We start from the raw sequence: 53,675 nt of genomic DNA on the forward strand, positions 1-53,675 counted from the left end.
GACGCCGTCTTCGTCTCGGGCGCGGCGGGTGCCGTCGGCAGCCTCGTCGGCCAGTTCGCCAAGATCAAGGGCGCCTCCCGGGTGATCGGCTCCGCCGGCTCGGACGAGAAGGTGGCGCTGCTCACGGAGAAGTACGGCTTCGACGCCGCCTTCAACTACAAGAACGGCCCCGTCGCCGAGCAGCTGCGGGCCGCCGCGCCCGAGGGCATCGACGTCTACTTCGACAACGTCGGCGGGGACCACCTGGAAGCCGCCATCTCCGCCCTGAACGTGCACGGCCGCGCCACCCTGTGCGGGGCCATCGCGGGCTACAACGACACCGAGCCCGCCCCCGGCCCGCGCAACCTCATGGCCGTCATCGGCAAGCGCCTGCGCCTCCAGGGCATCCTGGTCGGCGACCACTACGGGCTCCAGCAGCAGTTCGTCAAGGACGTGGCCGGATGGCTGGCCTCCGGCGAGCTGCGCTACGACGAGACGGTCGTCGAGGGCGTCGAGAACGCGGCCGGGGCCTTCCTCGGAATGCTGCGCGGAGAGAACACCGGAAAGATGATCGTTTCTTTCACCGGTTAGGCTCACTCCACACCGTCGCGATCGTGGGCGCGCATCGCGGCGATTCATCTGGAGGATCCACTTCATGTCCATCACGCAGTCCGACGTCGCGTACACCGCTGTCGCCACCGCCGAAAACGGCCGTGACGGCCGCGTCGCCACCAACGACGGGCAGCTCGACGTCGTCGTGAACCCGCCGAAGGAGCTCGGCGGCAGCGGCGCCGGCACCAACCCGGAGCAGCTGTTCGCCGCCGGCTACAGCGCCTGCTTCCAGGGTGCCCTCAGCGTCGCGGCCCGCAACGAGAACGTCGACGTCGCCGGCTCCACCGTGACCGCCGAGGTCGGCATCGGCAAGAACGACGAGGGCTTCGGCATCATCGTCAAGATCACGGCCTCGATCCCGACCGTGGACGCGGCCGTCGCCAAGGACCTGGTCGAGAAGGCGCACCAGATCTGCCCGTACTCCAAGGCGACCCGCGGCAACATCTCGGTCGAGCTGAACGTCGCCTGACCGCACGCCGCGTCCGCGTCCTGACGGAACGCGAGTGAAGGCCGCACCCCCTCGGAGGTGCGGCCTTCGCCGTCTAAACTGCCTCCATGCGTGATCTTGCGGGGGGATTCCGGTACTTGCTGGCCGGACAGAGATGGGTGTTCCGGAACGGCCGATGGCTGGGCTTCGGCCTGCTGCCGGGCCTGGTCTCGCTGCTGCTCTACGCCGCGGCCCTGACCGGGCTCTTCTACGGCGCCGACGACTTCACCGCCTGGGCCACGCCCTTCGCCTCGGACTGGTCCTCGCCCTGGCTCGGCCTCTTCCGCGGCTTCCTGACCGCGCTGGTCATCTCCCTCGGGCTGTTCCTCACGGTGATCACCTTCACCGCCGTGACCCTGCTCGTCGGCCAGCCCTTCTACGAGTCCCTCTCGGAGCAGGTCGACCGCACCGAGGGCGGCGAGGTCCCCGAGTCGGGGCGCTCGTTCTGGGAGGACCTGTGGATCTCCGCCCGGGACAGCCTGCGGCTGCTGGTGCGCGTGCTGCTCTACGGGATCCTGCTGTTCGCCCTCGGCCTCATCCCGGTCGTCGGCCAGACCGTCGTCCCGGTGATCGGCTTCCTGGTCTCCGGGTTCTTCCTCACCCAGGAACTCACCTCCGTCGCCCTCCAGCGGCGCCGCGTCGACCTCGACGAGCAGCTGGCCCTGCTGCGCGGACGGCGTGCGCTGGCGCTCGGCTTCGGGGTGCCGCTGGTGCTGGTGTTCCTGATCCCGCTGGTCGCGGTCTTCCTGATGCCGGGTGCCGTGGCGGGGGCGACCCTGATGGCGCGCGAGCTGACCGGCGAGGACGGGGAGCGGGACGGGGAGCCGGCCGGCGAGCGCGACGGTGAGCCCCACACCGCGCAGGCCCCCGCGCCCGCCTGGGCCCCGGCTCCGGCGCAGGCCCCGGGATACCCGCAGGCGCAGGCGTACCCGCAGGCCCCGGGATACCCGCAGCCCCAGGCGTACCCGCAGGCATATCCCCAGCCCCAGGCCCAGGCGTATCCCCAGCCCCAGGCATACCCCCAGGCCCCCGCACACCCCCAGCCCCCGGCCCCCGGTTTCGGGCCGCCTCCGCCCTCGTACCCGTAGGGCCGCCCCCGGCCGGCGCCGCGCCCTAGGCGGCGCCGCGCCGCAGCAGGGTGATCGCCCCGACGGTGTCCTCCGCGCCATGACGGGCCGGGTCTGCCTCCAGCCGCTCCCGCATCAGGTCCAGGTACGGGGAGATCAGCTCGGTGCTGACTCCCTGGCCCTCGGCGGTGCGCAGGAGGGTGCCGCTCGCCGCGACCTGCATGGCCAGGTTGGACACCACCCCGGAGGTGAAGTCCCGCGAGGTCAGCCGCTCGGCGGCGTTCCCGACGAAGAAGCCCATGGCGCCCAGCCACTCGGACAGCAGCGGGGACAGGGCCGTCGGCGCGATGTCCTCGCCCTCGATCAGCGCGTAGGCGTGCGAGATCCCCGCGAACAGTCCCGTCATCGCGCTGAGCAGCGCCACGTCGTGCAGGGCCGCGTGGCCGGGGTCCTCGCCGACGAAGCGGGCGCCGGCCGGGACCTCCAGAACCCCCTGGTGGGCTTCGAAGAGGGCGCGGGAGCCGCTGTAGAAGACGTAGGCGCCGGATCCGGGCGTGTCGATCATCGTCGGGGTGCCCATGATCCCGGCGTCCAGGAAGCGGGCGCCGCGCTCCCGGGCCCAGGCGGCCCGGGCCCGGCCCTCGGCGGGGGTGCCGGTGGTGAGGTTGACCAGGTCCTTGCCGGTCAGGTCGACCCCGTCCAGGACGGCCGCGATGCTCACGTCGTCCAGCAGACAGAGGACGACGAGGCCGTTCGCGGCCACGGCCCCGGCGGGGTCCGCGGCGACCCGGGCGCCGTGGGGGGCCAGGGCCTCGGCTTTGGCGGCGGTGCGGTTCCAGACGGTCAGGGGGTGTCCGGCGGCGAGCCAGGTGCGGGCCAGGGCGGTGCCCATGTCGCCGAGTCCGAGAAGGGTGAGCGGACGCTTCGTCACGTGTGTGTCGGTCATGCCGTTTAGCCTGGTGGCGGGCGTCCGAGCGCTCAAGTACGCACTTCGGGGTGGGTGGTTACCCCGAGGTGAGCGAACAGGTGGGAGGGGTGCGCGATGACGGTGGCACGGAGGCCCGGGGCCGATCACTGCGGAATCGCGGCGGCGATGTCCGTGATCGACGGGAAGTGGAAGGTCTCCGTCCTGTGGGAGTTGGAGCGTGCCCCGCGTCGCCGCTTCGGCGAGCTGCGCAGGCTGGTCCCCGGGGTGTCGGAGAAGGTGCTCGCCGCGCAGCTGCGCGAACTGGAGGAGGACGGCATCGTCCACCGCGAGGTCTACGACGAGGTCCCGCCGCGCGTGGAGTACTCCCTGACCCCCCTCGGCCAGGACCTGAACACGGCGCTGGAGTCGCTGGGCGAGTGGGGTGCCAAGCACCTGCTCCCGGACTCCGCCTGAGCCGGGATCAGCCGGCGGTGACCCCTGCCGTGACCTCGGCCGTGACCACGCCCGGGGTGTGGCCGTCGGCCTCGGCGAGCAGTTCCCCGCCGGGGGCCCACACCGCCGAACGGCCGCAGCCCGTCCAGGGGCCCGCCCGGCCGACGTGGTTGGCGAGGACCGTGTACAGACCGGCCTCCCTCGCGATCCCCGGATGGACGGTGGCCCGCTCGGCGATCCCGCCGCCCGTGCCGTACAGGGAGCTCGCCAGGTGCACCCGGCAGCCGTCGGCGGCCGCGCGGCCGGTCAGTTGGGGGAAGTGGTTGTCGAAGCAGATCCCGAGGGAGAAGCGGATCCCGCCGAGCTCGAAGCGCCCGTCCGCCGTGCCCGCGACGAAGACGGCCTGCTCGTGACGGTACAGGTGCTGTTTGGCGTACGTCGTCACGTGCGCGCCGTCCGCGTCGTACACCAGGGTCGCGAGGGCGGGCCGCGGCCCCCCGGTGCGCAGGGCGACGTTGACGGCGGTGGCGATCCGCGCCGACCGCAGCGCGTCCAGGCGGGGGTCGTCGGGGCCGTCCAGCCACAGGCCCGGGTCCCCGGCCAGCGCCTCCAGCTCGTACCCGGTGAGCGTGAGCTCCGGGAAGACCACCAGCCCGGCGCCCTCGTCGCGGGCCGCCACGGCCAGCCCGGCGGCCACGGCGGCGTTGGCGGGGACGTCGGCGGGGACGCAGCAGAACTGCGCGGCGGCGATCTTCACGTGCTTCAGGATGCCAGCCGGTCGGGCCGGTTCCGGGGCCGGGCCTCCGGGGCCGGCCCGTCCACCGGATCCCGGAAGCCCGTCAGGCCCGCTCCGCGGCCCGTCCGCGAACGGGCGGGGCGGGCTGCCCTTCGGGGGCCGGGCCGCCGGGGAGGCTGCCGTTCGCGCGCACGAGGGCCAGTTCCGTCAGGTTGAGGGCCGTCACCAGGAGGGACAGCAGCGCCAGTGCCCCCAGCGAGGGCAGCAGGGCCGCCACCGGGAGCACGGCCAGGACGACCGCGGCGGCCCCCAGCCGGGTCAGCGACCAGGAGCGGAACAGGTGCCAGCGGGTGTACCCGAAGGTGGCCAGGAAGAGCGCGCAGCCCCCGTACAGCAGGGCGGCGACGCCCAGCGGGAGCCGTTCGCCGGGGCGGGCCACCGCCTCGGCCATGCCGACGGCCACCGCGATGACCGAGGCGATCAGCGAGAGGTGCCCGTACGAGAGGACCTGCCGGGCCACGTCCGCCCGTACGGCGGCGGTCTCCAGGCCGTGGCGGACGGCGCTCGCGGCCAGGTGGAAGTACACCCACCACAGTCCGCAGACCAGGGTGAAGGCCACCGCGACGGCGGTCAGGGAACCCGCGCCCAGCTCGGGGGAGGTGGCCGCGGGCGCCCCGACGGCCACGATCGACTCGCCCAGGGCGATCATCACGAACAGCCCGAACCGTTCGGCGAGGTGCCCGGACTCGAAGGCCAGCCGGACCATGGCCCGGCGGGTCAGCCGGGGCGCGGCCAGGTCCACGGCCGCGGCCAGTGCCCACAGCCAGGTCCGGGTCCCGCCGTCGAGGAAGGCCCCGGCCAGCAGCAGCGGACCGCTGATCAGCACCGACAGGGTCACCGGGGTCGGGGTCAGCCGTCGGGAGCGGCCGTGCGCCAGGGCGGCGAGGACCACGCGGGCGCAGAAGTAGGCACCGGCGAAGAGCGCTCCGCGGTCCCCGAAGGCGCCGGGCAGGGCCAGGGCCATCATCAGGCCGCACAGGCCGGCGGCGAACAGACCGAGCCGGTTCAGCGGCCGGTCCGCGTCGTGCGTGTTGGCGTGGACGGTGTTGCCGACCCACACCCAGTAGACGGGCACGAAGACGATCAGGGCCCGGCCGGTGCCGGCCCAGCCGTGGTCGTGGTGGAGCAGTGCGGAGACCTGGGTCACCGCGAACACCAGCACCAGGTCGAAGAACAGCTCCGACCAGGCCACCTTCTTCTCCGGCGGCCCCTCCTCGGCGCCCTCCCGGCGCTGTTCCCGCCCGGGCTCCCGCTGTTCCCGCTCCGGCTCCGGCTCCGGCTCCGGCTCCTGCCCCGGCCCCGGCCCCTGCTCCCGCTTCTCCAACCCCACGGCGTGTCCCCCAGTTCCCCCGGCCGGTGTCGGGGGACAGGATGCCCGGCGGGCCGTGCGGCCTAGACGGCGGGGCCGCGCAGGAGGGTGAGGAAGGAGCGGAACGCACCGGGCATGTCCACCGATTCCGGGGCGAGCAGCCACTGGTACTGGAGGCCGTCCATCACCGCCGTCAGCAGCGGAGCGGCCTGTTCCGGGGTGAGGCCCGAGGGGAGGCGCTCGCCGAACTCGGCGCGCAACACGGCGGTCATCTCCCCGCGCACCTGGGCGTAGCGCTCGGTGAAGAACTCCCGGGCCGGGTGGCCGTCGGTGACGCTCTCGCCGAGCAGCGCCGAGAAGGTCTGCACGATGCCGGGCCGCATGGCGTTGTACTCCACCAGCGAGGCCAGCAGGTCCAGGCGCCAGGTGTCCGCGGCGGCGCGCGAGCCGCCGCCCGTGTCCCAGCGGTCGCGCTCCTCCAGGACGGCCACGAGCAGGGCCTCCTTGGTGGGGAAGTAGTGCAGCAGCCCCTGCTGGGTGAGGCCCACGCGTTCGGCGACGGAGCCCAGGGAGGCTCCCCGGTAGCCGCGCTCCGCGATCACCTCGACCGCCGCGCGGACGATCTCGCCGCGCCGCTCCTCGCTCTTCGCCCTGGCCATCGCCCGGCACCCCTTCCGTTCGTACCCGCAAGAAGGACCGTACGACATAGGGATATCACGAAAAGATTACAACTCCTACCAGTCTACAGGTGGGAGGTCCACGATGGGGGCACCACACCGCACTCACGAGGAGGCACGGCCGTGACCGATGCCGATCAGGCCCGCGACCGCATCCGCGAAGACGCCGTGGAAACGGCGCTGGGCAAGCTGGATCTCGACACCAAGACCCGCCTCCTGGCCGGCCAGGACATGTGGTCCCTGCCCGCCGTTCCCGAGATCGGGCTCCGCTCCCTGGTCATGTCCGACGGGCCCGTCGGCGTGCGGGGCGTGCGCTGGACCGCGGACGACCCGTCCGTCGCCCTGCCCTCCCCGACCGCGCTGGCCGCCGCCTGGGACCCCTCCCTCGCCCGCCGGGCCGGCCGGTTCCTCGCCCAGGAGGCCCGCCGCAAGGGCGTCCACGTCCTGCTGGCCCCCACCGTCAACCTGCACCGCTCCCCGCTCGGCGGACGCCACTTCGAGTGCTACTCCGAGGACCCCTGCCTGACCGGTGCCATCGGCAGCGGCTACGTCAACGGCGTCCAGGACGGCGGCGTCGGCACCACCGTCAAGCACTTCGTCGGCAACGACGCCGAGACGGAACGCTTCACCGTCGATTGCGTCATCGCCCCGCGCCCGCTGCGCGAGCTGTACCTGGCGCCCTTCGAGGCGATCGTGACCAACGCCCACCCCTGGGGCATCATGACCGCCTACAACCGGGTCAACGGCACCACCATGACCGAGCACCGGTACCTGGTGAACGAGGTCCTGCGCGCCCAGTGGGGCTTCGACGGCTGCAACGTCTCGGACTGGACGGCCGCACGCTCCACCACCGGGGACATCCTCGGCGGAATGGACGTGGCCATGCCCGGCCCGCAGACCGTCTACGGCCCCGCCCTCGCCGCCGCCGTCCGGGCGGGGGAGGTTCCCGAGTCCGCCGTCGACGCGGCCGTGCGCAACATGCTGCGCCTCGCCGCCCGCGTCGGCCTCCTGGACGGCGCCCCCGCCGTGGTCGCCGAGCCGCCGGCCCCCCTCGACGGGCAGGCCCTGGCCCGCGAGCTGGCCGTGCGCGGGTTCGTCCTCGTGCGCAACGAAGCCGGAGCCCTGCCGCTCGACGCGGACGCGGGCCGCACCGTCGCCCTCAGCGGCGCCGCCGCCCGCGACGCCCGTGTCCTCGGCGGCGGGTCCGCCACCGTCTTCCCCGAGCGGGTGCTCTCCCCGCTCGACGGGCTCACGGCCGCGCTCCCCGCCGGAGCGCTGACCTACACCGTCGGCGCCGACCCGAGCGGGGAACTCGTCCCCGCCGACCAGGGCTTCACACTGCGCGCCGTCTGCCGCGACGCCTCCGGGACCGTCCTGGGCGAGGGGGCTCTGCCCAGCGGCCAGGTCCAGTGGATCGGCGACGACCTGCCCGGCGACGCCTCGTACGAGACGATGGCGAGCATCGAGGTCACCGGCACCTTCGTGCCGCGCGAGAGCGGCGAGCACGCCTTCGGCACCCGGGGGCTGGGCGCCTTCGGCCTCGCCGTCGGCGGACGGGTCCTGTGGGAGGGGGTCCAGGGGCCGGGTGACGAGGCGGACCCCTTCGAGGCGTTCTTCGGCGCCCCCAGCGAACGCGCCCGCCTGTCCCTCGTCGAAGGGGAGCCCGTCGAGGTCTCGCTCACCTACCGGGTCCCCGACCTGAGCGCGATGCCGCTCAAGGCCGTCATGTTCTCCCTGCTCCACCTCGCCCCCCGGCACGACGCCGACGAGCTGATCGCCGAGGCCGTCTCGGCCGCCCGGGCCGCCGACACCGCCGTCGTGGTCGTCGCCACCACCGAGCGCGTGGAGTCCGAGGGGTTCGACCGCCGGGACCTCGTCCTGCCGGGCCGTCAGGACGACCTCGTGCGGGCCGTGGCCGCCGCCAACCCGAACACCGTGGTCGTCGTCAACGCCGGTTCCCCGGTGGAACTCCCGTGGCGCGAGGACGTCGCCGCGGTCCTGCTGACCTGGTTCCCCGGGCAGGAGGGCGGGGCCGCGGTGGCCGACGTCCTCCTCGGGCACGCCGAGCCGGGCGGGCGCCTGCCCACCACCTGGCCCGCCACCCTCGCCGACGCGCCCGTCACCGACGTGCTCCCCACCGAAGGGCGCCTGGAGTACCGCGAGGGACTCGACATCGGCTACCGGGCGTACGAGAAGCACGGCGTGACCCCCGCCTACCCCTTCGGGCACGGCCTCGGCTACACCGACTGGGCCTACGAGTCCCTGGAGGCCACCGCCGACCGCGTCCGGGTCCGCCTGGCCAACACCGGCGGCCGGCCGGGCCGCGAGGTGGTCCAGATCTACCTGGCGCCCGTGGCCGACGCCGTGGAACGCCCCGCCAGCTGGCTGGCCGCCTTCGCGGGGGTCGGGGCGGGCCCCGGGGAGAGCGTCGAGGTGGAGATCCCGCTGCCCGCCCGCGCCTTCGAGATCTGGGACGAGGCCACGAGCGGCTGGCGGCGGATCGGCGGGACGTACGAGGTGCGCGCGAGCCACTCGCACGCCGACACGCGGCTGACCGTCACGCTCGACCTGTGAACGGCCGCCCGGCGCACCCGCTCGCCCGGTGCGCGGCGGGCTCCGACCGGCGCGACACGCCGTAGGGTCGAAATGGCCGGAAAACAACCATGAATCCGGTCGGTGAACCGGACCGGGGGCGGGCCCTGACACCCGCCCCCGGTCCTTCCGCGTCAACGCGGGGGCTGCGCCGCCGTCACCTGGCGGTGGGCCAGTTCCGCGAGCCGCGCCTGTCCGTCCCGGCCCGGATGGAACCAGTCCCAGCGGCTGAGCTGTTCCGCGGAGAAGGGGTACTGGAACACCGCGCCGCCGTCGTAGCGGCACAGCGGGTCTTTCGCGCAGACCTCGCGCAGCACCTCGTTGTACTCGACCACCCGCGCCCGCACCTTCTCCCGGCGGGCCGTCGCGCCCTCCGCCCCCGACAGCGGTTCGGCGAGCATGGACTGACAGATCCCCAGCTTCCAGATCTGCCGCACCATCGGGCTGTCCTTGCCCTGCTCCCACAACCGCTGGAGGTCCGGCACGGAGGAGACGTAGACCTGGGAGGCCGGCGAGGCGGCCCGCAACCCGCTCAGGGCCTGCTCGAAACTGGCCCGGAAGTCCGCCACCGAGGTCATCGACGAAGCCGTGGGCCGGCAGGCGTCGTTCGAGCCCACCATCACCGTGACCAGGTCGGGCTTGTGCTCCGCGGCCGAGGCGAGCTGCCCCGGCAGGTCCGCCATCCGCGCTCCGGTCACCGCGAGGTTCCAGCTGCGCGCGGGTACCGCGGCCGCACCGAGCAGCCGGGCGGCGAGCGACTGCACCGCGGGGTCGTCGCCCGTGGCCCAGGAGACCTCCGGGCAGTCGGCCAGCACCGAACAGGCGTCGAACCCGCGGGTGATGGAGTCCCCGACGGCCGCGATCGACGCGGGTGCGGTGTTCCAGCGCGGCCCCGCCGCGCCCGCGCCCCGCTCGCCCGCCGGCTTCGCGCCCCCGGAGTCACAGCCGGTGACCGTCGCGGCCATGACGGCCACCGCCACGCCCGCCGCCGCGACGGTCCGGCGCACGCTGCGGCGCGGAGCGGTGGTGCGCATCGACTGGTCCCTCCCTCGTCGCCCCCGCGTCCTTCCGGGGGCGTCCTGCTGAGTGAATGCTCCGCGTTTACGGGCCTCGGAGCGACCGTACGTCACACCATGACCCCCGGCGCACGGTAGCTTTTTCCCGTGGCGTTTCGGCCGCAGGTGCCGCAGCGCAATGTCAAATAATTTCCGTTACATTACATCACGTCACATACTGTCCGTTTTCTGGAGTTTATTCCCGACCTCGTCCCACACTGGAGGTCCCGGTGACGACACGTGGAGTTCTGTACGTGCATTCCGCACCGCGCGCGCTCTGCCCGCACGTGGAATGGGCTGTTGCGGGCGTGCTCGGGGTGCGGGTGAACCTCGACTGGATCAGGCAGCCCGCCTCCCCCGGTACCTGGAGAGCCGAGTTCTCCTGGCAGGCCGAGGCGGGAACCGCCTCGAAACTCGCCTCCGCCCTGCGCGGCTGGCACCTGCTCCGCTTCGAAGTGACCGCCGAACCCTGTCCGACCGCCGAGGGCGAGCGCTACAGCTCCACCCCGGAGCTCGGCATCTTCCACGCCGTCACCGGCATGCACGGCGACATCCTGATCCCCGAGGACCGCCTGCGGGCCGCGCTCGCCCGGTCGGCACGCGGCGAGACCGACCTGGAGGCGGAGATCGCCAAACTGCTCGGCAAACCCTGGGACGACGAACTGGAGCCCTTCCGCTACGCGGGCGAGGGCGCCCCGGTCCGCTGGCTCCACCAGGTCGTCTGAGCCCAGGCCACGAGAAAGGCCCACCCGGTGTCCGGGTGGGCCTTTCTCGTGGTGCCGGTCGCTACTGGACGCTGCGGAACGCCAGCGTCACGTTGTGGCCGCCGAAGCCGAAGGAGTTGTTGATCGCGGAGATCGGGCCGTCGACGGGCAGCTTGCGGGGCTCGCCGCGCACGATGTCCGCGTCGATGTCGTCGTCGAGTTCGTCGACGTTGATCGTCGGCGGGGCGATGCGGTGGTACAGCGCCAGCACGGTCGCGACGGTCTCGATACCGCCCGCGCCGCCCAGCAGGTGACCGGTCATCGACTTGGTCGCGGAGATCGCGATGTGGTCGAGGTCGTCGCCCAGGACCTTGCGCAGGGCCTTCAGCTCGGCCGTGTCACCCTGCGGGGTCGACGTGGCGTGCGCATTCAGGTGGACCAGCTCGGCCGGGTCCAGGCCGGTGTTGTCGAGCAGGTTCTGCACGGCGGCCGCGACACCGCGGCCCGTCGGCTCCGGCTGCGCGATGTGGTGGCTGTCCGCGGACAGGCCCTGGCCCAGCACCTCGCAGTAGACCCGGGCGCCGCGCGCGGCGGCGTGCTCGGCCGACTCCAGCACCACGACGCCCGCGCCCTCGCCGAGGACGAAGCCGTCACGGCCCTTGTCGTACGGGCGGGAGGCCTGCGTCGGGTTCTCGTTGTTCTTGGACATCGCCATCATGTTGGCGAACGCCGCGATCGGCAGCGGGTGGATGGCCGCCTCGGTACCGCCGGCGACGACCACGTCGGCGCGGCCGGTACGGATCATCTCGACGGCGTAGCCGATGGCCTCGGCGCCCGACGCGCACGCGCTGACCGGGGTGTGGACACCGGCACGGGCGTTGACTTCGAGACCGACGTTGGCCGAGGGGCCGTTCGGCATGAGCATGGGGACGGTGTGCGGGGAGACCCGGCGCACACCCTTCTCCTTCAGTACGTCGTACTGGTCGAGCAGGGTCGTGACGCCGCCGATGCCGGAGGCGATCACGGTGCCCAGACGCTCGGGGACGATGGACTCGTCCTCGCCGGCCGGGGCGGTGTAACCCGCGTCGGCCCAGGCTTCGCGGGCCGCGATGACGGCGAACTGCGCCGAGCGGTCGAGCTTGCGGGCCAGCGGGCGGGGGAGTACCTCGCTCGGGTCCACGGCGGCCCGGGCGGCGATCTGAACCGGCAGTTCGGCGAAGCGCTCGCCCTCCAGGGGCGAAACGCCGGACCGGCCGGCGAGCAGACCTTCCCAGGTCGAAGCGCTGTCGCCACCCAGCGGAGTGGTTGCGCCGATACCGGTGACGACCACGGTGCGATTGGTCGGGCTCACAGGAATTCTTTCTCCACGTCTAAGGGGGTGCTGAATTGTCACGGCGCCACCGCCAGGTGGCGACAAACGCTCGTCAGGCTCAGGCCTGGTGCTTCAGGATGTAGTCCGCGGCGTCGCCGACCGTCTTGAGGTTCTTGACGTCCTCGTCCGGGATCTTCACCTCGAAGCGCTCTTCGGCGGCGACGACGACCTCGACCATGGACAGGGAGTCGACGTCCAGGTCGTCGGTGAAGGACTTGTCCAGCTGGACGTCCTCCTGCGGGATGCCGGCGATCTCGTTGACGATCTCCGCGAGACCTTCGAGGATCTCTTCCTGCGTGGCGGCCATGTGGCGCTCCTTCTGTAGCTGAGTGGGTTGATCAGGGCGGGAAGTGGATCCCGGGCCCTAGGGGAGGGTAACGACCGTCGCGGCGTAGACGAGCCCCGCCCCGAAGCCGATGACGAGCGCGGTGTCGCCGCTCTTCGCCGCTCCGGTCGCCAGGAGCCGCTCCATGGCGAGCGGGATCGAGGCGGCCGACGTGTTGCCGGTGGTTTCCACGTCACGGGCGACCGTGACGTGTTCCGGCAGCTTCAGAGTCTTCACCATCGAGTCGATGATCCGCATGTTCGCCTGGTGCGGGATGAAGACGTCCAGGTCCTCCGCGGTGATCCCGGCCGCGTCGAGCGCCTGCTGGGCCACCTTGGCCATCTCGAAGACGGCCCAGCGGAAGACCGCCTGGCCCTCCTGCGTGATGGCCGGAAACTTCTCTCCGCCGTCCTTGCCGAGGTACTCGTCCCACGGCACGGTCTGCTTGATCGTCTCGGACTTGTCGCCCTCGGAACCCCAGACCGTGGGGCCGATGGCGGGCTCGTCCGAAGGGCCGACGATCACGGCGCCGGCACCGTCGCCGAACAGGAAGGCCGTCGCGCGGTCCTCCAGGTCGGTCAGGTCCGACAGCCGCTCGACACCGATGACGAGGACGTACTGCGCCGACCCCTCGACCACCAGGCCCTTGGCGAGCGTCAGGCCGTAGCCGAAACCGGCACAGCCCGCCGAGATGTCGAACGCCGCGGGCTTGCCCGCGCCGATCCGGTGCGCGATCTCCGTCGCGACGGCGGGGGTCTGCTTGAAGTGCGAGACCGTGGAGACGATCACCGCACCGATCTGCTCCGGGGAGATCCCGGCGTCGGCGAGCGCCTTGCCGGAGGCCTCCACGGACATCGCGGCGACCGTCTCCTGGTCCGAGGCCCAGTGCCGGGTCGCGATGCCGGAACGGGAGCGGATCCACTCGTCGGACGAGTCGATCGTCTCCAGGATGACCTCGTTGGGCACCACCCGGGTCGGGCGGTAGCCGCCCACACCGAGGATGCGGGCGTACGGGGAGCCCTTGGCCGGCTTGATCTTCGACATGCTTGTGGGCTCCTTCTCTCAGGCCGCCTGCGCTGCGATGAGCGCGGCGGCCTTGTCGAGATCGTCCGGGGTCTTCAGGGCCACGCTCGGAACGCCCTTCAGCGCGCGCTTGGCCAGACCCGTCAGGGTGCCGCCGGGAGAGAGCTCGATGATCCCGGTGACGCCCAGCTCGGCGAACGTCTCCATGCACAGGTCCCAGCGGACCGGGTTGGCGACCTGGCCGACCAGGCGGGCGACGACGTCGGCGCCCTTGTCGACGACGAGGCCGTCCCGGTTCGAGACGTACTTCACCGTCGGGTCGGCCGGCGTGAGGGCCTCGGTGGCCTTCTGCAGCGCGGCCACCGCGGGCGTCATGTGGTGCGTGTGGAAGGCGCCCGCGACCTTGAGGGCGACGACCTTCATGGAACCCTCGGGCTTCTCGGCCTCCAGAGCGGCGATCTGCTCCATGGTGCCGGCGGCCACGATCTGGCCCGCCCCGTTGATGTTGGCCGGGGTCAGCCCCAGCTTCTCCAGGTGTGCGACGACCACGTCCTGGTCGCCGCCCAGGACCGCGGCCATGCCGGTCTCGGTGACGGCGGCGGCATCGGCCATGCCCAGACCGCGGGTACGGACGAAGGAGAGCGCCTCGCCCTCGGTCAGTACGCCGGCGTAGGCGGCGGCGGTGATCTCACCGACGCTGTGCCCGGCGACGGCGCCGAAGGCCGAGGGGGAACCGAGGGCGGAAGCGGACAGCAGGCCCGCCGCGACCAGCAGCGGCTGGGCCACGGCCGTGTCGCGGATCTCGTCCGCGTCGGCGTTCGTGCCGTAGTGGGCAAGGTCGAGCCCGATGGCGTCCGACCACCCGGCGACGCGTTCGGCGGCGCCGGGGAGTTCGAGCCAGGGAGTCAGGAAGCCGGGCGTCTGAGCGCCTTGGCCGGGAGCGACGAGTACGAGCACCCTCACACTCTCTCTTGTGGACGGTCCCCGCCGCCCGTGGGGACAGGGACGAAGAACCGTCGGGCTAATTGTTGATGTCCGACAAAAGTCTAGGACTGAGGATCTCCGTCGGCCAGACGTCCGAGGATCAGGGCGATCCGCAGCGTGAACGCCGAACGAACGTCGGAGGGTGACCATCCGGTGACGTCGGTCACACGTCGGAGCCGGTAGCGCACCGTGTTGGGGTGCACGAACAACATCCGCGCGGCCCCCTCCAGGCTGCTCGCCTGCTCCAGGTAGACGCTCAGCGTCTCCAGCAGCGCCGAGCCCGCCTCCTCCAGCGGTCTGTAGATCTCCTCCACCAGCTGCTCCCTGGCCGAGGGATCGGAGGCGATCGCGCGCTCCGGCAGAAGATCGTCTGCCAGTACCGGGCGCGGCGCGTCCTGCCAGGCGGTGCAGGCCTTGAGGCCGGCCGCCGCCGCCTGCGCCGACTTCGTCGCGTTCAGCAGGTCGGGCACCACCGGACCGGCCACCACGGGACCGGCCGCGAACGGGCCGATCAGGGACTTCGCCACCTGCATCGGGTTGTCGCTGCCGCCCGCGATCACCACGAGCCGGTCGCCGAGCACCCCGGTGAGCACCTGGAGCTTGTGGTGGCGCGCCGCGCGCCGGATCGCCTCGACCGTCAGCTCGCTGTCCCCGTCCGGCGCGGTGCCCAGCACCACGCACACGTGCTCCGGCGAATTCCAGCCAAGGGCCGCCGCCCGGGACAGCGCGCCCTCGTCGGCCTCGCCCGACAGCACGGCGTTGACGACCAGGGACTCCAGCCGGGCGTCCCACGCCCCCCGCGCCTCGGCCGCCTGGGCGTACACCTGGGCGGTCGCGAAGGCGATCTCGCGGGCGTACACCAGCAGCGCCTCGCGCAGGATCGACTCGTCGCCCGGGGCCGCGACCTCGTCGATCGCGGCCTCCATGACCTCGATCGTCGTACGGACCATCTCGACGGTCTGGCGCAGGGTGATCGCCCGGGTCAGCTCGCGCGGAGCCGTCCCGAAGACGTCGGTGGAGATGGCCTGCGGGGTCTCCGGGTGCCGGAACCACTCCGTGAACGCGGCGATGCCGGCCTGCGCCACCAGGCCGATCCACGACCGGTTCTCCGGCGGCATCGCCCGGTACCACGGCAGGGTCTCGTCCATCCGAGCGATGGCGTTGGCGGCGAGCCGGCCGGAGGACTTCTCCAGCCGGCGCAGCGTCGCGCTGTGGGGGTGGGGCGGATGCGCGGGACGGGTCTCGGGGGACTGCTCACGTTCGGGTTGGGGCACGGGACAAGACTGCCTTATCAGCGCCCCGGCGCGGACGCGGGTCCGCGGCGGGCCCCCGGACGGGGGCTACGGTGGCCCCCATGATTGATGTACGCCGTGCTGCGGACCGGTACGAGGGAGGGGACGCGGGTGCCGGGATCGGCACCCGCCACGCCTTCTCCTTCGGGTCCTTCTACGACCCGGACAACATCCGCTTCGGCCCGGTGCTGGCCTGCAACGAGGAACGCCTCGCGCCCGGATCGGGCTTCGACGAGCACCCGCACAGCCACACCGAGATCGTCACCTGGGTGGTGGAGGGCGAACTCACCCACCGGGACAGCACCACCGGCGACACCGGCGTGGTCCGCCCCGGCGACGTCCAGCGGCTGGGCGCCGGCGCCGGTGCCCGGCACGTCGAGCGCAACGACGGCGCGGCCCCGCTGCGGTTCGTACAGATGTGGCTCGCGCCGCTGACGGCGGGCGGGGAGCCCGCGTACGAGGTCGTACGAGGCCTCGCGGACGGCACCCCCTACGAGCTCCCGGCGGCCGGAGCGGTGCTGCACGTGCGGCGGCCGGGTGCGGGCGAGCGGGTCCCCGTACCGGACGCCGAACGGGTCTACCTGCACGTGGTGCGCGGGGACCTGCGGCTCGACGGCGCGGAGCTGGGTCCCGGGGACTCGGCGCGGATCACCGGCGAGAAGGGCCTGGAGATCACCGCCGGGTCCCCGGGGGAGCTGCTGATCTGGGAGCTCCCCGCCTAGGCGGAGCGCAGCTCCGCGAGGACCGCGTCGGTGAAGGGGGTCCACGCCTCCACCGCCCAGGGGCCGAAGGCCCGGTCGGTCAGGGCCACGCAGGCGGCGCGGGCGTCCGGGTCCACCCACAGGAAGGTGCCGGACTGGCCGAAGTGGCCGAAGGTGCGCGGGGAGGACGTGGTGCCCGTCCAGTGCGGGGACTTGCCGTCGCGGATCTCCAGACCGAGGCCCCAGTCGTTGGGGGACTGGTGCCCGAAGCCCGGCAGGACGCCCTTGAGGCCCGGGTGCACCACGGAGGTGGCCTCGGCGACCGTGCGGACGTCCAGCAGGCGGGGCGCCTGGAGCTCGGCGGCGAAGCGCGCCAGGTCGGACACGGTGGAGACGCCGTCCTTGGCGGGCGAGCCCTCCAGGGTGGTCGAAGTCATGCCCAGCGGCTCGAAGACGGCCTGGTGCAGGTACTCCGCGAAGGGGATCCCGGTGGCCTTGGCCAGATGGTCGCCCAGCACCTCGAAACCGGCGTTCGAGTACAGTCGCCGCTCCCCGGGCGGGGCCATCGCGCGGTGCTCGTCGAAGGCCAGTCCGCTGGTGTGCGCGAGCAGGTGACGGACCGTCGAGCCCTCGGGGCCCGCCGGTTCGTCCAGCTCGACCGCCCCTTCCTCGTACGCGACGAGGGCGGCGTACGCGGCGAGCGGCTTGGTGACCGAGGCCAGCGGGAAACGGTGGTCCAGCGGCCCGTGGGAGCCGGCCAGGCTCCCGTCGGCGCGGACGACGGCGGCCGCGGCGGTCGGCACCGGCCAGGTCTCGACGGCCCGCAGGCTGTTCAGGGTGTTGACGGGATCCAGGCTCTCCATGCGGCCGAGCCTACTTGCTTGGAGTGCACTCCAGGGTTTTAGCGTTGAGGCCATGAGCCAGAGCCTGACGCAGACGCGGTACACGATCAGCGAGGTCGAGGCCCGGACGGGGCTGACCCAGCACACGCTGCGCTGGTACGAGCGCATCGGGCTGATGCCACACGTGGACCGCTCCCATTCGGGACAGCGGCGGTTCACCGACAAGGACCTCGGCTGGCTGGCCTTCGTGGGCAAGCTGCGCGCGACCGGGATGTCGGTGGCGGACATGGTCCGCTACGCCGAACTCGTCCGGGAGGGCGAGCACACCGTCGACGAGCGCCGCGCCCTGCTGGAGCACACGCGCCGGGAGGTGCGGGCACGCCTCGCGGAGCTGACCGACGCGCTGGGCGTACTGGACTGCAAGATCGAGATGTATGCGATGAACACGATGAACGCGGCCACGGGGAAGGCACAGTCATGACGGAGCGCACCACCATCGAGCGGGCCGAACTGGGCAAGGGCGGACCGGTCGTCGGCATCCAGGGCCTCGGCTGCATGGGCATGAGCGAGTTCTACGGGGACACCGACGAGGCGGCGGCCCGAGCGACCCTGGACGCGGCGCTGGCCGCCGGGGTCACCCTCTTCGACACGGCCGACGCCTACGGCAGCGGGGCGAACGAGGAGTTCCTGGCGCCCTTCGTGGCCGCCCACCGGGACGAGATCACCCTCGCCACCAAGTTCGCCCTGGAGCGCCGCACCGACGACCCGGCGTACCGGGGCATCCGCAACGACCGCGCGTACATCCGCGGGGCCGTCGAGGACAGCCTGCGGCGGCTCGGGGTGGACGTGATCGACCTCTACTACATGCACCGCCGTGACCCGGCCGTGCCGTTCGCCGAGTCGGTGGGCGCCATGGCCGAGCTGGTGCGGGAGGGGAAGGTGCGCCACCTCGGGCTCAGCGAGGTCACGGGGGCCGAGCTGCGGGAGGCGTACGCGGTGCACCCGATCGCGGCGCTGCAGTCGGAGTGGTCCCTGTTCAGCCGGGACGTGGAGCGCAGCGCGGTGGGCGCGGCGGCGGAACTGGGCGTGGCCTTCGTGCCGTACTCCCCGCTCGGACGGGGCTTCCTGACGGGCGCCTTCGCGGACGCGGCGGCAGACCTGGCGGCCGGGGACTACCGGCAGCACCAGCCCCGCTTCACCGGGGACAACGCGAAGACCAACGCGGCGCTGCTGGACCCGGTCCGGGAGATCGCGGCCGCGCACGGGGCCTCCCCGGCGCAGATCGCGCTGGCCTGGGTGCAGCAGCGGGCGGCGGTGCACGGCCTGACGGTGGTCCCGATCCCGGGCACCCGCAAACCGGAGCGGGTCGCGGAGAACACCGCGGCGACCCGGATCACGCTGACCGCGCCGGAGCTCGCCCTGCTGGAGCCGATCGCCGGCCGGGTCGCGGGGGACCGCTACCCGGACATGACCTTCAGCTCGGCGGCGCGCGAGGAGTAGGACCGGGCCGCGGCCCTTCGCCGGCCGCCGCTCGCGGTTACGCGTCCGCGGCGAGGCGGTCGCGCAGGGCGGCGTACTCGGAGTCGGTCAGCAGGCCCGCCCCGTAGAGCTCGCCCAGGTGCTGGAGGCGGCCGTCCTCGCCGGAGCGGGCCCGCGGCAGGGAGGCCACGGGGGTGCGGGCGCGCAGGGCCGCGAGGACGGCGGCGGCGAAGGGCAGCGATTCGTGCACGGCCCCGTACCCGACCCCGAACACGGCGGCGGCCAGGTCGTGGTCGGCGCGGGGGTCCCCGACCCCGGGGGCGGGGTCGCGGGGCAGCAGGCGCAGGTGCCCGGCGCCGGGGCGTTCCGGGGAGACCCACTCGACGCCGGACAGGGAGGTCAGGGCGAAGCGCTGGTCGCCGGACCGCCACTTGGTGCTGGATGCGCCGGTGCGCGACCACTGGAAGGTGACCGCCGAGCCGTCGAAGCCCACCCGGGCGTCGTACGCCTTCAGCTGGAGGGGCGGCTGCGGGACCTCGACCAGGAACCGGTCGGCGGGCTCGTCGGCCCCGGGCCCGAGCCGGCCGCGCAGGGCCTCGGCGAAGGCCTCGGCTTCGGCCGCCCGGTCCGCGGGGAGCGTGAGCCGGTACGGGTCGCAGGCCTCCTTGAGCTGCCCGGCGGCAGCCTCCATCAGCGGATCGGCTCCCGGACGCGGTACGGCGCGCAGCACCACCGCGTCGCGCCGGCCGCCCGCGGACACCTCGACGCTCACCCCGGACAACGCTTCCAGGGGGATCCTGCGCCCACCCAGCGCGTTCCAGAGCCGTGGAGTTCGCATCCCCCGTGCGAAGCGGATGAGCACCGAGTCCGAGTCGAACTCCCAGACGGCATGATTTCCGGCCAGTACGTCACCCATGCGGCACATCGTAAAGGGAGGCGCCCCCGCGCGTCCCCCCGGTCGGCAGGGACGATTTTTCCGTTCGCTACGGCCGCCGGGCGGGGAGGGCGCCCTCAGTGCCCTTCCGAGCCGGAAATTCCTCGTCGGCAGTCGTCGGAGCCGCTCGCACATGCGACGGAACCGAAGGCGCCGGTTCCGATCTTGGCGAAATTGTCCAAGGAGGACGTCCCTGGCTCGAAATAGCCGGTGTGGCTCTTGGCCCCGGCCGAGGACAGCAGCCGGGCGCCGAAGTCCGGGGAGACCGGGTCGGCCCCGTGGCCCAGCCCGCCGACCTCCAGGTGCGGTACGTCGGCGATCCAGTCGCCCTCGTCGCGCATCGCCCAGACCCGCGCGGAGGTGTGCAGATCGGCGGCGTTCTCGGCCCGCATGCCGGGGCTTCCCGCCACCACCAGGTCGGTCACCCGGTCCGGCAGCCGGTGCGCGGCCACCCCGCACACCACCGATCCGTAGCTGTGGCAGAACAGGACCACGCCGGCGTTCCCCGGCAGGGCCGCCGTCAGCGCCTCCAGCCGCGCGGCGCCCTGGACGGCGAGCCGGCCGGTCGCCGCGTCCACGCCGAGCCCGGTGGGCGCGGTGTAGCCCGCCCAGGCGATGACGGCGTTCTGCTCGTCGGGCCGGGCCGCGCGCTCGGCCTCGTAGAGGGACTGGGCCATGCCGACGGGGGCGGTGAGGCGGCGCGTGGAGCGCTCGAAGGTGACCGCGTCGGTGTCGACGCCGGGGACGATCACCGAGACCCGGCGCGCGGCCCGCAGGTCACCGAAGACCTCGGCGGCGAGGCCGCCCCCGGTGGGGTCGAAGACGAAGATCTGCCGGCCGGGCTCGGCCAGCGATTCGAAACGGTGGGCCCGGCGCACGGCGGTCGAGCGGTCGGCCGGGGTCAGGGCCACGTCCCGGCCGCGGGCCTCCTCGACCCGTGCGGCCTGCACGAGGGAGTTGTGGTTGGCCCGGTAGCGGGTCTCGGCCGGGACCCCGTTGAGGTTCCCGACCACGAGCGGGAAGCCGTCGGCGAGGCGGGCGCGCTGGGCGGTGTCGAGGTCGGCGAAGAAGCGGGCCACCGTCCGCACCGGGGCGTCGGCGGCCGGTACGGCCCGGCCGTCGATCCGGGCCGCGGACCATGCGGCGAGGGCGGCCGCCCGCGGCGCGGTGCCCGCCTCGGGCGGGTGCACCGCGGTCCAGCCGGTGGTCGCCAGCATGAGGAAGACGACGGCGAGCGCGAGCATCATGCGCAGAGCGGCCGGACGCGCGAGGGCGTCGGCGGTGTCGTCGGCTTCGACGGCGGGAGGGGCGTGGCGGCCGGGCAGGTTCACTGGAGCCAGCGTAGGAGACGGCTGGAGCCGACGGTGCCCCGGGTGACAGGTCTCACGGCCGGCCGAGGGACGCACCACCCGTCCGGTTACGGTGAGTTGCGGTCCGGACCCCCGGTGCGGCGGTGCCTCAGACCCCGGTGGGGGAGCCGGCGGGGGCGGTGCGGGAGGCCGCCGCAGGCCGCTGCCAGTGGGCCGCCAGGGCCGGACGGATCTGATCCAGATAGGCCTCGGTCATCCGCCGGATCGCCTCGACGCTGGTGTCCTCGCCCTGCCCCCACAGCCGCCCGGTGACGCGCATCACGCCGCAGAAGGCGGCCACCGCCACCCGGGGCCGCGGGTCGGCGTCGAGGTCCAGCCCCTCGCGGTCGGCGATCAGCCGGGCGATCCGCTCCTCCAGCTCGGTGGAGCGCCGCAGGTGCACGGCGAGCAGGGCCGGAGTGGACTCGATCAGTTGGTATCCCCGCATGTAGAGGTCCACGGGGACCACCTCGGAGATGGCCTCCTCGACCGTGTCCCAGGCGGCGAGCACGGCGCCGCGCATGGCCTCCACGGGGCCCTCGGAGGCCGGGCGGGCCCGCAGCGCGGCGACGAAGTGCGACTCGACCAGGTCCTGGACGGCGAAGGCGACCTCCTCCTTGTTCGCGAAGTAGCGGAAGAACGTGCGCTGGGAGACCTCCACGGCGTCGGTGATCTCGTCCACCGTCGTCCGGTCGTAGCCCTGGGAGACGAACAGGAGCAGGGCGGCGCGCAGCAGTGCGTCCCGGGTGCGCCGCTTCTTGCGTTCGCGCAGACCGGTCGCCGGGGCGTCCGGTGCCGGCCGCGGGTCGGTCATCACCGAGGGGTCCTTTCTGACGCTGAGTGAGCGGTCAGGGTACCTGTGACCGACCTGACAGCGACTGTCCCGTTGAGCCGTTTGTGAAGTGTCAGTCACTGTCACTAGCCTGTCCGCATGACGAGTCAGATCACCCTCGCCAAGGAATCGGACCCCGCGCCCGGCCGCACCGGATGGCGCGGCCACCCGTGGCTCACCCTGTTCGCCGTGGCGGTCGGGGTCATGATGGTCACCCTCGACGGCACGATCGTCGCCGTCGCCAACCCCGCCATCCAGAAGGACCTCGGCGCCACGCTCGCCGAGGTGCAGTGGATCACCAACGGCTACCTGCTGGCCCTCGCGGTCTCGCTGATCACCGCCGGCAAGCTCGGCGACCGCTTCGGACACCGCCAGACCTTCCTCATAGGCATCGCGGGCTTCGCGCTCTCCTCGGCCGCGATCGGCCTCTCCACCGGCGTCGGCCTGGTCATCGGCTTCCGCGTCGCCCAGGGCGTCTTCGGCGCCCTGCTGATGCCCGCGGCCCTCGGCCTGCTGCGCGCCACCTTCCCCGCCGAGAAGCTCAACATGGCCATCGGCATCTGGGGCATGGTCATCGGCGCCTCGACGGCCGCCGGGCCCATCGTCGGGGGCCTGCTCGTCGAGCACGTCAGCTGGCAGTCCGTCTTCTTCATCAACGTGCCCGTCGGCGTCGTCGCCCTGCTCTTCGGCCTGGTCATCCTGCTCGACCACCGGGCCGAGAACGCCCCGCGCTCCTTCGACCTCGTCGGCATCGTGCTGCTGTCGGTGGCGATGTTCTCCCTGATCTGGGCCCTGATCAAGGCCGCCGAGTGGGGCTGGGGCGACACCCGGACCCTGCTGTTCCTCGGCGGGTCGGCCCTCTGCTTCGTGCTCTTCGCCGTCTGGGAGTCCAAGGTCTCCGAGCCGCTGATCCCGCTCGGGATGTTCCGCTCGCTGCCGCTGTCCGCGGGTACCGTCCTGATGGTCCTGATGGCCTTCGCCTTCATGGGCGGGCTCTTCTTCGTCACCTTCTACCTGCAGAACGTGCACGGCATGAGCCCCGTCGACAGCGGGCTGCACCTGCTGCCGCTCACCGGCATGATGATCATCGGCTCGCCGCTGGCCGGCGCCGCCATCACCAAGGTCGGCCCGCGCGTCCCGCTCGTCGCCGGCATGGTCGCCACCGCCGGCGCCTGCTTCGGGATGGCCCGGCTCACCCCGGACACCGCCACCCTCACCATGTCGCTCTGGTTCGCGCTCCTCGGCCTCGGCCTCGCGCCCGTCATGGTCGGCGCCACCGAGGTCATCGTCGGCAACGCCCCGCTGGAGCTCTCGGGCGTGGCCGGCGGGCTCCAGCAGGCCGCCATGCAGGTCGGCGGAAGCCTCGGCACCGCCGTCCTCGGAGCGGTCATGGCGGCCAAGGTCAGTGACACGTTCGGGGACAACTGGACGCGGGCGCAGCTGCCCCCGCTCACCCCGGAGCAGCTCGACCTCGCCGGGAAGGGGGTCCAGGTCGGCATCGCCCCGGTGCCGCCCGGCGCCCCCGAGCCGGTCGCCCGGGCCATCGCCTCGGTCGCCCACGACACCTTCGTGTCCGGCATGAGCACCGCCTTCACCGTGGCGGGCGTCGTCGCGGTCCTCGCCGCGATCGTGGCCTGCTTCACCAAGCGCGGGGCGAACGCCGGCGCCGGAGCGGGCGCGGCCCACATCTGAGCCACCCGCCCGGCCGTTACCGCCGGGTCAACCCCGCTTCCCCCGCAGCCCCGCCGGACGGTTCCGGCGGGGCTGTCGCCTATCAGGGTGGACCCGTCCGCAGCCCCTTCCGCTCGACCGTCGCCGCAGGTCAGCGTGGTGCCACGGAGCCTTCGGAAACCGTCCGGGGCCCGGCCGTCAACAAGGAGACGATTCCGCCATGCGTACGTGGACCACCGCTCGCGCCACCACCCTCGCCGCCGCCCTCCTGGCCGCCACCGCCTTCGTCCCCGGCACCGCCACCGGCGCCCACGCGGCGGGCGCGCCGTCCTGTGCCACGGGCGAGCTGTGCCTGTGGGCCAAGCCGGACTTCAAGGGCGCCAAGCAGACCTACGACCTCAGCACCCTCTCCATCAACAGCTGCACCGCGCTGCCCGCCGGGAACTACCAGTCGCTCATCAACCGGACCGGGCGCCCGGTGACCACGTACCAGTCGGACGTCTGCGCCGAGACCGGCGAGTTCCAGACCTATCCGGGCGACGGGGTCCTGCTGCCCCAGTCGCCGTACCAGGTCAGGGCGTTCAAGGTGTGGGAGACGTAACCCCCGCCGGGTCGGCGGAGGCGGCGACGGAGGCTGCGGCTGCTGAGGAAGGGGAGGGGGAGGGGGAGGGGGAAGCGTCGGCGGCGGCCTGGGCGGGCATCGGGCCCGGGGCGCCGCCCAGCCGGGCGACCTCGTCCCGCAGCGCCCGTACCTCGTCCTGCAGCTCGCGCAGGACCGCCAGCTGCAGCCGCTCCACCTGGTCGTCCCGCTCGAAACGGGCGATGAACCAGGCGGCGATGTTCGCCGTCACCACACCGAGCAGGGCGATCCCGGACAGCATCAGCCCCACCGCCACCAGCCGGCCGAGGCCCGTGGTGGGGGAGTGGTCCCCGTACCCGACCGTCGTCATGGTGGTGAAGGACCACCACACCGCGTCGCCCAGGTTCTTGATGTTCCCCTGGGGGGCGTCCCGCTCCACGCTCAGCACCGCCAGCGAGCCGAACATCAGCAGCCCCACCACGGCCCCGGCCACGTACGTCGTCAGCCGCACCTGCGGGGCCATCCGGGCCCGCCGGCCCACCAGCATCAGCGTCGCGACCAGCCGCAGCAGCCGCAGCGGCTGCACCAGCGGCAGCACCACCGCGGCCAGGTCCAGCCAGTGCGTCCGCACGAACACCCGCCGGTCCGCCGCCAGGCCCAGCCGCACCATGTAGTCCACCGCGAACGCCGCCCACACCACCCACTCCGCGTGGGTACAGGCCCGGTGCACCCCCTCGCCCGCGTCGGGGGCCACGATCGGCACGGCGTAGGCGACGGCGAAGGCCACGGCGAGCACCAGCAGCGGGACCTGCGTACGGCGCTCCCACCGTGCCTGGCGGGAGGGTTGTTTCATCCCAGCATCGTAAAGAACGGGTAAGGGGCGCCGGGACAGGTGTCCCGGCGCCCCCTCGCAAGAGTGACCCCGCGCCCCGTGGGGCTACGCGTCGCCGCCCGCCGCGCCCGGGTCGGCCGCCGTGACGTCCAGCAGCTGGTACCGGTCGATCGCCTGCTTCAGCACGGAGCGGTCGATCTTCCCCGCACGGGCCAGCTCGGTGAGCGTCGCCAGGACCACCGACTGGGCGTCGATGTGGAAGAAGCGCCGCGCCGCGCCGCGCGTGTCGGCGAAACCGAAGCCGTCCGCGCCCAGCGAGGTGTACGCCCCCGGGATCCAGCGCGCGATCTGGTCCGGCACCGAGCGCATCCAGTCCGAGACCGCCACGAACGGCCCCTCCGCGCCCGACAGCTTCCGCGTCACGTACGGGACGCGCTGCTCCTCCTCCGGGTGGAGCAGGTTGTGCTCGTCGACCTCGACGGCCTCGCGGCGCAGCTCGTTCCAGGAGGTCGCCGACCAGACGTCCGCCCGCACGTTCCAGTCGGCCGCCAGGATCCGCTGCGCCTCCAGCGCCCACGGCACCGCCACGCCCGAGGCCAGGATCTGGGCCCCGATCGTGCCGGCCGTGCCCGTCGAGACCCGGTGGATGCCCTTGAGGATGCCGTCCACGTCCACGTCGGCCGGTTCGGCCGGGTGCTGGATCGGCTCGTTGTAGACCGTCAGGTAGTAGAAGACGTCCTCGGCGTCGGGGCCGTACATCCGTCGCAGACCGTCCTTGACGATGTGCGCGATCTCGTAGCCGTAGGCCGGGTCGTACGCCACGCAGCCCGGGTTGGTCGACGCCAGCAGCTGGGAGTGACCGTCGGCGTGCTGGAGGCCCTCACCCGTGAGGGTGGTCCGGCCGGCGGTCGCGCCGAGGACGAAACCGCGCGCCAGCTGGTCGGCCATCTGCCAGAACTGGTCACCCGTGCGCTGGAAACCGAACATCGAGTAGAAGACGTAGACCGGGATCAGCGGCTCGCCGTGCGTCGCGTACGCCGAACCCGCGGCGATCAGCGAGGCCGTGCAGCCCGCCTCCGAGATGCCGTCGTGCAGCATCTGGCCGGTCGGGGACTCCTTGTACGCGAGCAGCAGGTCGCGGTCGACCGCCTCGTACTGCTGGCCCAGCGGGTTGTAGATCTTGGCGCTCGGGAAGAACGCGTCCATGCCGAAGGTGCGGTACTCGTCGGGGGCGATCAGCACGAAGCGCTTGCCGATCTCCTTGTCCCGCATCAGGTCCTTCAGGATGCGGACGAACGCCATGGTGGTGGCGATCGACTGGTGGCCCGAGCCCTTCCGGGCGGCCGCGTACGTCTTGTCGTCCGGCAGCTGCAGCGGCTTGGCGCGCACCACGCGGGTGGGCACGTAGCCGCCCAGCGCGCTGCGGCGGTCGTGCATGTACTGGATCTCGGGCGAGTTGCGGCCCGGGTGGTAGTACGGCGGGGCGCCGCCCTCCAGCTGCGCATCGGTGACCGGGATGTGCAGGCGGTCGCGGAAGCGCTTGAGGTCGTCGACCGTCAGCTTCTTCATCTGGTGCGTGGCGTTGCGACCCTCGAAGTTCGGGCCCAGCGTCCAGCCCTTGACCGTCTGCGCCAGGATCACCGTCGGCTGGCCCTTGTGGGCCTTGGCCGCCGCGTAGGCCGCGTAGACCTTCTTGTGGTCGTGACCGCCGCGGCCCAGGTGCTGGATCTGCTGGTCCGTCATGTTCTCGACCATCGCGCGCAGCCGCTGGTCGCCGCCGAAGAAGTGCTCGCGGACGTAGGAGCCGGACTCGGTGGCGTACGTCTGGAACTGTCCGTCCGGGGTGGAGTTCATCTTGTTGACCAGGATGCCGTCGCGGTCCTGGGCCAGCAGCGGGTCCCAGGAGCGGTCCCAGATCAGCTTGATGACGTTCCAGCCGGCCCCGCGGAACTGCGACTCCAGCTCCTGGATGATCTTTCCGTTGCCGCGCACCGGGCCGTCGAGGCGCTGGAGGTTGCAGTTCACCACGAAGGTCAGGTTGTCCAGGCCCTCGCGCGCGGCGATGGACAGCTGGCCCAGCGACTCCGGCTCGTCCATCTCGCCGTCGCCGAGGTACGCCCAGACGTGTGACTTGGAGGTGTCGGCGATCCCGCGCGCCTCCATGTACCGGTTCATCCGCGCCTGGTAGATCGCGCCGAGGGGGCCGAGGCCCATCGAGACGGTCGGGAACTCCCAGAAGTCCGGCATCAGCCGCGGGTGGGGGTAGCTGGACAGCCCGTACGGGGCCTTCGACTTCTCCTGCCGGAACGCGTCGAGCTGCTGCTCGGAGAGCCGGTCCAGGAGGTAGGCGCGGGCGTAGATGCCGGGCGAGGCGTGGCCCTGGAAGAAGATCTGGTCGCCGCCGTCGCCCTCGTCCTTGCCGCGGAAGAAGTGGTTGAAGCCCACGTCGTAGAGGGAGGCGGAGGAGGCGAAGGTCGCGATGTGGCCGCCGACACCGATGCCGGGACGCTGGGCGCGCGAGACCATGACGGCGGCGTTCCAGCGGGTGGCGTTGAGGACCTTGCGCTCGATCTCCTCGTTGCCGGGGAAGAAGGGCTCGTCCTTGGTGGCGATCGTGTTGACGTAGTCCGAGCTGCGCATCTCGGGCACGGCCACGCGCTTCTCGCGGGCCCGCTCGATCAGCCTCAGCATCAGGTAGCGGGCCCGTTCCCGGCCCCGCTCGTCGATGGCGGCGTCGAGGGAGTCGAGCCACTCCTGCGTCTCCTCCGGATCGAAGTCCGGGACCTGGCTCGGCAGGCCGCCAATGATGATCGGATTGCGATCGGATGCGGAAGCCACGCTGTTCCTTCGCTGTCGGGGGAGTCGTGCCTTGGGTCGCCGCCTCCCATGGTCTTACGCCCGGCCGAAATCTTCACCTCTACCACTGGGTAACACCTGGAGCGGGGGAGGAGCGTCCGCCCGGCCGGGCCGGGGGTCGGGCCAAATCGCAACCTTACGCCCAAGACGATCAGCGGGTTCGCAAGGCCGTTCGTCCCTCAAACAGGTGGGAAAGTCCTCATGCGATGCCGAATGAGCTGGAATGGTGTGGGATGAATCACCAGTGGTACACCGGGGAACCCTGAAAGTTGCGGCGAGACGGCCGCAATCGTCACCGTTTCGACGGTCTCGGCGGCCGGGTACTTGCGCGATCCGCCGCTCCCGTGTGGACTACGCCCAATGCTGCGCGTACGCGCGCCGCCGAAAGACATTCACCGAACATGAGCAGGAGGCACCCCGTGAGCGCGACCGCGGACCACGCGGAGAGCCTGGCCGCCCGGCTGGGTTTCCAGTCCGAACAGGTGGTCCAGGAGATCGGCTACGACGACGACGTCGATCAGGAATTCCGTGACGGCGTCGAGAAGCTCGTCAGCGAGCTCGCCGACGAGGACTACGACGACGTCGCCGACGCGGTGCTGTTGTGGTTCCGCGACGAGGACGGCGATCTGACGGACGCCCTGGTCGATGCGACCGAGCTGGTCGAGGACGGCGCACTGATCCTGCTGCTGACCCCCAAGACGGGCCGTGACGGCTACGTCGAGGCCAGCGACATCAGCGAGGCCGCCGAGACGGCCGGCCTCTCGCTTGCCAAGGGCCTGCCCGTCGGCAAGGAGTGGACCTCCACCAAGCTGGTGACGCCGAAGGCCGCCAAGGCCAAGCGCTGAGCCGTACTCCGCACCCCAGCGGACGCACACCCCGTCGACCCGGACCACCCGCGGTCGGCGGGGTGTGCGCGTTCCGCGCACCGGTGCCCGCCTAGGCTGGGTCTCACCCGAACAGCCCCCTGTGGGAACGCAGGAACGAAGGGATGCGAAAGATGGCGATCGAGGTCGGAAACAAGGCCCCGGACTTCGAGCTCAAGGACAACCACGGCGCCACCGTGCGGCTCTCCGACTTCCGGGGGGAGAAGGCCGTGGTGCTGCTCTTCTACCCGTTCGCCTTCACCGGCGTGTGCACCGGTGAGCTGTGCGAGCTGCGCGACCAGCTGCCCCGCTTCCAGAACGACGACGTGCAGCTCCTGGCCGTGTCCAACGACTCCGTGCCGACCCTGCGGGTCTTCGCGGAGCAGGAGGGCCTGGACTACCCGCTGCTGTCCGACTTCTGGCCGCACGGCGAGACCTCCCGCGCCTACGGCGTCTTCGACGAGGACAAGGGCTGCGCGGTCCGCGGCACCTTCGTCATCGACAAGGACGGCGTCGTGCGCTGGAGCGTCGTCAACGGGCTGCCCGACGCGCGTGACCTGAACGAGTACATCAAGGCCCTCGACAGCCTCTGAGGTTCCGCGGCGGGCCCGTCGCGGGAAAACAGCCTGTGGGCGGGAACCCGTCACTAGGATCGAAGCGTTGATCCACGTAGCAACCGCACGACGGGGCTCCCGCCCCACACACATACCAATGGAGGACCCGTGGGAGTCAGCCTCAGCAAGGGCGGCAACGTCTCGCTGACCAAGGCCGCGCCTAACCTGACGGCGGTCATCGTCGGTCTGGGCTGGGACGCTCGCACCACCACCGGTGTCGACTTCGACCTCGACGCCAGCGCGATCCTGACCAACGACCAGGGCAAGGTCGCCAACGACTCGAACTTCGTGTTCTTCAACAACTTGAAGAGCCCGGACGGCTCGGTGGAGCACACCGGTGACAACACCACCGGTGAGGGCGAGGGCGACGACGAGGCCATCAAGGTCAACCTCGCCGGCGTCCCGGCCGATGTCGCCAAGATCGTCTTCCCCGTCTCGATCTACGAGGCCGAGAGCCGTCAGCAGAGCTTCGGCCAGGTGCGCAACGCCTACATCCGCGTCGTGAACCAGGCCGACAACAGCGAGCTGGCCCGCTACGACCTCTCCGAGGACGCCTCGACCGAGACCGCCATGGTCTTCGGCGAGCTGTACCGCAACGGCGCGGAGTGGAAGTTCCGTGCCATCGGCCAGGGCTACGCCTCGGGCCTGCGCGGCATCGCGCAGGACTTCGGCGTCAACGTCTGATCCCGATCCCGGGCCCCAGCCCGAAGAAGTTCTTCCGTCCGGCGCCGTGCACCCGTGTGTACGGCGCCGGTCCGGCTTTGCCACCATGTGCAGGTGGCCGTGCCACACCACCACGTCGTCCGGGGAGGACCACATCATGGGCGTCACACTCGCCAAGGGGGGCAACGTCTCCCTGTCCAAGGCCGCACCCAACCTCACCCGGGTCCTGGTCGGTCTCGGATGGGACGCGCGCTCGACCACGGGGGCGGACTTCGACCTCGACGCCAGCGCGCTGCTGTGCAACAGCGGCCGGGTGCTCGGGGACGAGTACTTCGTCTTCTACAACAACCTCAAGAGCCCCGAGGGCTCCGTCGAACACACCGGGGACAACCTCACCGGCGAGGGTGAAGGCGACGACGAGTCGATCATCATCGACCTCACCAAGGTCCCGGCCCAGGTCGACAAGATCGTCTTTCCGGTCTCGATCCACGAGGCGGACACCCGCCGGCAGAGTTTCGGCCAGGTGAGCAACGCCTTCATCCGTGTGGTGAACATGGCGGACGACCAGGAACTCGCCCGCTACGACCTGACCGAGGACGCCTCCAGCGAAACGGCGATGATCTTCGGCGAGGTCTATCGGTACGGCGGGGAATGGAAGTTCCGTGCGGTAGGCCAGGGGTACGCGTCGGGCCTGCGGGGCATCGCTCTAGACTTCGGGGTCAACGTTTCGTAAAGCCGTACAAGACGATGGGGTGCCAGTGGTTCTCAAAACCTTCGGCTGGTCGTTCGCAGTCACTGCGCTCGGTCTGGCCGCTGCGGTGTTCTACGGGGGATGGCCCGCTTTTGGGATCGTGGCGATCCTGTCGATCCTGGAGATCTCGCTCTCCTTCGACAATGCGGTGGTCAACGCCGGAATCCTGAAGAAGATGAATGCCTTCTGGCAGAAGATCTTCCTCACGGTCGGTGTCCTCATCGCCGTGTTCGGCATGCGGCTGGTCTTCCCCGTGGTCATCGTGGCGATCAGTGCGAAGATCGGGCCCATCGAGGCCGTCGATCTCGCGATGAACGACAAGGACATGTACCAGCAGCTGGTCACGGACGCTCACCCGTCCATCGCGGCCTTCGGCGGCATGTTCCTCCTGATGATCTTCCTCGACTTCATCTTCGAGGACCGCGACATCAAGTGGCTCGCCTGGCTGGAGCGTCCGCTCGCCAAGCTCGGCAAGATCGACATGCTGTCCGCGTGCATCGCGCTGATCATCCTGGTCATCACCTCGATGACCTTCGCCACCCATGCCCACCAGCACGGCGGCGCCCATGTGGACAAGGCGCAGACCGTCCTGGTCTCCGGCGTCCTCGGCCTGATCACCTACATGATCGTCGGCGGCCTCTCCGGCTACTTCGAGAACAAGCTGGAGGAAGAGGAGGAAGCCGAACACGAGGCCGAGGAAGAGGCCAAGAAGAGCGGCAAGCCCGTCTCGGCCGTGGTCATGGCCGGCAAGGCCGCGTTCTTCATGTTCCTCTACCTCGAAGTCCTCGACGCCTCCTTCTCCTTCGACGGGGTCATCGGCGCCTTCGCCATCACCAACGACATCGTGCTCATGGCCCTCGGCCTCGGCATCGGTGCCATGTACGTCCGCTCGCTGACGGTCTACCTGGTCCGCCAGGGCACCCTCGACGACTACGTCTACCTGGAGCACGGCGCGCACTACGCGATCGGCGCCCTCGCCGTGATCCTCCTCGTCACCATCCAGTACGAGATCAACGAGATCATCACCGGTCTCGTCGGCGTCGTGCTCATCGCCTGGTCCTTCTGGTCCTCGGTGCGCCGCAACAACCGCCTGGCCGCCGAGGGTGGCGACGGCGAGCCCGCGGAGGTCGGGGCCGGGGTGTGACCCGGCCCTGATTGCGGAACGCTTTCCACAGAACCGTTTCGGTTTCGACGGGGCGGCCGCGCGGATCCATCGGACCGCGTGGCCGCCCCGCCGCACATCCACGGCATCCGGCGCACGCACGGACCGACCTGGGGGGTTGGGACATGGGGTTCTTCGACGGGATCAGGGGCGCGCGCGCCATGGGGTTCGACTCGGGCCAGGCGTCGTCGAACGCGATCGAGCTGACCAGGCGGCATCCGACGGTGTCGCTCACCAAACAGCAGGCGGTCCACGGCAACCTCCGCGTGAACCTCTCCTGGCGGATGCGCACCTCCGACATCGGAGGCCGCTCCGGGCAGAGCGGGCAGCTGCTGCGGCACCCGTTCAAGCTGTTCAAGCCCGACATGGTGCAGGCGCACACCCAGGGCATGGTCAACGTCGACCTGGACATGGGCTGCCTCTACGAGCTGACCGACGGCACCAGGGGCGCGGTGCAGCCCCTGGGCAACCTGCTGGGCGACCTCAACGACCCGCCGTTCGTCAAACTCAGCGGCGACGACCGCTTCGGCTCGGGCTCCGGGGAGACGCTGTACGTCAACCTCGACCACGCCGAGGAGATCAAACGGCTGCTCGTCTTCGTCTACATCTACGACCAGACGCCGGCCTTCGACCGGACCCACGCCCTGGTCACCCTCTACCCGACCGCCGGGCCGCGGATAGAGATCCCGCTGGACGAGCGGCACCCGCAGGCCCGCTCCTGCGCGGTGGTCTCCCTGGCGAACGTCAAGGGCGAGCTGATCGTCCGCCGCGAGGTCAAGTTCGTCTACGGGTTCCAGGCCGAGCTGGACCGGCTGTACGGGTGGGGCCTGCAGTGGGGGCGGGGCTACAAGAGCACCAAGGCCTGACCGGCCCCGCCCCCGCGCGGTGTGCCGCTCAGCGGCGGATGAACTGCGGGCCCTGCACCGGCAGCCGGAAGGACGGGTCCCCGCCCGGAGCCGGCACCGGGGCGGGCGCGGGGGCCGGGGACACCGGCTGCGGGTACCCGTAGGCGGGCTGGACTGCCGGTGGGGCCTGCGTGGGCGGGGCGGGCGGTACGGGGACCGGCGGCCGCATGGCGGCGGTCCGGTCGTCGCCGGAGCCGCCTCCCGGCGCACCGGCGGCCCCGGCGGGCTCCGCCGCCCGGCCGGCGCCGGGCTCGGGGGCGTTCTCGTCGACGGAGATCCCGTGGTCGGTCGCCAGCCCCACGAGTCCGTCGGAGTAGCCCTCGCCCAGGGCGCGGAACTTCCACCCCTCGCCCCGGCGGTAGAGCTCCCCGCAGATCAGCGCCGTCTCGGAGCCGGTCTCGGGCCGGACGTCGAAGTAGGCCAGCGGCTCGGGGCCGCCGCCGGGGGTGGCGTCGTAGAGGAGGATCCGCAGGTCCCGGACCCGCCGGAAGGGGACGTCCTCGGCGGAGGCCACCACCAGGATCCGGTCCACCACGGGGGTGACCGCGCGCAGGTCCGCCTGGACCGCGTCCGTCACCCCGTTGCCCAGCTGCTTCTTGCCCAGCCGCCAGACCGCCCCCGAAGGGTGCCGGGGCTGGTTGTAGAACACGAAGTCCTCGTCCGAGCGCACGCGCCCGTCCGCTCCCACGAGCAGCGCGGAAGCGTCCACGTCCGGCACCTCGGTCCCGGTGGTCCAGCGCAGCACCGCCCGGACCGCCACGGCGGTCACCGGAATGTTCGAGCCCTTCTGCATCGCGTGCGTCATGCCCGTCATCCTGCCCTCCCGGACGGGACCGGGACAATGCGGCCCCCCGTAGGGCCTTGTCCGGATCGCGAGAGCTGGGCATGGTGCAAGAGGGTTACCGGAACTTCATGCGCTTGAGGAACTCTTGACTCGTGTTCGTACGTACTATTACCGGCCACGCCAGTTGGGCCGCCGAGGCAGTACGGGGGAAGTACATGCGTCACTTCGGGCACATATCGCCCACCGTCCGCAAGGACCTCTTCCACCAGGAGCCGGCCGAGTTCTCGATCTCCTCGCCCGCCCACACGCTGGCAGCCGCTCTCGGTGCGACCCTCTACAGCCCCGCGACCCGGCCGCACCTGGCCGCCGACATCCGCAAGCAGGCCGGCCGCGGAGTCGTCTCCATGGTCCTCTGCCTGGAGGATTCCATCAGCGACTCCGACGTCCTCGGCGGCGAGGAGAACCTCGTCCGGCAGTTCGCGGACCTCGACACCGACCCGGCCGGCACCGCGGGACTCCCGCTCCTCTTCATCCGGGTCCGCACCCCCGAGCAGATACCCGACCTCGTGCGCCGCCTCGGCGGCCCCGTGCGCCACCTGGCCGGATTCGTACTGCCCAAATTCACCGAAAGCCGCGGAACGGCCTTCCTCGACGCCGTCGCCGACGCCGAATCCGCCTCCGGTCTGCCCCGGCTGTACGCCATGCCCGTCCTGGAGACCCCCGACCTCCTCCACCTGGAGACCCGGGTCGAGGCCCTCGCCGGCATCTCGCGCACGGTCAACCGCTACCGCGACCGCGTCCTGGCCCTGCGGCTCGGCGTCACCGACTTCTGCTCCGTGTACGGACTGCGCCGCACCCCCGACATGACCGCCTACGACGTCCAGATCGTGGCGGGCGTGATCGCCGACGTGGTCAACGTCCTCAGCCGCGCCGACGGCACCGGCTTCACCGTGACCGGCCCGGTCTGGGAGTACTTCCGCAGCCAGCAGCGCCTCTTCAAGCCCCAGCTGCGCCGCAGCCCCTTCCTGGAGGAGGGTGTGGAGGAACTGCGCACGGCCCTGATCGAACACGACCTCGACGGGCTGCTCCGCGAGATCGAACTCGACCGGGCCAACGGGCTGCTCGGCAAGACCTGCATCCACCCCGCGCACGTCACGCCCGTGCACGCGCTGTCGGTGGTCTCCCACGAGGAGTTCAGCGACGCCCAGGACATCCTGCGCCCCGAGCGCGGCGGCGGCGGGGTCATGCGCTCCGTCTACACGAACAAGATGAACGAGGTGAAGCCCCACCGGGCCTGGGCGGAGCGCACCATGCTGCGCGCCGAGGTCTTCGGTGTGGCGAAGGAAGAGGTCGGCTTCGTCGACCTGCTCACGGCCGGGCTCCAGGTGTGAGCGGGCCGGTGGAGGGGCCCGCGGAGCAGCCCGTGGAGGGGGCCGTGGAAAGCCGGTCCGTGGAAAGCCGGTCCGTGGAGCGGTCCGAGGGAAGCCGGCTCGTGGAGAAGGGGAAGATGATCGACGAGGTCTGGTCGGGAAGCTGGGTCGCGGACCGGCTGGGCGTGCGCCTGCGGGACGGCGGCGACCCGGCCGCGCCACCGCTGGACTCCCTGCTCGGGCTCGCCCTGCGGCACAACCCCAAGCGGGCCCACCTGCTGGTCTCCCAGGTGCTCGGCAAGCACGTCCCCCAGTCCCCGGCGGTCGTCCACGCCGCCGGCCACGGCCTCGGGCTGCGGGTACGGGCCCTGCTCGGCGAGGAGGCGGCCGCCTCCGCGGTGGTCCTCGGGTACGCCGAGACCGCGACCGGACTCGGCCACTGCGTCGCCGACGGCCTGGGCACGGCCCCCTACCTGCACTCCACCCGCCGGCCCGTGCCGGGCGTGGAGCCCGCGGGCGGCTTCGAGGAGGCGCACTCGCACGCCACCTCCCACCTGCTGCTGCCCGAGGACCCGCGGCTGCTGGCGGGCAGCGGGCCGCTGGTCCTCGTCGACGACGAGTTCTCCACCGGCAACACGGTCCTGAACACCATCCACGACCTGCACGCCCGCCATCCGCGCGGCCACTACGTGGTCGTCGCCCTCGTCGACATGCGCTCGGCGGCCGACCGCGACCGGCTGACCGCCTTCGCCGCGGGCCTGGGCGCCCGGGTGGACCTGATCGCCCTCGCCTCCGGCACGGTCGACCTCCCGGAGGGGGTCCTGGCCAAGGGGCGGGCCCTCGTGGAGCAGCAGGAGGCGGCGTCCTTCCGGATGTGCGGAGGGGTCCGGCGCCGGCAGGGCACGGGACGCGCGGGCCGGGGCACGGAAGGCCGGCGCGCCCCCGCGGCTCCGGTCACCCGCCTCGCGCTCGACTGGCCGGCCGGCGTCCCCGACGGCGGCCGCCACGGCTTCACCCCCGCCCACCGCGGCGCGCTGGAGGCGGCGGTGCCGCACCTGGCCCGGCAGCTCGCGGACGCGCTGGGCGAGGACCCCGGGCGGGTCCTCGTACTCGGCAACGAGGAGCTGATGTACGCGCCGCTGCGGCTCGCGCTGGCCCTGGAGGAGTCCGGGACCGCCGCCGAGGTGCGGTTCTCGACCACGACGCGCTCGCCCGTGCTCGCCGTCGACGACCCCGGCTACGCCATCCGCACCCGGCTCGTCTTCCCCGCGCACGACGCCCCGGCCGACGGCCCCGGCGACCGGTACGCCTACAACGTCAAGGGAGCGGGCTTCGACGCCGTCGTCGCCGTCGTGGACTCCGCCGGGGACACCCCCGAGCTGGGCAGCGGCCTCCTCGCGGCCCTCGCCCCGCACACCGGGCGGGTCCTGCTGGCCGTCGTACCGGCGTACGCGCCCCCCGCCCACGCCCCCGCCCACGCCCCCGCCCCTGGCCCCGTTCCCGCCCCCGACCGGCAGGAGCCGATCATGTCCGAGCCCGCCCTGGCCGATCCGCTGCGCGGGCCGGCCTTCTCCTCGTACGCCCCCGAGGACGTCGGCTGGCTGCTCCAGGACCTCTCCGGCTGCGAGCTGGAGGCTCCGACCGAGGAGCGCGAGGAGGCCATCCAGGCCGGCGGCGCCCACTACGCCGAGTCCCTGCCGGTGGAGTACCAGCCCTCCGAGGCCTACCAGGAGCTGTACCGCAGCGCCCTCGACGCCTCCGCCGCCCGGATCGCGCGCGCGGTCGGCACCGTCACCGAGACGGTGCTCGCCGAGCGCTCCCCGTCCCCCGTACTGGTCTCCCTGGCCCGCGCCGGCACGCCCGTCGGGGTGCTGATGCGCCGCTGGGCGCAGGCCCGGCACGGCCTCGACCTGCCGCACTACGCCGTCTCGATCGTGCGCGGCCGGGGCATCGACGCCAACGCCCTGCGCTGGCTGGCCGCCCACCACGACCCGGCCGACGTGGTCTTCGTCGACGGCTGGACGGGCAAGGGCGCCATCACGCGCGAGCTGCGCGAGGCCCTCGCCTCCTTCGAGGGCTTCAACCCCGAGATCGTCGTCCTCGCCGACCCCGGCTCCTGCGTGGAGACGTACGGCACCCGCGAGGACTTCCTGATCCCCTCCGCCTGCCTGAACTCCACCGTCTCCGGACTGGTCTCGCGTACGGTGCTCAGGGCCGACCTGGTCGGCCCCGACGACTTCCACGGCGCGAAGTTCTACCGGGAGCTCGCCGGCGCCGACGTCTCCACCGGCTTCGTCGACACCGTCGCCGCGCACTTCGACGCCGTGGCCGAGGCCGTGGACGAGGAGGTCAAGGAGCTCCTCGCCGCCGACCGGACCCCCACCTGGGTGGGCTGGGCGGCGGTGGAACGGATCAGCGAGGAGTACGGCATCCACGACGTGAACCTGGTCAAGCCCGGCGTCGGCGAGACGACACGGGTGCTGCTGCGCCGCGTGCCGTGGAAGATCCTGGCCCGGCGCGGGGCCGGGGCCGACCTGGACCACGTACGCCTGCTCGCCGCGCAGCGGGGGGTGCCGGTCGAGGAGGTCGACGGGCTGCCCTACACGTGCGTGGGACTCATCCACCCCCGATACACGCGCGGCGCCACCGGCGCCGACGGAAAGGCAGTGGCCGCCCCGTGACCGTCCTCGTAGCCAGTGACCTCGACCGCACGCTCATCTACTCGGCGGCCGCCCTCGGCCTGACCATGCCCGACCCGCAGGCCCCGCGGCTGCTGTGCGTCGAGGTGCACGAGAGCAAGCCGCTGTCCTACATGACGGAGACGGCGGCCGGCCTGCTGGCGCAGCTCACCGCCGACCCGGCGGCGGTCTTCGTGCCCACCACCACCCGCACCCGCAAGCAGTACCAGCGCATCCGCTTCCCCGGCCGTCCGGCTCCGTACGCGATCTGCGCCAACGGCGGCCAGCTGCTGGTGGACGGGGTGCCGGACCGGGACTGGCGGCGCGCGGTCGCGACGCGGCTCGCGCGGGAGTGCGCCCCCCTGGAGGAGGTGCACGCCCACCTGCTGGCCGTGTCCGACCCGGCGTGGCTGCGCAAGGCGCGGGTGGCGGAGGACCTCTTCGCGTACCTGGTCGTCGAGCGCGCGCTGGTCCCCGACGAATGGCTCAAGGCGCTGGAGGAGTGGGCGGGCGCGCGCGGCTGGACGGTCTCCCTCCAGGGCCGCAAGATCTACGCCGTCCCGCGTCCGCTGACCAAGAGCGCGGCCATGGCGGAGGTGGCGCGGCGCACCGGCGCGGAGACCACGCTCGCCGCCGGCGACTCCCTGCTCGACGCCGACCTGCTGCTCGCCGCGGACCGGGCCTGGCGGCCCGGGCACGGCGAACTCGCCGACGCCGGGTGGACGGCGCCCTCGGTGACGGCCCTGAGCACGGCGGGGGTACTCGCCGGTGAGGAGATCGTCCGCGCATTCGGCCGGGCGGTTGCGACACTGACCGCATGACCAAGGGCAACAGCACCAAGATCACCGACGAGCTCTACGCGTACGTCCTCGCGCACAACCCCCCGCTGGACGCGGTCCAGCGGGGGCTGGTCGCGACCACCTGGGAGAAGTTCCCGGACTCGGCCGGCATGCAGTCGGCGGAGGAACAGGGACCGCTGCTGGCCTTCCTGGTCAGGCTCACCGGCGCCCGCCACGTCGTGGAGGTCGGCACCTTCACCGGCTTCTCCGCCCTGTCCATGGCCCAGGCCCTCCCGGCCGACGGCCGCCTGATCGCCTGCGACGTGTCGCAGGAGTGGACGGCGTACGGCCGCGAGGCCTGGGAGGCGGCAGGCGTCGCCGACCGCATCGACCTGCGCATCGCCCCGGCCCTGGACACGCTGCGCGCGATGCCCGAGGAGCCGCACATCGACATGGCGTACGTGGACGCGGACAAGCAGAACCAGATCCTCTACTGGGAGGAGCTCGTGCCGCGGCTGCGCCCGGGCGGGCTGATCGTCACGGACAACACGCTCTTCCACGGGACGGTCCTGGACACGTCGCCGACCGGCAGGGGGGCGAGCGTCCGCGCGTTCAACGAACACGTCGCGGCGGACACCCGGATGGAGTCCGTCCTGCTGGCGATCTCGGACGGCCTGACCCTGTCGCGCAAGCGCTAGGCCGTCTGGCCGACGCCTATGTCGGCTATATCGGCGCCGACGCCCCGGATCAGCCGCAACCCCCGCCACCGCAGCAGCCGCCGCCACCGCCCATCGCCGGCGCGGGGGCGGGTGCGGCAGCGCCGCGCGTCCCGCCGACCGCGACGGCGGAGAGCAGCTTGACGGTGTCGGCGTGGCCGGCCGGGCAGTCGGCGGGAGCGGAGGACTCGGCCATCGGCCGGCTGACCTCAAAGGTGTCGTCGCAGGTCCGGCAGCGGAATTCGTAACGAGGCATGCGCACAGGCTACGCAGCGCCGCGCTCCCCGTGAAGCGGCGCCGCCGCGGTCCGGTGTTCCCGGGCCACCTGGTCGGGGTGGCGGGCCCGCCAGTACGGGTTGTCGTGCGGCAGGGCGCTGCCCACCCGCCCGTACATCCCGAACCACATCAGCATCACGCCGACGACGAAGCTGAACAGCACGTTCGGAATCCGGAAGGCGAGGAAGTTCAGCCCCGTGTCGAGCAGGGCGAGGTTCACGAAGCCGCTGGCGATGAACGCCAGCCCGAGCCCGATGTTCAGGGTGGAGGCGAAGGTCCCGCCGATCACCATGCCGACGAAGAGCAGCACCCCGATGCAGATCGACAGGATGCTCAGCGCGCCGTTGGTGTTGAGCGCGAGCACCGTGTCGCCGCCGGTGTCGAAGAAACCGATGTGGTGGGTGAGTCCGAGGATCCCGAAGGCGACGAGCAGCAGTCCCGTCAGACCGGCGCCGACCCGGTAGATCTGGCTGAGCTTGTGGTCGGCGGGCAGGTGATCGTCGAGCTTGGCGTTGACGGGGTGCAGGAGGCGGTGCATCAGGTGGGAGTGCTGTGGCTGGTGGGTCTCGTACGGCTCGTGGGGCACGTAGGGCGCGTAGTTCTCGTGAGCCTCGTGACACCCGTAGACCGCATGGGGACGGTACGACTCATAGGGCGCCGGCGACTCATGGGCCGTACGAGGCCGGTGGGACGTGTGGGCAGCCATCTCGCCCTCCTCTACTCCACCCCCCGCACCTCCAGCATCCGCCGCCGAGGCCCCCCGGACAACCCGTGGCCGGCCGGGGGCGGCCGCGGGGTGTCAGCTTTGGCCGCGCTCCGCCCGGATGCCGTTGACCACCCGGGTCACGGAGCCCCGTACGTCCTCCATCTCCAGCAGGAACGCCCAGTAGTCCGGGTGCCGCCCCTCCAGCCCCGCCAGGGCCCGCTCCACCCGTGCCACCGACTCGTCCAGCGGGCGCGCGTGCCGCGGATCGGGCACGCTCCGGCCCGTCATCGCCAGCCGTTGCGCGTCCCGGATCGCGAACCGGGTCCGCTCCACCTCGGCCTTCGGATCCCGCGCCACCGCCTCCAGCCGCGTGAGCCGGTCCTGCGCGGCCGACACCGCCTCGTCGGTCGCGTCCAGCGAGGCCCGGACCTCCTCCAGGAGCGTCCCTACGTCGGCCCAGCGCTGTTCCTCCCGCGCCCGGCCGGCCTCCCCGAGCCGGTCCTCCGCCCGCGCGACGTCCCGTACCGCCTGGTCGGGGACGTGCTGGAGGTCCTGCCAGCACGCCGCGCTGAACCGGCGCCTCAGCTCGCTGAGCACCGGATCCACGCGGTCCGCCCTGTTGCGCAGTGCCTGCGCCCGGGTCCGCAGGCTCACCAGCCGCCGGTCGACCTCCGCGGCCCGCTCCGGCAGCCGCGCCGCCTCGGCCCGTACCGCTTCGGCGTCCCGCAGGATCCGGTCGGCGCGCTGCACGGTCGCCTGGACCCCGTGGAGGGCCGCGCCCTGGTTCAGCTTGGTCAGCTCGGGCCCCAGCGCGGCCAGCCGGCCCGCCAGCTCGTCGGCCCGTATCCCCTTGGCCCGCGTCGCGTCGAGCGCGTCACTCGCCGCCAGCAGCGCGGCCTTCGCCCGCTCCCGGGCGGGCGCGACCCTCGCCAGCTGCGTCTCCGCCTTGTCCAGCAGCGGCTGCAGCCCCTGGGCGAACCGCTCCAGCTCCCCCTTGACCCGCACCAGCTCCTCACGGGCCCGGGTCAGCTGCTCCCGTGCCTGCGAGGCGACCGAGCCCTCCAGATCGACCCGGTCCAGGTCGTGCGCGTCGACCGCCTCGATGTACACGTGGCTCACCTGGTCGATGCGCTGCCCCAGCGCCACGAACCCCTCCGCGGCCCGCCGGGCCTCGGGCGACCCGTCCGCGGCGGCGATGGTCTCCATGGAGATCCGCAAATCCCGCTGCGCGGTGTCCAGCTCGTAGAACGCGGCCGCGGCGGCATCCTTCGCCGCCTGCGCATCCGCCCGCCGACTCTCGTCCCGCCCGCCGAACCACCGCCGGGATGCCGTCGTCACAATCCCTCTCCCGTGCCGCGTCCGCCGTGCCCCGGTCCATTCTCCCCCACGGGAACGGGTTTGCGTGGGGGGTGCGCCCTCCATGTAGGCTGTCCACTCGTCCACGGGTGCGTAGCTCAGGGGTAGAGCGCTGCTCTTACAAAGCAGATGTCGGCGGTTCGAAACCGTCCGCGCCCACCAGCCAGAAGACCCCCTGCCGATCATGGCAGGGGGTCTTCTGCATCTACATCTGACATCAACGCCAGCGGTCAGGAACGGTCATGGCGCCGCCTGAGCAGCCGGTCCATGTGCCCGATGGCCTCGCGCTGCGTGTCCTGCACGACGTGGGTGTACACGTTCATCGTCACGGCGATCTGCGAGTGACCGAGGATCTCCATCACGACCCGAGGCGGTACCCCGGCGGCGGTCAGCAGGGTCGCGGTGCCGTGGCGCGCGTCGTGGAGCCTGATCACCCTCAGGCCGGCGTCTTTGGCCACCCGCGTGAACGACCGGTAGACGTTCCTGGGCTCGATCGGTCGTCCGGTCCGGGTGGTGAAGACGTACCCGGTCTCCTGCCAGGCGTCGCCTGCCTTCTCGCGCTGCGCGGCCTGCTTCATCCGCTGCCAGCGCAGGGGAGCGACGCAGATCCCAGGAAGGGGGAGTGTCTGCCGGCGCCGACGGCCCTTGGGGTCGTCCTCATACGCCTCTCCGCCGACCCGTTGCCGCTGAGTCCGCACCCGGATCTCACGCTTGTCGAGATCGACGTTCTCCCACCGCAGTCCGACGATCTCCCCGCGCCGGAAGCCGAGCGCGATGGCGATGACGAAGGCCGGGTACAGCGGGTCCGTCCGGGCAGCGGCCAGGAAGTCCAGCGTCTCCTGGAGGCTCCAGGGATCCATCTCCCGCGAGTCGACCTTGGGCGGCTCCACCAGCGTGGCCACGTTCCGGCTCACCAGCTCCTCACGGCAGGCCGCGGTGAGGGCCGTCCGCAGAACCCGGTGCGACTCCTTGGCCGTCGCCGCGCTGGTCTTCTTCTGCAACTGTGCCAGGGACCGCCGGACATCGGCCACGCCCAGCGACTCCAGACGCTTCGAGCCGAGCAGCGGGACGAGGTAGAGCCGCACGTGGGTCTCGTACTTGGCGAAGGTGGTGCGCTTGCGGTGGGGCTTCACGATGTTGTCGAGCCAGTACGGCAGCCACTCGGAGAGCTTGGCCGACCGGGTGGGGACGGGCACACCCTGGTCCACCTTGGCGAGCAGCTCCCGGCGCTTCACGTCGCACTCGGCCCAGGTCTTGCCGTAGGCGAACTTCCGAGCGCGGGTGCCGTCGGGCTGGAGGACGTAGACGGCCGCCTGGAACCTGCCGTCCTTGCGCTGGGTGATGGTCCCGGCGCCGTTGGGGTTGCGCTTGCGCTGCGGCGGCATCAGGCGGCCTCCTCGATCTCGTGGTCGATGAACTCGCGGACGGCGTCAGCCGGGATCCGGCGTGCCCGGCCGATGGTGATGGAGACGAGCCGCCGGGACCGGATCAGGTCGTAGACGGTCGAGCGCCCGAGCTTGAGCCGCTCCATCACCTCGGGCACCGTCAGCAGTTCGGCGGTCGAGGTGGTCAAGACACGTCTCCTTCCAGGGCGAGCTGGTCGTAGAGCCCTTCGCGGGCGATCTCTCGGTTGTGCTGGATGTCGCGGCGGATGTTGGCGGCGAGCCAGGATTCGCCGGGGGTGTGGCCATGGCCGGCGTAAGCCCAGTGCGCGACGACGAGGAGGGTGGCCTCCGGGTGGTCGTCGGGGTCCGGCAGGCCGAGGGAGGCACGTTGCTGGGCGGCGCGGTAGTCGGCGCGGACTTGGCGTAAGGCACCGAGGGTGGTGGAGTAGCGGCGGGACTTGGTGGAGAAGTGGCCCCGGAAGCCGAGCATGTGGGCCCAGGCGCAGAGTCGGCGATCCGGGTAGGCGCGGTCGAGGTCCATGCAGGCTTCCATCAGGCGGCGGGGGTGGTCCGGGACGCAGAGGAGGACGAGGGCTTCCTTGTTGCCCACGGGGTGGTCCACGGTGCCGGTGGTCTCGGCGGCCTTGGTGGCGTACTTGGCGACGTAGGAGGCGACCGCCTGTTCCGTCAGCTCTTCGCCGTCCCCGAAGGCCCCGATGGGCTGCACGTCGATCTGTTCGCCCCACTGGAGAGCCAACTCGTTGTCGATGCCGTGGTCAGGGCTGGCGGGCACGGTGACGCGGACGCGGGAGGCGGCGGCCCGGATGGAGTCGGTGAGCAGGTCGAGGGTGGCCCAGGCGGGAGGGGGCGAGTCGGGGCCGTCGGGTCCGTCGAAGCGGATGACGGCGTGGAAGTGGACGGCGCCACGCTTCTGGTACTCGGCGACCTTGCCGAAGGAGACGCGGGACTGTTCGCGAGCGGCTTTCTGGGTGAGGCCCGCGCGGGCGGCGATCTCGCGGCGAAGGTAGATCGTGAAGTAGCGCCACAGTTCGGAGGCGTGGTTGTTCCACAGCACCGCGCCCGCGTAGTCGTAAGTCTCGGGATCGAGCGGGGTGCCCAGGTCGGGGGCGTCCTCCGGGTGCCGGATCCCGCAGCGGCAGGTCCGGGTGCCGGGGCGATTGTGGACCGGGCCGAAGGACGGGGCGGTGAGGGTGGCGAAGACGCGGGGGTGGTCGCGGATCGTCTCGGGGGTGCCCTTGGCTCGGTCGCCGATGAGTCCGGCGCGGATCAGGTGGTAGGTGTCGCCCGCGTAGGTCCAGGCGCAGGCGGGGCAGCGGGAGGCGCGGCGGTTGCCGCAGGCGACGCGCAGGACGCCGCCGGGTTCGGTGTCGGTCGTGTAGGCGTGGAGGACGGTCTTGGTGGCCGGGTCCATCAGCTTGGTGCCGCCGGAGAGGCGGATGGGGGCGGCGCATCCCCCGGTACGGCGGATCTGTTCGTGAAGGCGCTCGAAGCCGGGAGCCCCGGCCACCCGGAGCAGATCGCTCAGGGTGGCCGGGTCCAGGCCCGCCGCGGTGGCGGTGTCGGTCACGCAGCCACCCCCAGCAAGGAAGCGAACAGCGCGGTACCGATGTGCTGGGTGTAGGCCGGGGGGATGCATTCGCGGATGCCGTCGCGGTTCATCCAGGGGACGTGCATGTCGGTGCGGGCTTCCTCGACGCCGGAGAAGTTGCCGACGTAGTGGGCGAAGTGGCCCTCGGCCCTGGGGCGTCCCATCTTTGTCAGGGGCGCGGTGTGCCGGCGGTGGCGGGGCGGGGTGAGGGTGAAGCCGCCGCCGGTCTCGAAGAGGCGGTGGCGGTAGGTCCGCATGCCGAAGGCAGCGGCGCACAGGGTGACCGGGGACCGCAGCTCGGAGGCGGCGTCTTCGACGTTCTCGATCACCCAGGGGCGGCCGGTCGCTTCCAGCGCTGCGCGGGTCGGGCCGATCAGGTCGGGGTGGTCGCGGTGGTGGATGCGCTGGGCAAGGGTGTAGCGCTGGCAGGGCGGGGAGGCGTGGATGAAGTCGAACTCGGCGCCGTGCTCGCGGACGAAGCCGATGGCGTCGGTCTGGACGAAGGAGAACGGGTAGCGGGGCTGCGGGGCGAGGTCGATGCCGGTGACGTCGAAGCCGGCGAGGTGGTAGCCCATGCCCGCTCCGCCCTGGCAGCAGAACAGGTCCAAGACCTTAAGCCCGTTGGGGAGCGCGGTGTTCATGCGGTTCCTCCGGCGACGTGTGCGGGGCCGTGGTTGGCGGTCCAGCCGGCGACCAGGGCGCCGACCTGTGCGTCTCCCGTGGCGGTGGCGGAGGCGCCGCAGTGGCAGACGGCGGAGGCCGTGGCGGGCTCGGACGGGGAGGGCTTGCTGACGTGCAGGCCGGGGGTGCCGTTCGTGGGGGTCAGCTTCGTCATGACGGTCACCGGCCGAGCCGGGCGAGGGCCAGGCGGGTGATGCGGCCGAGGCCCCGGCAGGCCGGGCAGTTGACGGGGACGGTCGTCCGGGTGCCGTCGGGGGTCCGGGAGCCGGTGGTGATCGTGGCGGTGGCGAAGCCGTCGCAGTCGCGGCAGACGGGCGGGGTCGAGGGGCTCTGGGGCATGATGAGTTGTCCCTTTCGGGTCCGTTGGATCTGGGAGGGGTTCAGGCGCCCGGGGCGGCGGAAGTTTGGCGACCGAGGCCGCCCCGGGGGCCGCTCAGCGTGTGTTGCGCCTGCCGTGGCCCTTGGCCGCGTACATCGCGGAGTCGGCGGCGGACAGGGCGTCGGTGAGGGCGGGCACCAGCAGGTCTGCGCGGTGGCAGTGGCCGACCGAGGCCGAGACCGGCAGGGCGAGTCCGTGGTGCGTGACGGGCTGGTCCAGGGCGGTCCGCAGGGCGGGCAGGCCCGGGGTGCGGCCGGGGTCCGTGACGATCGCGGCGAACTCGTCCCCGCCGAGGCGGGCGGCGATGCCGTGCCGGCCGCACCAGGTGCTCAGGCGGCGGGCGGTCGCGGCGAGCACCATGTCCCCGGCGGCGTGGCCGTGGGTGTCGTTGATCGCCTTGAAGTCGTCCAGGTCGACCAGGACCACGACGGCACCCGGGTGCTTGGCCACCAGGTGTTCGGCGCGGGCGGTCCAACCGGCCCTGGTGTGCAGGCCGGTCAGCGGGTCGCGGCGGGCGGTGGCCAGGCGGCGCAGGAGCAGGCCCCCGTGGAGTGCCCAGCCCAGGGCCGGTAAGCCCGCAGCGACGATGTGGGTGTCCATGCTGGTCACAGCCCCCTCTGGAGGTCCTTGACGAGCAGGCGCAGGACCACGGCGACGACGGCGAGGGAGACGCCGGTGATGGCGACCGCGAGCAGCATCGAGACGAGGACGGCACCGACGACCAGAACCACGGCGCCACCGGCCGCCGCGAGGGCGACGGCGCTGCCGGGGGTGAGCTGGACCGGGAGACGTCCCGGGGCGGCCGGGGTGGTCGGGGTGTGGTGGGCGGAGGCCGGCGGCGAGGACTCGTGACGCGGCTCGATGCCGGACGGGTGCGGGATGACGAGGCCGGTCGGGGACGGGTTCACCGGGATGCGCGGTCGGAGCATGATGGGGTCTCCTTACTTGGTGAGCGGGTCGAAGAGCGGAGCCAGGACGCTCCCGGCGAGGAGGTAGCCGCCGAGGAGGATCACGGCGACGAGCCACCAGGGCGGGCGGATGAGCTTGATTCCGAGCGCGCCGATGACGATCAGGGCGAGCCACAGGGGGACGTCCACGAGGTGGTCTCCTTCGCGATCAGCGCGGGTTGCAGCGGTGGGTACGGGCGGCGAGTTCGGCGGCGGCGCGGGTGTTGTAGTCGGCGGAGAAGTCGCAGCCGGGGGCGGTGCAGACGGCGGTGTGCTTGACGCGACCCCGGCCGTCGTTGTGGCTGCCGACGCGCACCGGGCCGAAGCGGATGACGTTGTAGAAGCGGTTCGGACGCATGGAGCCTGCGTCTCCTCTCAGGTCAGGCGAGGGCGAGGGTGATCGAGTCCGCCAGTGCCTCGGTGACTCCGAGGCGGCTCCGAAGGGTCGCGGCGTCCATCGCAGTTCCGGTCTGGGCGCGATGGGCGTCCGCGATCTTCCGCGCGTGATCGAGCAGCGCGGGCGGCACGGGCGGAGCGGGGGTGGTGTGGATCGGCGGATCGAGAGCGGGCGGGGCTGCCGGGGGTTCGGGTTCGGCCGGCGGCAGTTCGGGCGCCGGGTCGGGAGCGCGCTCCACGGTGAGATCGGCGACAGCTTCGGGCTCCTCCACAGCCACCGGTTCCAGGTCCTGCGACGGGGCTTGAGCCGAGGCCGGGCTGTGGGCGAGGAGCGTGCCGCCGAGGAACGCAAGCGCGGGCCATCCGGCGACGAGGATCCGCAGCCAGGCCGGGACGTCGTGCAGATCGAGCAGTCCGGCGGTGGCGACGTTGGCGCCGAGCGAGGCAACAAGGGCGATGGCAAACCACAACCAGGCGTCGCGGTTCTCCGAGTCCGTTCGCATCCGACGCCATGCCGCGACGAGCAGCAGATCCACGCTGACGGGGTAGGCCCAGGCCTTCCAACCGTCCTGCCCCGCCGCAGCGGCGAGGTCGTGCAGGTGTGCGAAAGACAAGGCCCCGGCGATGACGGCCTGGACGAGTACGGCGTCTGGGCGTAGGCGAGCAGTCACATCATCGGCCGGTCGGAGGGGCAGGACACGCCGAGGATCGACGCGATCTCCTCCTTGGAGATATCCCGCCAGGGGCAGTTACCGATCTCGTGATCGGAGCCGGTCTTCTCTCCGTTGTCGTCGCCGCAAAGCGTGCAGAACATCGGTTCTCCCGAGTTTGGGCATGGGTGGGGTAGGGATCTGGCGTGAGACGGTCACGCCGACCGAGGGGGGACTAGTCCGTCGCCGGGATCGGCTTCACGAGCGGCACGGGCCCGACGGACGCGGCCTCGGTGGAGTTCACCGGCCGGTACGGGGCGAGGGCCGGGAGGGCCGGGGTCAGGCGCGCGTACTGGACGCAGACCGCGGAGGCTTCGTCGGCGCTCAACTCGGGCGTGCGGATCCGGGACCAGCCCCCGGAGGAGTCCCCGGCGACAGCCACACCGGGCTTGTCCGGCGGGATAGCCGTCACGGCCGCGACCGCGTCCGGGGCGATGTCGCCCAAGCCCATGTCGGCGGTCTGCTTGTCGTTGACGCGGTGGACGACGCGCCCGGTGAGCTGGGCGCGGAGCGAGGTGGCGCCCTTGCCGAGGTCGGACCCGAACCGCTGGCCGCAGATCTCCAGATAGATCGCGGCGGCGCGGGCCAGCTGTCCCAGGCGGATCAGCTGCATGACCATCCGGTCCCGCCGTTCCTCGTCCTTCTTCCCCGTCACGAGGAACAGTTCCGCGACCTCGTCCACCAGCAGGACGATCGGCACCGGCCGGACCTCGTCGGGCAGGTCCCAAAGGTCGGCGGCGCCGTGCGCGCTCAGCAGGTCGAAGCGGGACTCCATCTCGTCCACGAGCGCGTCCAGGAGCCCGGACGCCTCATGCGGCGTGATGGCGAGCGCCGACAGCCGCGGTGCGTACCGCCGATGTTCGACACCACGCTTGCAGTCGATCCCGACCAGCGCGACCGGCAGCCGGGCGAGTTCCACGATCAGGTTGCGCAGGTACATGGACTTGCCCGACTGGTTGGCGCCGAGCGTCAGCGCGTGCGGCACCTTCCGGTAGTCCCGTACGAACGCGGTGCCGTCTTCGCGGAGCGCGACCGGAACGGTCATCGGCCCGGTGGGGCGGCGGCGCGGCATCTTCACCCGGCGCAACACGTCGTAGCCGGTCATCCGCAGCTCGACGAACCCGGGCCGGGTTTCGACCACGGCGACGGAGTGGACGCCCCAGGCGTGCCTCAGCCGCTCGGACGCCGCGATCACGTCGGCGGGCTCCAGACCGGCCGGCAGCCGCAGGGTGACCTGCATGCCGGTCGAGGAGCCCCGCACGCGGCGGACCTTCGGCGGGACGGGCTGAACGTCGCTGCGACGGGCGAGGTTGCGCACCAGGAACGCCCGCAGTCGCGACGGCTGCACCGTCAGGCCGCACACGTCCATCGTGGCCCGGTACGACACCGCGAACCGCACGCGCGCCACCGGCAGCCCCACCAGGGACCAGTACACGCGCGGTGCACGGGCCTTGGCGTAGCCGAGGCCTCCACTGGCACCAGCGAGCGGGAGGCCGACCTCCCATAAGGCCGTCAGATCGGCCATGGTCAGGCCCCGGCGGTGAGGGCGACGGCGCGGAACGAGATGCCGTGCCGGGTCTGGCCGTTGAACGTGTTCTCCCAGTCCCGGGCCTTGAGCCCGATCACCGACACCGGCATGCCCGGCATCAGGCCCTCGGGGAGACCGGTCTCCGGGACGGTCACCTGGTAGAGGTTGCCCTCCCCCTCGTCCGAGATCAGCAGCCCCACCGTGGACAGCCCGGCACCGGTCTCCCGGTCCATGGCGCGCTCACCGGTCTGCTTGCTTACGAGCTTCGGGGTCGGGGCCGTGGCCACGAACACCACGGCGGTCGACGTGTCCACCTTGAACGACGGCATCAATGCCTCCAGCGTTGTCGGGGGCAGCCCGAAGAGGACTACCAACTCCCGCTGTCCTAGGACTGCGAGCGCTTGAGTAGATAGTGCAGCGCAGTCCTAGGACTGTCAACAGTCCCGGGACTGTGTTTGACTTGACGCCGACGAAAGGGATACGCGATGGCCCCGAAGTGGAGAGAGCTGGCTGACAAGCTGGCGGAGCAGATCCGAGGAGGCGACTACGCCCCAGGCCAGCAATTGCCGCACATCAGGGATCTGGTGGACGCCGGCGAGGGTTCGAAGACAACCGTCCACCAGGCCTACAAGGCGCTGGAAGCGGAAGGCTTGGTCACCTCATCCCGCGGCCACGGAACTGTCGTGCGCCAGCAGGTGCCGCTGAAGCGACTCGGGATCGCCCGCTACGACAAGGCCAAGTGGCGAGACGGCGACGAGGTGGCGTTCATCGCGGACCGCGTGGCGTCAGGACGCGCGTACCGCCGCAACGAGCAGACTCAGTCGGTAAGTCTCATCGAGGCACCCCCCGAAGCTGCCGCCGCACACGGGCTGCCGGCAGGCGCGCAGGTCTACGCACGCGCGCGACTGGTGAAGGAGGGCGACCAGCCGACCCACACACTCACCAGCTACTACCGGCCCGAGCACGTCGAGGGAACGCGGCTGGTGGATCCGGCCCCTGGCCCGGCCGGTCGTGGCGGTGGGTTTCGCGTCCTGTACGACGCCGGCTACGAGATCGACCACATGAAAGAGCGGATCTTCGCCCGTACACCCACGGCCGACGAGGTGAGGCTCTTGCAGCTTCCGCAGGGCGAACCAGTGGTCGAGCTGCACCGAACGACCTTCACCGCCGACGGCACCGTGGTCGAGTTCGCCCTCGGGGTGCACGCGGCTTCGCGCTTCGCCTGGGAATACGACTTCCAGGTACCGGACTCGGCGAAGGACAGGGAAGGCCAGGAGTGATCTCGACGCAGGACTGGGCAGACACCCGGCTCCTCTGGAACTACCACCAGATGGGCCACGCTCCGAAGCCGTGCTCGGTCGCGATCGGGCTCGGCAGCCACGACCTGGGCGTAGCCGAGACGGCGGTCGAACTCTACGAGCGCGGCATGGCCCCCCTGCTCGTGTTCACCGGAGCCACCAGCCCGACGACGCGCGAGCGGATGCCCCGCGGTGAGGCCGTTCACTACCGCGAGCGGGCGTTGGAGCTCGGCGTCCCGGATTGTGCCGTGCTGGTTGAACCGCGAGCCCGGAACACGGGCGAGAACATCACCTTCTCTCGCGAGCTGCTGCACGAGGCCGGCGTCGAAGTGACCTCAGTCCTGCTGATCAGCAAGCCGTACGAGGAGCGGCGGGCATACGCAACGGCCCGGAAGCTGTGGCCCGAAGTCGAGATCGTCAGCGCTTCGAGCCCTATGACGCTGGACGGCTACGTCGACTCCATTGGTGACGCCAAGCTGGTGATCGACATGCTCGTCGGCGCTTTGCAGCGGCTGCTGATCTATCCGGAGCAGGGTTACATGATCAGCCAGGAGGTGCCGGACGACGTGATCGAAGCGTACGAGCGCCTGTGCCGAGGTGGCTTCACGAGCCGCCTGCTGTTGGACGACTCGGGGCAAGCTCGCGGCCGGACGAGCCAGTAGAGGCGGGGGTCATCGAGGGTCGTCGGACGCCCGCCAGGCAGCCCCACCTGATGCAGCCGAACCCGTTCCCGATCATGAGGGCGGCGGGGCGGCCGAGGGTGGGACAACGGACTGCACCCTCATTGGTGATCCGCTCACCGACGTCCAGGCCGCTCGCGCAACCGGCACAACGGTCATTACCTACGCCAACCAGCCCCACAAGGCCACACTCTTCGCCGAAGCCGAAGTCGATGCCGTCACCGATGCCTGCACGCCCTCGCTGAGGCATTCCCGGCGTAGCCGCAGGAGCCGCGCGGAGCTGTTACAGGTTTCTCTACCTCATCAAGCACCCGGCTGCGCTCCGCTCCGCCGGGCGGGCTTCCCGGCACCGCTCTGCGCGACGCTCCTGCCTTCGGCCCGCTCCGCGCACGCTCCGCCGACGCCCGCCCCTGCAAGGTGGGATAGGCCCGAAGGCATGAGTCGAGCCCACACGGGCCGCAGGATCCCCCCTCACCGACATGCCTCCGGCGGGGGCGCTCCGACTCCGGGATGGCGGGGGCGCCGCTGGCGAGTGCCGGCCGAATGGGGCTGAGGCGGGGAACTCCCATCCCGTCCACCGTCGACCCAGGCAAGCCGAGCAGACACGGCACCGGGCGTCCAGGTCGTTCGTCCAGTTGGGCGCTCCACCTGGACGCCCGGCACCGCGTCCGCTCCACATGCGTGTGGGTCGACGGCAGACGGGATGGGAGTTGGGGCGAGTGGTGGGCTAGCGCCAGACGGCCAGCTCGGCAGCTGGGATCCGTCCTCAAAGCAACCGATCACCCAAGGTAGGAAGAGACTGCAACAGGGAAAGAAACGAGCCATATTGGCCAGCTACCCCGTGTACACCGCCATCATTGCATTGCGCGCCATAGGCGCAATGGACCGCTGAAACTTGATTCTCGACGCATGTTCGCGATTACTCAGCGAAGTGGTGTCAACTGTCTTTACATCCGAGAGTAATCGCACCGAACTCGGAGAGCGCTCGTAGCTGGCTAGCATCCATCCGGTCATGACGAAGCCCACCTGACCGCGCATGCTGGCAGGCCGAACGGCAGGTGGGCAACCGAACCCGGAGGCTCAGACATGAGTTTGCCCCTTACCAGCCGATGCGTGTCAAACCAGCGTCAGGAACTCGCAATGATCACGATCATTGTTGTGATCATCCTCGTCTCATCAACGTGGGCCAAGGTCATTGGCGCCTGCGCGGATGCCTGTGCGTTCCTGACCCTCTTCCTCGTGGTCGGCAAGCCAGCAGCGCAGTAGCTCAATCCCCAGCTCGGTACCGCTCCGCTCTCCTAGAACGGGGCACATCCGCAAGGGCTGCTGGCGACCGCTCCACATAGAGTGGAGCAGACAGCTGCACGATGAGGGACGGCTCGGCTTCGGCTGGGCCGTCTCGGTTTCCGTCTCATTCGTTTCCGTCCGGGGGCGTCCAGGAAGGGCCGGGGGACGATGCGAAGACGGCAGACCGGGAACGATGAACGCAGGTGAACGTCCAGGAACCTGACCCAGACCAGCACCACCAGACTTGGAGAGCGTGCGCCGCGCGTGACAGCGAGTCCCCCTTGGCTACGGAAGGGCGCTCGTGCTGACCATTTTGGGCAACTGATGGCACCTCAAGCACAGGTCAGCGTGTTCGTTGGCTACCCACCCGGAGGTCTGGGCAGCCAGACGTCAGTTGCGGCTGAACTGACCAAGCCCTGACTGTCACCGTTCCGGCAGCATGGGGGCATCGACTTCCAGGTCGCCATCCCGGGCTACCGTCCACTTGCCCTCATCGAGCTCTACCCACGGCGCATCGCCATGCTCTGCGCTCCATGGAGTCAGACGGACGCTGACGGACTCACCTGCACCAGGGACCGGGAGGTCCAGAGCGGCTGCCACAGCCTGGTGGCTGCCGTACTGTCCGAGGATGACAATGCCCTCGGATTTCAGCGCCGAGCGGGATCCGCCGTTGTAGCGGATGCGCTTCATGTAGTCGTCCTGCTGGGCCACCGTCGCCACCACGCTGCGGGAGACTATGCGGCCCTGGGTGCGGCGGAACAGCTCATGCAGCCGCTGGGTACCGTATCGGGAGGCGAAGATCGCGTCGATGTCTTCCTGCGGGAGACGCAGCAGGATGTTGTCCTGAAGAGGTGCGTCCTTGAAGAGCCAGCTGACGGCAGTCTCTCGGGCGGCCTTAGTGAGGTTGCGCTTGCCGTCACGGTTACCCTCCTTCTTGGTCAGAAGGCCCTCGGTGACTCTGAAGAGTCCTGCCGACCAGAGCCCAGCCCTGTCGCTTGCCCAGACTCCCAGGCAGAGGTGACCCATCGCCTCCGGGGGGATCATCCACTTACCTAGGTCCTGGGAGTACTTGCAATCAACGTCGATTCCTGCGATCGAGTAGTCCATCTCGTCGCCGTCTGCGAATCCGAAGGCGCGCTGGAGGTTGATCTCGACGAGGGTGCCGGCGTGAGTCTTCTCCGTCTTGTGCAGCTCTTCCCACCGGAAGCGGCCCGTGTGCTGACCGTCGAGAAGCATGTCGAAGGTTCGGCGTAGGGCGAGGCCGAACTTCTCACCGTGATGGTCATCGGCCAGGATGGCATCCCTGACTGCCTCCAGCTGCTGGTCCGCGGACGCGTCAAAGGCACCAGGAAAAAGCGGTGGCTGAGAATCCGTCATGAGGGCATTTCCTTCCGGACGAGGAAGAGCGACAGGCACTGTGTGCGAACATGAGACGTGATCTT

Annotated in this window: 59 protein-coding genes and 1 tRNA gene (1 of these 60 cut by a window edge); 25 read left to right on the forward strand and 35 right to left on the reverse strand. The window is 71.5% G+C overall.

Features of this window, described 5'->3' with window-relative positions; translation table 11 throughout:
• The 3 genes from ACZ5D2_RS12215 to ACZ5D2_RS12225 all read left to right on the forward strand — a co-directional run.
• A protein-coding gene (locus ACZ5D2_RS12215) for an NADP-dependent oxidoreductase (RefSeq protein WP_371678663.1) crosses the window boundary here: on the forward strand, positions 1-570 show its 3' portion. The gene continues 453 nt to the left of window position 1, outside the view; the window shows 570 of its 1,023 coding nt (coding positions 454-1,023); its start codon lies beyond the left edge, outside the window; its stop codon occupies positions 568-570.
• 64 nt (positions 571-634) lie between these two features.
• Positions 635-1,060: an organic hydroperoxide resistance protein gene (locus ACZ5D2_RS12220; protein ID WP_371678665.1), complete on the forward strand. Its 426-nt coding sequence runs from the start codon at positions 635-637 to the stop codon at positions 1,058-1,060.
• Positions 1,061-1,146: 86 nt separating this feature from the next.
• Positions 1,147-2,166 carry an EI24 domain-containing protein gene (locus tag ACZ5D2_RS12225; protein WP_371678666.1) on the forward strand — a complete coding sequence of 340 codons (1,020 nt, stop codon included), beginning with the start codon at positions 1,147-1,149 and terminating at the stop codon, positions 2,164-2,166.
• Positions 2,167-2,191: 25 nt separating this feature from the next.
• Here ACZ5D2_RS12225 and ACZ5D2_RS12230 read toward each other — a convergent pair whose 3' ends face one another.
• On the reverse strand, positions 2,192-3,091 hold the full coding sequence (locus tag ACZ5D2_RS12230) for an NAD(P)-dependent oxidoreductase (protein WP_371678667.1): 900 nt from the start codon (positions 3,089-3,091) through the stop codon (positions 2,192-2,194).
• A 96-nt stretch (positions 3,092-3,187) separates the two neighbouring features.
• Between ACZ5D2_RS12230 and ACZ5D2_RS12235 the strand changes: the two genes are divergently transcribed.
• Positions 3,188-3,526, forward strand: coding sequence for a winged helix-turn-helix transcriptional regulator (locus ACZ5D2_RS12235; protein WP_468928840.1), 339 nt, complete (start codon positions 3,188-3,190; stop codon positions 3,524-3,526).
• A gap of 7 nt (positions 3,527-3,533) precedes the next feature.
• Here ACZ5D2_RS12235 and ACZ5D2_RS12240 read toward each other — a convergent pair whose 3' ends face one another.
• The 3 genes from ACZ5D2_RS12240 to ACZ5D2_RS12250 all read right to left on the reverse strand — a co-directional run bounded on the left by ACZ5D2_RS12240 (position 3,534) and on the right by ACZ5D2_RS12250 (position 6,269).
• Positions 3,534-4,262, reverse strand: a complete 729-nt coding sequence (locus ACZ5D2_RS12240; protein ID WP_468928842.1) for a carbon-nitrogen hydrolase family protein — start codon at positions 4,260-4,262, stop codon at positions 3,534-3,536.
• 82 nt (positions 4,263-4,344) lie between these two features.
• On the reverse strand, positions 4,345-5,631 hold the full coding sequence (locus ACZ5D2_RS12245; RefSeq protein WP_468928843.1) for a low temperature requirement protein A: 1,287 nt from the start codon (positions 5,629-5,631) through the stop codon (positions 4,345-4,347).
• A gap of 62 nt (positions 5,632-5,693) precedes the next feature.
• Positions 5,694-6,269 (reverse strand): TetR/AcrR family transcriptional regulator, encoded by a 576-nt coding sequence (locus ACZ5D2_RS12250; RefSeq protein WP_356210603.1) that lies wholly within the window; start codon positions 6,267-6,269, stop codon positions 5,694-5,696.
• Between the two features lie 141 nt (positions 6,270-6,410).
• Between ACZ5D2_RS12250 and ACZ5D2_RS12255 the strand changes: the two genes are divergently transcribed.
• On the forward strand, positions 6,411-8,861 hold the full coding sequence (locus tag ACZ5D2_RS12255; protein ID WP_468928845.1) for a beta-glucosidase: 2,451 nt from the start codon (positions 6,411-6,413) through the stop codon (positions 8,859-8,861).
• Between the two features lie 152 nt (positions 8,862-9,013).
• Here the strand turns inward: ACZ5D2_RS12255 and ACZ5D2_RS12260 are convergent, their stop codons facing one another.
• A complete protein-coding gene (locus tag ACZ5D2_RS12260; RefSeq protein ID WP_468928847.1) occupies positions 9,014-9,913 on the reverse strand; it encodes an SGNH/GDSL hydrolase family protein in 900 nt (299 codons plus the stop codon).
• Positions 9,914-10,164: 251 nt separating this feature from the next.
• On the opposite strand from ACZ5D2_RS12260, the gene ACZ5D2_RS12265 reads away from it, so the two are divergent.
• Positions 10,165-10,659, forward strand: a complete 495-nt coding sequence (locus ACZ5D2_RS12265) for a DUF3145 domain-containing protein (protein WP_030160508.1) — start codon at positions 10,165-10,167, stop codon at positions 10,657-10,659.
• 61 nt (positions 10,660-10,720) lie between these two features.
• On the opposite strand, the gene fabF is transcribed toward ACZ5D2_RS12265, so the two are convergent.
• From fabF to ACZ5D2_RS12290, 5 genes are all read right to left on the reverse strand, one after another.
• Positions 10,721-11,989 (reverse strand): beta-ketoacyl-ACP synthase II, encoded by a 1,269-nt coding sequence (gene fabF, locus ACZ5D2_RS12270; protein ID WP_371678673.1) that lies wholly within the window; start codon positions 11,987-11,989, stop codon positions 10,721-10,723.
• 79 nt (positions 11,990-12,068) lie between these two features.
• On the reverse strand, positions 12,069-12,317 hold the full coding sequence (locus ACZ5D2_RS12275; protein ID WP_150519766.1) for an acyl carrier protein: 249 nt from the start codon (positions 12,315-12,317) through the stop codon (positions 12,069-12,071).
• Positions 12,318-12,374: 57 nt separating this feature from the next.
• Positions 12,375-13,379, reverse strand: coding sequence for a ketoacyl-ACP synthase III (locus ACZ5D2_RS12280; protein WP_356210592.1), 1,005 nt, complete (start codon positions 13,377-13,379; stop codon positions 12,375-12,377).
• 18 nt (positions 13,380-13,397) lie between these two features.
• Positions 13,398-14,315, reverse strand: coding sequence for an ACP S-malonyltransferase (locus tag ACZ5D2_RS12285; RefSeq protein WP_266838857.1), 918 nt, complete (start codon positions 14,313-14,315; stop codon positions 13,398-13,400).
• Positions 14,316-14,404: 89 nt separating this feature from the next.
• Complete coding sequence (locus ACZ5D2_RS12290) at positions 14,405-15,616, reverse strand: PucR family transcriptional regulator (RefSeq protein WP_468928850.1); 1,212 nt, start codon at positions 15,614-15,616, stop codon at positions 14,405-14,407.
• 80 nt (positions 15,617-15,696) lie between these two features.
• On the opposite strand from ACZ5D2_RS12290, the gene ACZ5D2_RS12295 reads away from it, so the two are divergent.
• Positions 15,697-16,356: a pirin family protein gene (locus ACZ5D2_RS12295; RefSeq protein WP_371678675.1), complete on the forward strand. Its 660-nt coding sequence runs from the start codon at positions 15,697-15,699 to the stop codon at positions 16,354-16,356.
• Here the strand turns inward: ACZ5D2_RS12295 and ACZ5D2_RS12300 are convergent.
• Entirely contained in the window at positions 16,353-17,171 is an 819-nt protein-coding gene (locus ACZ5D2_RS12300; RefSeq protein WP_371681277.1) for a serine hydrolase domain-containing protein, read from the reverse strand. The two genes, ACZ5D2_RS12295 and ACZ5D2_RS12300, sit on opposite strands and share 4 nt — an antisense overlap.
• A gap of 79 nt (positions 17,172-17,250) precedes the next feature.
• On the opposite strand from ACZ5D2_RS12300, the gene ACZ5D2_RS12305 reads away from it, so the two are divergent.
• Positions 17,251-17,658: a MerR family transcriptional regulator gene (locus ACZ5D2_RS12305; RefSeq protein WP_371678676.1), complete on the forward strand. Its 408-nt coding sequence runs from the start codon at positions 17,251-17,253 to the stop codon at positions 17,656-17,658.
• Positions 17,655-18,677, forward strand: a complete 1,023-nt coding sequence (locus ACZ5D2_RS12310) for an aldo/keto reductase (protein ID WP_371678677.1) — start codon at positions 17,655-17,657, stop codon at positions 18,675-18,677. Before ACZ5D2_RS12305 ends, ACZ5D2_RS12310 begins: the two co-directional genes overlap by 4 nt.
• A 37-nt stretch (positions 18,678-18,714) precedes the next feature.
• Here the strand turns inward: ACZ5D2_RS12310 and ACZ5D2_RS12315 are convergent, their stop codons facing one another.
• The 3 genes from ACZ5D2_RS12315 to ACZ5D2_RS12325 all read right to left on the reverse strand — a co-directional run bounded on the left by ACZ5D2_RS12315 (position 18,715) and on the right by ACZ5D2_RS12325 (position 21,753).
• Positions 18,715-19,572, reverse strand: a complete 858-nt coding sequence (locus tag ACZ5D2_RS12315; RefSeq protein WP_468928853.1) for a DUF4429 domain-containing protein — start codon at positions 19,570-19,572, stop codon at positions 18,715-18,717.
• A gap of 95 nt (positions 19,573-19,667) precedes the next feature.
• Positions 19,668-20,837 (reverse strand): alpha/beta hydrolase, encoded by a 1,170-nt coding sequence (locus tag ACZ5D2_RS12320; RefSeq protein ID WP_371681278.1) that lies wholly within the window; start codon positions 20,835-20,837, stop codon positions 19,668-19,670.
• A gap of 211 nt (positions 20,838-21,048) precedes the next feature.
• Positions 21,049-21,753: a TetR/AcrR family transcriptional regulator gene (locus ACZ5D2_RS12325; protein WP_371678679.1), complete on the reverse strand. Its 705-nt coding sequence runs from the start codon at positions 21,751-21,753 to the stop codon at positions 21,049-21,051.
• 117 nt (positions 21,754-21,870) lie between these two features.
• Here ACZ5D2_RS12325 and ACZ5D2_RS12330 point away from each other — a divergent pair, with 117 nt between their 5' ends.
• Together ACZ5D2_RS12330 and ACZ5D2_RS12335 are read left to right on the forward strand one after the other, a co-directional pair.
• Positions 21,871-23,463, forward strand: a complete 1,593-nt coding sequence (locus ACZ5D2_RS12330) for an MFS transporter (protein WP_371678680.1) — start codon at positions 21,871-21,873, stop codon at positions 23,461-23,463.
• Positions 23,464-23,662: 199 nt separating this feature from the next.
• Complete coding sequence (locus tag ACZ5D2_RS12335) at positions 23,663-24,043, forward strand: peptidase inhibitor family I36 protein (protein WP_371678681.1); 381 nt, start codon at positions 23,663-23,665, stop codon at positions 24,041-24,043.
• Here ACZ5D2_RS12335 and ACZ5D2_RS12340 read toward each other — a convergent pair.
• Complete coding sequence (locus ACZ5D2_RS12340) at positions 24,024-24,875, reverse strand: potassium channel family protein (protein ID WP_371678682.1); 852 nt, start codon at positions 24,873-24,875, stop codon at positions 24,024-24,026. The two genes, ACZ5D2_RS12335 and ACZ5D2_RS12340, sit on opposite strands and share 20 nt — an antisense overlap.
• A gap of 84 nt (positions 24,876-24,959) precedes the next feature.
• Positions 24,960-27,692: a pyruvate dehydrogenase (acetyl-transferring), homodimeric type gene (gene aceE, locus ACZ5D2_RS12345; RefSeq protein WP_371678683.1), complete on the reverse strand. Its 2,733-nt coding sequence runs from the start codon at positions 27,690-27,692 to the stop codon at positions 24,960-24,962.
• Between the two features lie 437 nt (positions 27,693-28,129).
• Between aceE and ACZ5D2_RS12350 the strand changes: the two genes are divergently transcribed.
• The 6 genes from ACZ5D2_RS12350 to ACZ5D2_RS12375 all read left to right on the forward strand — a co-directional run bounded on the left by ACZ5D2_RS12350 (position 28,130) and on the right by ACZ5D2_RS12375 (position 32,629).
• Positions 28,130-28,555 (forward strand): DUF3052 domain-containing protein, encoded by a 426-nt coding sequence (locus ACZ5D2_RS12350; RefSeq protein ID WP_371678684.1) that lies wholly within the window; start codon positions 28,130-28,132, stop codon positions 28,553-28,555.
• A 152-nt stretch (positions 28,556-28,707) separates the two neighbouring features.
• Positions 28,708-29,166, forward strand: a complete 459-nt coding sequence (locus ACZ5D2_RS12355) for a peroxiredoxin (RefSeq protein WP_371681279.1) — start codon at positions 28,708-28,710, stop codon at positions 29,164-29,166.
• Between the two features lie 129 nt (positions 29,167-29,295).
• The gene (locus tag ACZ5D2_RS12360) at positions 29,296-29,871 is read left to right on the forward strand and encodes a TerD family protein (protein WP_030160471.1); all 576 of its coding nucleotides are present in this window, start codon (positions 29,296-29,298) and stop codon (positions 29,869-29,871) included.
• A 136-nt stretch (positions 29,872-30,007) separates the two neighbouring features.
• On the forward strand, positions 30,008-30,583 hold the full coding sequence (locus ACZ5D2_RS12365) for a TerD family protein (RefSeq protein ID WP_030227215.1): 576 nt from the start codon (positions 30,008-30,010) through the stop codon (positions 30,581-30,583).
• A gap of 25 nt (positions 30,584-30,608) precedes the next feature.
• Positions 30,609-31,745 carry a DUF475 domain-containing protein gene (locus ACZ5D2_RS12370; RefSeq protein WP_468928858.1) on the forward strand — a complete coding sequence of 379 codons (1,137 nt, stop codon included), beginning with the start codon at positions 30,609-30,611 and terminating at the stop codon, positions 31,743-31,745.
• A gap of 143 nt (positions 31,746-31,888) precedes the next feature.
• Positions 31,889-32,629 (forward strand): TerD family protein, encoded by a 741-nt coding sequence (locus ACZ5D2_RS12375; protein ID WP_030227219.1) that lies wholly within the window; start codon positions 31,889-31,891, stop codon positions 32,627-32,629.
• A gap of 28 nt (positions 32,630-32,657) precedes the next feature.
• Here the strand turns inward: ACZ5D2_RS12375 and ACZ5D2_RS12380 are convergent, their stop codons facing one another.
• Positions 32,658-33,473 carry a TerD family protein gene (locus ACZ5D2_RS12380; protein ID WP_468928861.1) on the reverse strand — a complete coding sequence of 272 codons (816 nt, stop codon included), beginning with the start codon at positions 33,471-33,473 and terminating at the stop codon, positions 32,658-32,660.
• A 194-nt stretch (positions 33,474-33,667) separates the two neighbouring features.
• Here ACZ5D2_RS12380 and ACZ5D2_RS12385 point away from each other — a divergent pair, with 194 nt between their 5' ends.
• The 4 genes from ACZ5D2_RS12385 to ACZ5D2_RS12400 all read left to right on the forward strand — a co-directional run bounded on the left by ACZ5D2_RS12385 (position 33,668) and on the right by ACZ5D2_RS12400 (position 38,977).
• The gene (locus tag ACZ5D2_RS12385) at positions 33,668-34,843 is read left to right on the forward strand and encodes an HpcH/HpaI aldolase/citrate lyase family protein (protein ID WP_371681281.1); all 1,176 of its coding nucleotides are present in this window, start codon (positions 33,668-33,670) and stop codon (positions 34,841-34,843) included.
• A gap of 116 nt (positions 34,844-34,959) precedes the next feature.
• Positions 34,960-37,503 (forward strand): phosphoribosyltransferase, encoded by a 2,544-nt coding sequence (locus ACZ5D2_RS12390; RefSeq protein WP_468928912.1) that lies wholly within the window; start codon positions 34,960-34,962, stop codon positions 37,501-37,503.
• Positions 37,500-38,321 carry an HAD family hydrolase gene (locus tag ACZ5D2_RS12395; protein ID WP_371678687.1) on the forward strand — a complete coding sequence of 274 codons (822 nt, stop codon included), beginning with the start codon at positions 37,500-37,502 and terminating at the stop codon, positions 38,319-38,321. Before ACZ5D2_RS12390 ends, ACZ5D2_RS12395 begins: the two co-directional genes overlap by 4 nt.
• A complete protein-coding gene (locus tag ACZ5D2_RS12400) occupies positions 38,318-38,977 on the forward strand; it encodes an O-methyltransferase (protein WP_371678688.1) in 660 nt (219 codons plus the stop codon). The genes ACZ5D2_RS12395 and ACZ5D2_RS12400 overlap by 4 nt, the downstream gene beginning before the upstream one ends.
• A 49-nt stretch (positions 38,978-39,026) precedes the next feature.
• On the opposite strand, the gene ACZ5D2_RS12405 is transcribed toward ACZ5D2_RS12400, so the two are convergent.
• The 3 genes from ACZ5D2_RS12405 to ACZ5D2_RS12415 all read right to left on the reverse strand — a co-directional run bounded on the left by ACZ5D2_RS12405 (position 39,027) and on the right by ACZ5D2_RS12415 (position 41,315).
• A complete protein-coding gene (locus ACZ5D2_RS12405; RefSeq protein ID WP_371678689.1) occupies positions 39,027-39,251 on the reverse strand; it encodes an FmdB family zinc ribbon protein in 225 nt (74 codons plus the stop codon).
• Positions 39,252-39,260: 9 nt separating this feature from the next.
• Positions 39,261-39,809: a DUF4383 domain-containing protein gene (locus tag ACZ5D2_RS12410; RefSeq protein ID WP_371681283.1), complete on the reverse strand. Its 549-nt coding sequence runs from the start codon at positions 39,807-39,809 to the stop codon at positions 39,261-39,263.
• A 261-nt stretch (positions 39,810-40,070) separates the two neighbouring features.
• On the reverse strand, positions 40,071-41,315 hold the full coding sequence (locus ACZ5D2_RS12415) for a coiled-coil domain-containing protein (protein ID WP_371678690.1): 1,245 nt from the start codon (positions 41,313-41,315) through the stop codon (positions 40,071-40,073).
• A 105-nt stretch (positions 41,316-41,420) separates the two neighbouring features.
• Here ACZ5D2_RS12415 and ACZ5D2_RS12420 point away from each other — a divergent pair.
• Positions 41,421-41,495, forward strand: a tRNA-Val gene (locus ACZ5D2_RS12420).
• A 68-nt stretch (positions 41,496-41,563) separates the two neighbouring features.
• Here the strand turns inward: ACZ5D2_RS12420 and ACZ5D2_RS12425 are convergent.
• The 14 genes from ACZ5D2_RS12425 to ACZ5D2_RS12490 all read right to left on the reverse strand — a co-directional run bounded on the left by ACZ5D2_RS12425 (position 41,564) and on the right by ACZ5D2_RS12490 (position 49,297).
• Entirely contained in the window at positions 41,564-42,718 is a 1,155-nt protein-coding gene (locus ACZ5D2_RS12425) for a tyrosine-type recombinase/integrase (protein ID WP_468928864.1), read from the reverse strand.
• Complete coding sequence (locus ACZ5D2_RS12430) at positions 42,718-42,906, reverse strand: helix-turn-helix domain-containing protein (RefSeq protein ID WP_468928866.1); 189 nt, start codon at positions 42,904-42,906, stop codon at positions 42,718-42,720. The genes ACZ5D2_RS12425 and ACZ5D2_RS12430 overlap by 1 nt, the downstream gene beginning before the upstream one ends.
• Positions 42,903-44,306: a replication initiator protein RepSA gene (repSA, locus tag ACZ5D2_RS12435; RefSeq protein ID WP_468928867.1), complete on the reverse strand. Its 1,404-nt coding sequence runs from the start codon at positions 44,304-44,306 to the stop codon at positions 42,903-42,905. Before repSA ends, ACZ5D2_RS12430 begins: the two co-directional genes overlap by 4 nt.
• Positions 44,303-44,968 (reverse strand): methyltransferase domain-containing protein, encoded by a 666-nt coding sequence (locus ACZ5D2_RS12440; protein WP_468928868.1) that lies wholly within the window; start codon positions 44,966-44,968, stop codon positions 44,303-44,305. The genes repSA and ACZ5D2_RS12440 overlap by 4 nt, the downstream gene beginning before the upstream one ends.
• Positions 44,965-45,162: a hypothetical protein gene (locus ACZ5D2_RS12445; RefSeq protein ID WP_468928870.1), complete on the reverse strand. Its 198-nt coding sequence runs from the start codon at positions 45,160-45,162 to the stop codon at positions 44,965-44,967. The genes ACZ5D2_RS12440 and ACZ5D2_RS12445 overlap by 4 nt, the downstream gene beginning before the upstream one ends.
• Before the next feature lie 5 nt (positions 45,163-45,167).
• On the reverse strand, positions 45,168-45,347 hold the full coding sequence (locus tag ACZ5D2_RS12450) for a hypothetical protein (RefSeq protein WP_468928872.1): 180 nt from the start codon (positions 45,345-45,347) through the stop codon (positions 45,168-45,170).
• A gap of 94 nt (positions 45,348-45,441) precedes the next feature.
• Positions 45,442-45,987, reverse strand: coding sequence for a GGDEF domain-containing protein (locus ACZ5D2_RS12455; protein ID WP_391283657.1), 546 nt, complete (start codon positions 45,985-45,987; stop codon positions 45,442-45,444).
• Positions 45,988-45,992: 5 nt separating this feature from the next.
• The gene (locus ACZ5D2_RS12460; protein ID WP_266838831.1) at positions 45,993-46,316 is read right to left on the reverse strand and encodes a SpdD-like protein; all 324 of its coding nucleotides are present in this window, start codon (positions 46,314-46,316) and stop codon (positions 45,993-45,995) included.
• Between the two features lie 12 nt (positions 46,317-46,328).
• Positions 46,329-46,484 (reverse strand): hypothetical protein, encoded by a 156-nt coding sequence (locus ACZ5D2_RS12465; protein WP_266838830.1) that lies wholly within the window; start codon positions 46,482-46,484, stop codon positions 46,329-46,331.
• A gap of 19 nt (positions 46,485-46,503) precedes the next feature.
• Positions 46,504-46,692, reverse strand: coding sequence for a mobile element transfer protein (locus ACZ5D2_RS12470; protein WP_266838829.1), 189 nt, complete (start codon positions 46,690-46,692; stop codon positions 46,504-46,506).
• 22 nt (positions 46,693-46,714) lie between these two features.
• Positions 46,715-47,401 (reverse strand): DUF2637 domain-containing protein, encoded by a 687-nt coding sequence (locus ACZ5D2_RS12475; RefSeq protein ID WP_468928875.1) that lies wholly within the window; start codon positions 47,399-47,401, stop codon positions 46,715-46,717.
• Positions 47,398-47,544: a hypothetical protein gene (locus ACZ5D2_RS12480; RefSeq protein ID WP_468928877.1), complete on the reverse strand. Its 147-nt coding sequence runs from the start codon at positions 47,542-47,544 to the stop codon at positions 47,398-47,400. Before ACZ5D2_RS12480 ends, ACZ5D2_RS12475 begins: the two co-directional genes overlap by 4 nt.
• A 71-nt stretch (positions 47,545-47,615) precedes the next feature.
• Positions 47,616-48,965, reverse strand: a complete 1,350-nt coding sequence (locus tag ACZ5D2_RS12485; protein WP_468928878.1) for an FtsK/SpoIIIE domain-containing protein — start codon at positions 48,963-48,965, stop codon at positions 47,616-47,618.
• Positions 48,966-48,967: 2 nt separating this feature from the next.
• Positions 48,968-49,297: an SCO3933 family regulatory protein gene (locus ACZ5D2_RS12490; protein WP_150518921.1), complete on the reverse strand. Its 330-nt coding sequence runs from the start codon at positions 49,295-49,297 to the stop codon at positions 48,968-48,970.
• A 156-nt stretch (positions 49,298-49,453) separates the two neighbouring features.
• Here ACZ5D2_RS12490 and ACZ5D2_RS12495 point away from each other — a divergent pair, with 156 nt between their 5' ends.
• From ACZ5D2_RS12495 to ACZ5D2_RS12505, 3 genes are all read left to right on the forward strand, one after another.
• Positions 49,454-50,248, forward strand: a complete 795-nt coding sequence (locus ACZ5D2_RS12495) for a GntR family transcriptional regulator (RefSeq protein WP_468928881.1) — start codon at positions 49,454-49,456, stop codon at positions 50,246-50,248.
• Positions 50,245-50,928 (forward strand): YdcF family protein, encoded by a 684-nt coding sequence (locus ACZ5D2_RS12500; protein ID WP_468928883.1) that lies wholly within the window; start codon positions 50,245-50,247, stop codon positions 50,926-50,928. Before ACZ5D2_RS12495 ends, ACZ5D2_RS12500 begins: the two co-directional genes overlap by 4 nt.
• A gap of 1,158 nt (positions 50,929-52,086) precedes the next feature.
• The gene (locus ACZ5D2_RS12505; protein ID WP_468928885.1) at positions 52,087-52,212 is read left to right on the forward strand and encodes a hypothetical protein; all 126 of its coding nucleotides are present in this window, start codon (positions 52,087-52,089) and stop codon (positions 52,210-52,212) included.
• Between the two features lie 444 nt (positions 52,213-52,656).
• Here the strand turns inward: ACZ5D2_RS12505 and ACZ5D2_RS12510 are convergent, their stop codons facing one another.
• The gene (locus ACZ5D2_RS12510; RefSeq protein WP_468928886.1) at positions 52,657-53,610 is read right to left on the reverse strand and encodes a NaeI family type II restriction endonuclease; all 954 of its coding nucleotides are present in this window, start codon (positions 53,608-53,610) and stop codon (positions 52,657-52,659) included.
• Positions 53,611-53,675 lie beyond the last annotated feature (65 nt).

It is taken from the genome of Streptomyces sp. NPDC031479, assembly GCF_055581065.1.

Coding starts and splice junctions, on each gene's coding strand:
- ACZ5D2_RS12220 (WP_371678665.1), top strand. CDS start 635: ATGTCCATCACGCAGTCCGACGTCGCGTACACCGCTGTCGCCACCGCC.
- ACZ5D2_RS12225 (WP_371678666.1), top strand. CDS start 1,147: ATGCGTGATCTTGCGGGGGGATTCCGGTACTTGCTGGCCGGACAGAGA.
- ACZ5D2_RS12230 (WP_371678667.1), bottom strand. CDS start 3,091: ATGACCGACACACACGTGACGAAGCGTCCGCTCACCCTTCTCGGACTC.
- ACZ5D2_RS12235 (WP_468928840.1), top strand. CDS start 3,188: ATGACGGTGGCACGGAGGCCCGGGGCCGATCACTGCGGAATCGCGGCG.
- ACZ5D2_RS12250 (WP_356210603.1), bottom strand. CDS start 6,269: ATGGCCAGGGCGAAGAGCGAGGAGCGGCGCGGCGAGATCGTCCGCGCG.
- ACZ5D2_RS12260 (WP_468928847.1), bottom strand. CDS start 9,913: ATGCGCACCACCGCTCCGCGCCGCAGCGTGCGCCGGACCGTCGCGGCG.
- ACZ5D2_RS12275 (WP_150519766.1), bottom strand. CDS start 12,317: ATGGCCGCCACGCAGGAAGAGATCCTCGAAGGTCTCGCGGAGATCGTC.
- ACZ5D2_RS12280 (WP_356210592.1), bottom strand. CDS start 13,379: ATGTCGAAGATCAAGCCGGCCAAGGGCTCCCCGTACGCCCGCATCCTC.
- ACZ5D2_RS12295 (WP_371678675.1), top strand. CDS start 15,697: ATGATTGATGTACGCCGTGCTGCGGACCGGTACGAGGGAGGGGACGCG.
- ACZ5D2_RS12305 (WP_371678676.1), top strand. CDS start 17,251: ATGAGCCAGAGCCTGACGCAGACGCGGTACACGATCAGCGAGGTCGAG.
- ACZ5D2_RS12310 (WP_371678677.1), top strand. CDS start 17,655: ATGACGGAGCGCACCACCATCGAGCGGGCCGAACTGGGCAAGGGCGGA.
- ACZ5D2_RS12315 (WP_468928853.1), bottom strand. CDS start 19,572: ATGGGTGACGTACTGGCCGGAAATCATGCCGTCTGGGAGTTCGACTCG.
- ACZ5D2_RS12320 (WP_371681278.1), bottom strand. CDS start 20,837: ATGATGCTCGCGCTCGCCGTCGTCTTCCTCATGCTGGCGACCACCGGC.
- ACZ5D2_RS12325 (WP_371678679.1), bottom strand. CDS start 21,753: ATGACCGACCCGCGGCCGGCACCGGACGCCCCGGCGACCGGTCTGCGC.
- ACZ5D2_RS12330 (WP_371678680.1), top strand. CDS start 21,871: ATGACGAGTCAGATCACCCTCGCCAAGGAATCGGACCCCGCGCCCGGC.
- ACZ5D2_RS12335 (WP_371678681.1), top strand. CDS start 23,663: ATGCGTACGTGGACCACCGCTCGCGCCACCACCCTCGCCGCCGCCCTC.
- ACZ5D2_RS12340 (WP_371678682.1), bottom strand. CDS start 24,875: ATGAAACAACCCTCCCGCCAGGCACGGTGGGAGCGCCGTACGCAGGTC.
- ACZ5D2_RS12355 (WP_371681279.1), top strand. CDS start 28,708: ATGGCGATCGAGGTCGGAAACAAGGCCCCGGACTTCGAGCTCAAGGAC.
- ACZ5D2_RS12365 (WP_030227215.1), top strand. CDS start 30,008: ATGGGCGTCACACTCGCCAAGGGGGGCAACGTCTCCCTGTCCAAGGCC.
- ACZ5D2_RS12375 (WP_030227219.1), top strand. CDS start 31,889: ATGGGGTTCTTCGACGGGATCAGGGGCGCGCGCGCCATGGGGTTCGAC.
- ACZ5D2_RS12380 (WP_468928861.1), bottom strand. CDS start 33,473: ATGACGCACGCGATGCAGAAGGGCTCGAACATTCCGGTGACCGCCGTG.
- ACZ5D2_RS12385 (WP_371681281.1), top strand. CDS start 33,668: ATGCGTCACTTCGGGCACATATCGCCCACCGTCCGCAAGGACCTCTTC.
- ACZ5D2_RS12390 (WP_468928912.1), top strand. CDS start 34,960: ATGATCGACGAGGTCTGGTCGGGAAGCTGGGTCGCGGACCGGCTGGGC.
- ACZ5D2_RS12400 (WP_371678688.1), top strand. CDS start 38,318: ATGACCAAGGGCAACAGCACCAAGATCACCGACGAGCTCTACGCGTAC.
- ACZ5D2_RS12405 (WP_371678689.1), bottom strand. CDS start 39,251: ATGCCTCGTTACGAATTCCGCTGCCGGACCTGCGACGACACCTTTGAG.
- ACZ5D2_RS12410 (WP_371681283.1), bottom strand. CDS start 39,809: ATGCACCGCCTCCTGCACCCCGTCAACGCCAAGCTCGACGATCACCTG.
- ACZ5D2_RS12425 (WP_468928864.1), bottom strand. CDS start 42,718: ATGCCGCCGCAGCGCAAGCGCAACCCCAACGGCGCCGGGACCATCACC.
- ACZ5D2_RS12440 (WP_468928868.1), bottom strand. CDS start 44,968: ATGAACACCGCGCTCCCCAACGGGCTTAAGGTCTTGGACCTGTTCTGC.
- ACZ5D2_RS12445 (WP_468928870.1), bottom strand. CDS start 45,162: ATGACGAAGCTGACCCCCACGAACGGCACCCCCGGCCTGCACGTCAGC.
- ACZ5D2_RS12450 (WP_468928872.1), bottom strand. CDS start 45,347: ATGCCCCAGAGCCCCTCGACCCCGCCCGTCTGCCGCGACTGCGACGGC.
- ACZ5D2_RS12455 (WP_391283657.1), bottom strand. CDS start 45,987: ATGGACACCCACATCGTCGCTGCGGGCTTACCGGCCCTGGGCTGGGCA.
- ACZ5D2_RS12460 (WP_266838831.1), bottom strand. CDS start 46,316: ATGCTCCGACCGCGCATCCCGGTGAACCCGTCCCCGACCGGCCTCGTC.
- ACZ5D2_RS12470 (WP_266838829.1), bottom strand. CDS start 46,692: ATGCGTCCGAACCGCTTCTACAACGTCATCCGCTTCGGCCCGGTGCGC.
- ACZ5D2_RS12480 (WP_468928877.1), bottom strand. CDS start 47,544: ATGTTCTGCACGCTTTGCGGCGACGACAACGGAGAGAAGACCGGCTCC.
- ACZ5D2_RS12485 (WP_468928878.1), bottom strand. CDS start 48,965: ATGGCCGATCTGACGGCCTTATGGGAGGTCGGCCTCCCGCTCGCTGGT.
- ACZ5D2_RS12490 (WP_150518921.1), bottom strand. CDS start 49,297: ATGCCGTCGTTCAAGGTGGACACGTCGACCGCCGTGGTGTTCGTGGCC.
- ACZ5D2_RS12495 (WP_468928881.1), top strand. CDS start 49,454: ATGGCCCCGAAGTGGAGAGAGCTGGCTGACAAGCTGGCGGAGCAGATC.
- ACZ5D2_RS12505 (WP_468928885.1), top strand. CDS start 52,087: ATGATCACGATCATTGTTGTGATCATCCTCGTCTCATCAACGTGGGCC.
- ACZ5D2_RS12510 (WP_468928886.1), bottom strand. CDS start 53,610: ATGACGGATTCTCAGCCACCGCTTTTTCCTGGTGCCTTTGACGCGTCC.